Genomic DNA, 57671 nt, shown 5'->3' on the forward strand with positions numbered 1-57671 from the left:
CAAAACGCTCGGCTGGAAAACCCCAGCCGAGCGTTTACGTGATTTACTACAAACCACCTAACCAACAGGTGTTGCAACGACCCCTAGAAACCGCCAACTTGTGGTTCCGGGGCCGGGCCCTGCATGTGTCAACCGGTCTTGTTGCGAGAGCGGTGGACCGGATCCTGCGCAGCCTAGTCGGCGTACGGGTCCGCGATACCTACGTACTGGGTGTAGAGGTACTCTTCGATGCCTTCGGAGCCACCCTCGCGGCCCAGTCCGGACTGCTTGACGCCACCGAACGGTGCGGCGGCGTTGGAGATCACGCCGGCGTTGAGGCCCAGCATGCCGGTCTCGATCCGTTCGCTGATGCGCAGGCCACGGTTGAGGTCCTTGGTGAAGACGTAGGCAACCAGGCCGTACTCGGTGTTGTTGGCCAGGCGAACGGCGTCGTCCTCGGTGGAGAACGTAATGATCGGCGCTACCGGGCCGAAGATTTCTTCCTGCAGGATGCGGGCATCTGCGGCGACGTTCTTCAGCACAGTGGGCTGGTAGAAGTAGCCGGGACCATCGACGGCGGCACCACCGGTAACGGCAGTCGCACCTCCTGCGACGGCTTCGGTGACCAGGGCGTGAACACCGTCGCGGGCCTTGCCGTCGATCAGCGGGCCAACCTTGGACTCAGGCTCGGTACCGCGGGCCGTGGTGAGCGCGCCGATCTTCGCGGCGAACTTCTCTGCGAAGGAATCAGCGATGGACTCGTGCACGATGAAGCGGTTGGCTGCGGTGCAGGCCTCGCCCATGTTGCGCATCTTCGCGGCGATGGCGCCTTCTACGGCCTTGTCCAGGTCGGCGTCCTCGAAGACCACGAACGGCGCGTTGCCACCGAGTTCCATGGAGGTGCGCAGTACCTTGTCCGCAGCTTCGCGGATCAGGGCCTGGCCCACGGGGGTGGAGCCGGTGAAGGAGATCTTGCGGAGGCGGTCGTCCTTGATCAGCGGTCCGGTGACGGCACCGGCCGTGGAGGTCTGGATGACGTTGAGGACACCGGCGGGCAGGCCTGCTTCCTGCATGACCTGGGCGAACAGGAGGCTGGTCAACGGGGTCAGGTTGGCCGGCTTCAGGACCATGGTGCAGCCTGCGGCGACGGCGGGGGCTACCTTGCGGGTGGCCATGGCCAGCGGGAAGTTCCACGGGGTGATCAGGAGGCAGGGTCCCACGGGCTTCTTCTGGACGAGGAGGCGGTTCTTGCCGTCCGGTGCTGCCGAGTAGCGGCCGCTGACGCGGACGGCTTCTTCGGAGAACCAACGCAGGAACTCGGCACCGTAGGCGACTTCGCCGCGGGCTTCGGCAAGGGGCTTGCCCATTTCCAGGGTCATCAGCAGTGCGAAGTCCTCGGCCCGTTCGGTGACGAGCTCGAAGGCGCGGCGCAGGATTTCGCCGCGTTCGCGCGGTGCGGTGCGTGCCCAGTCCGCCTGGGCGGCAGCAGCGGCATCGAGGGCGGCGGCGCCGTCTTCAGCACCGGCGTCGGAGATGCTGAGCAGGACCTTGCCCGTGGCCGGGTCCTCCACATCAAAGGTCTTTCCGGATCCGGCCGGGCGCCACTGACCGTTGATCAGCAGGCCGGTGGGGACGGAAGCCAGCAGTTCGCTTTCGCGTTCAACCGTGACAGTCATGGCGACTCCTTCGTCTTGGGTGCTTTGGAGAATTGCACCACTGGGGTTCGTTGCCGGAAGTGGCTTGAATTACTGCCACGGTACTGCCACGCGAGAAGCAGTGTCTACGCCTTCACGCACTGCCATGCAGACGTCAAATTGTGCAGCTGCACAGCCCGGGTCAGCGCGCTGCCAGGACCGCCGAGTAGAGCTCCCTCTTGCTGACGCGGGCGTCGTCGGCAACAGCCGCAACGGCTTCCTTCAGGCGGATCCCTTGGGAAATGAGCTCGTTCACCGCTGCCACATGGTCTTCGGGCTTGCCGGGCTCCTGTTCAGGCGCACCACCCACCACCACGGCAATTTCGCCCCGGACTTCATTGTTTTCAGCCCACTCCAGGAGTTCACGCAGGGTGCCGCGGATAACTTCCTCGTAGGTCTTGGTCAGCTCGCGGCAGACAGCTACGCGGCGGTCAGCCCCGAAGCGCTCATGCAGGGCGCGCAGCATCACTTCGAGCCGGTGCGGTGCCTCGAAGAAAACCATGGTGCGGCGCTCACCGGCAAGATCGGCCAGGCGCGAGTTCCGGTCCCCCGATTTCCGTGGCAGGAACCCTTCAAAGCAGAAACGGTCCGTCGGCAACCCGGAGAGGGCCAGCGCCGTCAGTACTGCGGACGGCCCTGGTACGGCAGTAACAGTCAGTCCGGCCGCCACTGCTCCCTCCACAAGGCGGAACCCCGGATCCGAGACCGCAGGCATTCCGGCATCGCTGACCATCAGGATGGTCTTACCGGCGCGCACGTAGTCAAGGAGTTCGCCGGTCTTGACTACCTCATTATGTTCGTGATAGCTGATGACGCGTCCGGACACCTCAACTCCAAGGGCCGTGACGAGCCGATGCAAACGGCGCGTGTCTTCAGCAGCCACGATGTCGGACGTCGCCAGGAGTTCGATCAAACGCGAGGACGCGTCACCCACGTTTCCGATCGGCGTGGCGGCAAGCACGATCCTGCCGATCCCGGGGGTTGCGCCGGCACCGGCGGCAGGAGTTGCCTCCTCCAGGTCGTCGCTGAAGGGGGTCTCGTCGGGGGTGCTGCGTTCTTCGTCCACCTGCCAAGCCTAATGCCGTGCGCAGTTCCCCGCCGCAGCAAGGATGGAAAGGTAGCATGGGCGGGTGAACCAGTCGCCCGTTCCTGCCACAACTTCCGGAATGCCCGTGGCGTCCCCCGCAACCGCCGGAGCCGGCGAAACAGCGGCTGAGGACACCAGCGGGCAGCCGGGCGATGCCCTGGAGCCGCGTACTGCTGCCCGGCCGTCCGGGCGAGCACTGGCACCGCAGGACCACCATGGTGGCCTGCTGCCGGGCCGGGGTTTGGAGAACCACCGCTGGGTCTCCCCGCCCGCTGAAGCGTTCACTGCCCAGGCTTTGAGGGAGCGCCTGATCGGAGGGGTCCAGAGCTGGCGCGACTATCCGGCGTCGTTGCGCCTGTGGTTTTGGCTGATCCCCACCTTGACGGCCATGCTCGGCGGCGTCCTGCGTTTCTTCCGGCTCGATACGCCGCACAGCCTCGTGTTCGATGAGACCTACTACGTCAAGGACGCCTACTCCTATTTGGTGAGCGGCTATGAGCGTAGCTGGCCGGCCAACGCCAACGATTCATTCAACGCCGGGAACCCGGATATTCTCCTCAACACTCCCGAATACGTGGTCCACCCGCCCGTCGGCAAATGGATGATCACCTTTGGCATGTGGTTGTTCGGCGGGGACAACCCCTTTGGATGGCGCTTCAGCGCAGCACTGATCGGGACGTTGACGGTGTTCCTGGTCTCGCTCGTCGCGTTGAAGCTCTTCCGTTCACACACGCTCGGTGCCGTCGCGGGGCTCCTGCTCGCCATCGACGGCCACCACCTGGTTCTGTCCCGGACCTCCCTGTTGGATGTCTTCCTGGCGTTCTGGATCTTCGCCGCTTTCGGCGCCCTGCTGATGGACCGCGACGACGGCCGGCGTCGTCTGGCTTCGAGGCTCGCCGCGCAAGCGGCTGCTTCGCCGGGCGGGCGTCCTTCACTCACTCAACTGGTGGCCGGTCCGTGGTTGGGCATGCGGTGGTGGCGACTTGTTGCCGGCCTGTGCCTTGGACTGGCGGTCGGAACCAAGTGGTCGGCGCTGTTCTTCGTTGCGGCCTTCGGTGTGATGACAGTGTTGTGGGACCTGAGCGCACGGCGTATTGCGGGCATCCGCAGCTGGTTCAGCGCCGGCGTCCTCAAGGACGGTCTTCCCGCCTTCGTGACCATCATCCCGATTGCGGCCGTCACCTACGTGGCGTCGTGGACAGGGTGGTTCCTGTCCAAGGACGCCTACTACCGCCAATGGGCTGCCAGCAACCCCGCACCGGGGTGGGACTGGCTCCCCAACTCCGTTCGGTCACTGGCGCACTACCATTTCGAGGCGTTCAAGTTCCATCAGGGCCTCAGCTCGGACCACCCCTACGAGTCCAGCCCCTGGACGTGGCTCCTCATGGGCCGGCCTACCTCGTTTTTCTATCAGTCCCCCAAGCAGGGAACCCCGGGCTGCGATGTGGAAACCTGCTCCTCCGCGATCCTCCCGCTCGGCAACCCTGTGGTGTGGTGGGGCGGCACCATCGCCTTGGTCATCTTGCTCTTCTGGTGGGCCGGGCGCCGCGACTGGCGTGCTGGAGCCATCCTTGCCGGTGTGGCCGCCGGATACCTTCCCTGGTTCATGTATCCGGAACGCACCATGTTCATCTTCTATGCGGTGTCCTTCGAGCCGTTCCTGGTGCTCGGCCTGACGTACGTGCTGGGGTTGGTGCTGGGCAGAAGCAGTGACCCGCCCTGGCGGCGCAGGTCGGGGCTCTACGTTGTGGCCATCGTCCTGGTCCTGGCTGTCCTGGCAACAGCCTTCTTCTACCCGGTGCTCACTGCCGAAGTGATCAGCTATCAGGAATGGCGAATGAGAATGTGGATGCCGTCGTGGATCTAGCTATCAAGCCGTGGAGGGAGTGGGGCGAATCGTGAGGGAAGCAAGCACGGAGCTTCTGGTCGAGGCCGACGAGGACACGAACGTGACCGACCTCCTTCTGGAACGCTGCGCCAAGGATCCGTTCGGCATCCTGTATGCGCACAAGACACCCAACGGCTGGTTGAATGTTTCTGCCGCCTCGTTCCTTGCCGACGTCACCGCGCTGGCGAAGGGACTCATCGCCGGCGGCCTGAATCCCGGGGACCCGGTGGGGGTGCTCTCCCATTCAAGCTTCGAGTGGACCGTGGTGGACTTCGCCATCTGGATGGCCGGCGGCGTCACAGTGCCCATTTATGAGACCTCTTCGGCAAGCCAGATCGAATGGATCCTCGCCGATTCCGGGGCCAGGCGCGTCTTTGTCGAGGACAGGTCCAAGGCCGGGCTCGTCCACAGCGTAGTGGAAAAGTCCGCGGTCATCGGCGAGGACCCGGTGACAATCATCCGGATGGAGCACGACGGCGAAGCCCCCAACCTGGGCAGCCTCGCCGCCGTCGGAGCGGGCATTACGGATGCTGAACTTGAGCGGCAGCGAAGCGCCGCCAACCTGGCCGACATCGCCTCGATCGTGTACACCTCCGGCACCACCGGCAAACCCAAGGGTTGCGAAATCACCCACGGGAATTTTGTTCTTGTGGCGCGCAATGTCATCCCGTTCCTCCCCGAATTGCTCATGCAGCATGGCGCCCGGACGTTGATGTTCCTGCCGCTGGCCCACGTCCTGGCCCGTGCCGTGCAGGTTGTTTGCCTCACGGGCGGGATAACGCTGGGGCACAGCGCTGGCGCCAGCGGACTCATGGCAGACCTTGGCTCGTTCAAACCGACGTTCCTGCTCGCCGTGCCCCGCATCTTCGAGAAGGTCTATGCCGGCACCGGGCACAAAGCCGCAATGTCAGGGAAATCCGCCCTTTTCTCGGCCGCCTCCGCAACTGCCGTGGAATATTCGACGGCGGCAGACCTTGCCTCGCGCGGCAAGGGACCGGGTCCGGGCTGGTTGTTGGGGCTCAAGCACTCACTGTTCAACAAACTCCTCTACCCCAAGGTGCGGGAGGTGTTCGGCGGCAAGGTGGGCTACACGGTTTCCGGAGCCAGTCCCCTGAGCCTGCGGGACAACCATTTCTTCCACGGCGCCGGAGTTCCCGTGCTCGAGGGCTACGGCCTCACGGAAACCACTGCACCGTGTACCGTCAACACACCGAGCATGTCCCGCATCGGAACGGTGGGCATTCCCCTCCCCGGGACCACTATCCGGGTGGCAAAGGACGGAGAGGTCCTCGTCAAGGGCATCGGCGTCTTCAAGGGCTATCACGCCAATGATGAGGCCAACCAGGCAGCGTTCGTGGACGGCTTCTTCCGCACCGGAGACCTCGGCGAGCTCGATGAAGACGGCTTCCTCACCATTACCGGCCGGAAGAAGGACCTCCTGGTCACTGCCGGCGGCAAGAACGTGGCTCCTGCCCCCTTGGAGGAGAAGCTTCGCGAACACCGGCTGGTTGGCCAAGCGGTAGTGGTGGGTGATGGCCGCCCGTTCGTGGGGGCCTTGGTGAGCCTGGATCCTGAAGGGCTGGCCGAATGGTGCGCCGAAAACAAGACCCAGGAACTGACCATGGACCAAGCCGCCCTCGATGAGCGTGTCAGGACTGCCGTGCAGTCGGCCGTCGACGAGGCCAACAAGCTGGTCTCAGCAGCGGAGTCCATCAAGAAATTCGCCTTCATCACGTCTGAACTCAGCATTGAGTCCGGCCATCTCACTCCGTCGCTCAAGCTTAAGCGCTCCGCGGTGGTCAAAGACTTTTCTGCTGCAGTGGAGAAGCTCTACGAAAAGTAGCGGCGCCAGCGCTCCACCTAGACGGTCCCGCCGAACACCTAGTTCAGGCTTTTCACCACCTAATTTTACCGAAATCGCCACCTAGCCAGGCCTAAAACCGGCTGGGGGCATTTTCCGCGCCCGTAGCGTTTTCCTCACGAACCACACGTTCAGGGGGATCTCATGGCAGCAAGTTCAGCAGGGCCGGCACGGGCGCTTTACTATTCCCGCGCCAGGGCCAGCATGGTTCCACGAATTCTGGGGCTGGCATTCATAGCCTTCGGCACACTCTTCATCATTCTGTCGATAGTCCAACAGCGAATCGATTTCCTGCTGGTACCGCTCATTACATTCTCGGTGGGATCCCTGGTGGCGTTCATGAGCGTCACCGTCAGGGTGGACGAACACCGCGTCGTGATCGTCTTCTGCGACATTTTCAAACGGACACTGCCCAGGGCTGACATTGCCGCGGTCACCACCGACAACACTGCCGGGGCCAGCGGATATGGATATCGCATCATGGGTCCCGGAATGGTCGGCTATCTGGTCGGAGGGCCCGAAATCAACATCGAAATGAAGAACGGGAGGGTCGTCGTCGCCAGCACTGGCGAACCCGAAATGCTAATTCGCGTACTTACCGAGTCAAACAACTAGCAGAGGAGAACCAATTGTCGAAACGAACATGGCCATTGTCGGCTGGAGCTGTGGTGCTGTCCGCAGCCATCGCCCTGGGCTCAGGCGGCATCGCCACAGCTGCTCCGCCGGAAACGCACGCTGTCACGAGGCATGCAGCGAAGGATGCCACCTCCGAAGGTAAAGCGCTTTTTCGGGCCATTTACTTTGGTGTCGGACCGCAGGTGGCAGAAGTCCGGGAGAAACTGAGCGACAACTCGTACGCATCATTCGTCCAGACCGCGTCAACGCAAACCGGCCAGGAGCAGGCAGCGGACAATGTCGTCTCCGCTATTGAATCAAAGAATCCAAAGTTCTTTGCCAATTTTCACTCCGCCCTGACCAGCGGCGATGTGATGCGCGTTGATGCAAAGTTCAAGCAGGTCCAGAAAGTGATGACCGAGACCCTCTCATCGGCTCCGCAGCAAATTGACGCATTGGCAAAATCAGACACTGCCAATCCCTTGGCTGCGGTGCCGGTCTTCATTTGGGCTGCGGCAGTGTGGGATGTCGCAGCTGCGGTGAACTATGCGGTGGGCGTGAACGTTGCCGTGGCGGCCGCGGCAGTTGTAGTGGTTTATGCCAAAGTCGCCTTCTGGCCATCCGCGGTAACCACCGGTTCACAGCTGGAGAGCGAGAACACCATCTCCGAGTTCACTGCCGCCTTGGCGCAGGACTGATTCCGGTCCTCACCACATGACCAAGCAGAAAACCGTTGAGGGTGGCCAGGCTTCGGCTCGTCCGCCCTCAACGGCACCACACGTCAGCCTCCTGCACCTATTGGCACCTGCTGCTGCCCTACTCGTCGTGGGCTCCTATTCAGTTTCGGCCTCTATCCCGTCGACCATCCTGGCTCTGCCCTACTCCGACGAGCTCAAGCCCCATCTTGTTTCGGCAATGCCGCAGGGGTGGGCGTTCTTTTCCAAATCACCCCGCGATCCATCCATCGCACCGTACAGGGAGTCCAGCGAAGGCTCCTACATTTCACTGAGCAAACTCCCCACCACCCGCGTTGAGAACCTCTTTGGCGTCAGCCGGGACGGCCGCGCCCAAGGAGTGGAAGTGGCACTCATTTCCGGTGGGTCAAAGCCTGATGAATGGTCCGATTGCGAGAGCCCGGCAATACAGGAATGTGCGGACCAAGTTCAGGAAACACCCGAACTGTCTGTCAGCAATACGGTTTCTTCCCCGTCAGTCTGCGGTGACGTCACCCTCATCCAAACAACACCCGTGCCGTGGTCGTTCAGGAAACAGACCACGCTTCGGGAGAAAGCCGAGAAGGCCATCAAACTCAGGGTGGAATGCAATGCTCGCTAGGCTCTTGCACCTTGTCCGGGTGCCACAGATTGGGCTACCCGTGGTCTGGTCTCCATTCATGGCGCTGATTCGGAGCATTCTCGCCCTGGGATCGGTCCTGACTTTGCTGTTCACCAGCAGCGATTCCCTGTTCCGTCCGGTCCTGGGCGTGGGTACCTACCCGTTGTGCCGGGGTGTTGAATCGTGGGGCCTCTTCTGCGTCTTTCCACGCGAACAACTCGGGGTGGCAAAATTCGTGGCCATCATCATCCTGCTGTTGGTCATCTCCGGCCTTCTCCCACAGCTCACGGGCATCCTGCATTGGTGGGTGGCCTTCAGCGTCGCATCAGGCATCTCAATTCCGGACGGAGGGGACCAAATCACGTCAAACCTGGTCCTGTTGCTCATTCCCGTCTGCGTCACCGACCCCAGGCTGAACCACTGGACAAGAGCCGGCACCGGCACGCTGCTGCTCCCGAGCCGGGCAGGAATTGCCGCTGTTTCCCTTGCGGCCATGAAAGTCCAAATCTCCATCCTCTACTTCTATTCCATGACTGGAAAGATGTTTCAGACCGAGTGGGCCGAGGGATCGGCCCTGTACTACATCGGCTCCGGTTTCTTCGGACCATCAGGGACGCTGAAGGATGCCTTTGCCCTGCTTTCGGAAAATCCGCTGATATCGATCGGCATGACGTGGGGAGCCCTGCTCATCGAGTTGCTGCTTGCGGTTACCCTGCTCACGCCCAGTAGATATCGGCTCGCATGGTTTTGCTTGGGGTTCTCGCTCCACTTCGGCATTGCCCTGTTCCTGGGCATCTGGAGTTTTCAGGTGGCCATGCTCGCCGCCTTGGCCGTCCTCACTGTTCCGGTAAAGTCCCCGGTTTATTCGGAGGGCTTCTGCCTTCGGGACGTCAGGCCAAGGAGTACCTTCACTCCACCGGCACGTGTCGCCACTACCGCTTGGAGTCGCTTGCTTCCTTAGTGGCCTTGTCATCCTCGGAAACAACCTCCGGCGTGTCCTCGGAACCACCGGCAGTCTCCTGCGCTTGCTTGGGCTCCAGGCCACGGCGGCTCCGGGTGGGCCACGTCAGTATGAAAGTCAGCGTTGCCGCAAGGAACACCAATGCGCCGATGACAATGCCTGCGTCAACCCAGAACTGACCTGGGAAGAGACGGATCAATGTGTCATCCAGTGAGAATGTCCACGTGCCGTTGGCAAAGAAAATCCGGTGGAACTCGGTGAAGAACTGCTGCCAGCTCAGGGCTGCGAGGACCGCAAGACCGATGATGATGACCAGGGTGACAATGGAGCCCGCGAACAGTCCGCGGCGGACCCCGCCGTTGCTCCGCTTGCGGAGATAGACAATGGCAATGATGCTGAGCACGATCAGCAACAATCCCGCCCCGAAGGAGGACAGAATGACGAGTTTGACGTCAGCCATGTGCGCAACTTCGCTGTCCTTGAACAGCTTTGCGCCGTCCAGGTTGACCAGGCCGCCAAGGTATCGCGGGCCTGCCCAGTTGCTCAGGTAGTCCACCGCGTAGGAGCCGTAGGTCATGCGGTCGTCGGTGCTGAATCCGTAGCCATCTCCGGGGAAGCCCGGACGGTTGTATTCCATCCACAGGAACAGCGGGCTGGTGACCGCCCTGACGGCCAGTACCAGCAGGATTACCGGGAAGAAGACAGCCAACAGCACCTGGAAGATACGTGGGCCGATCGGCTTGACCTTGGCCGCCTGCTCGCGTTCTGCGTTGCGTCGGGCTACCTCGTCTTCCGGCGGACGGACCTGCAACGCCGACGTCGGCAGCGGTTCCGAATAGTGCGAGGGTTGCTTGTCTGTGGAAGCACCGGCGAGCGTGTCTGCAAACAATGGCGGCTCAGGATCGACGTCCGCAGCCTCTGCGGCCTTCCTGCCGGCTCGGCTTTCCGGTTGAGCAGCGGATGCAGCAGCGGGAGCATCCGTAATGGATCCGGCGACGGCAGCTTCCCGTTTCGGGGCAGCGCCCGCCTCCGGCACAGCCGCGGCCTTCGTGGCAGGGGCCGACGTCGAGGAGGCTGTGGACGGCTTCGGCTTCATCCAGTCGAAGGCCGGTTCGTTGGGGTCCTCGTGGACGTCCGTGTCCGGTTCTTGTGGTTTTTGGCTCTTGTCGCTCACAGCGGGTTCACTTCCGTAGGCATCCACCGGCGATTGCGTGCTGCCGGCTCTCTTGTCTGCATTCGAGCCTACAGTCCGGCTTTGCGCAGACACGAGGAGCCACCCCGGCTGCGGCCAGATTGAAACGTAACTGTAAGCTCTACGCCGCGATGCCGCGGTAACCGGCGTCGTTCACGTCCAGGTCCCCCGTGACACCGGCCCTGGCGGCCCTTCCCCCCAGAACCAGGGTGTACACCCAGTAACCAGCCAAAACCAAGGCGCCGATCGTGATCTTGGCCCACACAGGCAAAGTACTTGGCGTCACGAAACCTTCCACCACGCCGGAAATGAGGAGGACAAGCACCAGGCCCAGGGCCACCGTCATCAGGGACCGCCCCTCGTCAGCTACGGCCTGCATCCTCGTCCTGGGACCGGGCCGCACCATGGCCCAAAAGATCTTCAGTCCGGCCGCGCAGGCGATGAATACTGCGGTGAGTTCCATCAGGCCGTGCGGAAGGATATACCCGAAGAAGACATCCATTTTCCCCGTCGCCATGAACAGGCCCGCTGCTATGCCTACCCCTTGGGCATTCATGAACAGCACTACGGGAACCCAGAACCCGGTGATGCCGAACGCTACGGCCTGGGCGGAAATCCAGGCATTGTTCGTCCACACGGCACCGGCGAACGAGGCTGCCGGGTTCTCCGAGTAGTAATCGATGAAGTCCTCGTCCACGTACTGCTGCACTTTGGCGTCGCTGGCCACCGCCCTGAGCGCATCCGGCGACGTACCGATCCACAGGGCATACGCCCCCGCTACCAGCATGAATGCCACGCCGCACCACACCGTCAGCCAGCGAACCCTGTAGAAGGCCGCGGGCAAGGAAATCACGAAGAAGCGTGCCAGGTCCTCCATGAAATTAGAGCGCGCACCCGTGAACCGCGTCCGCGCCTGTGCCAACGCCGCGGACAACGACGACGACAAAGCGGTCTCCGGCGCCACCGAGCGGATCAGGGAAAGATGTCCGGATACCGCTTGGTACAGGCGCAGCAATTCATCGGCTTCTGCTCCGGTAAGCCGCCGCTTATGGGCCAGGAAAGTGAGCCGTGACCATTTGTCCCCATTCACGGCCGCGAAGGCATCGATGTCCACGCCACCACCCTAGCGCGTAGAACAACAACCGGGCCTGAGCCGCAGCTAGACTCAATGTGCGGGCACGAAATCGCCCGCCGCGTGTGCGAAGCAGTGGGGGCGGCATGAGTTCAATCATCACCGGCGAGGCAGTGGTCCTCGAGCTGCGCCCGGCATCCTTCGCCGCACGGGCACTCGGACTCATCCTGGACATCATCGCCCAGGTTGTCCTCGCGATACTCCTCATCATCCTGATCTCCGCTGCCTCCTCCGACCTCGACGACGCAGCCATCCGGGCCCTTGTCCTCAGCAGCGTCGTGTTCTCACTGGTCATCGTCCCCGTCACTGTTGAGACCCTGACCCGGGGCCGCTCCTTGGGGAAGCTGGCCACGGGATTGCGGATAGTGCGCGACGACGGCGGCTCCATCCGCTTCCGGCATGCCGTCATCCGTGGACTCCTGGGCTTCCTGGAGATCTATTTGACCTTCGGCGGCCTCGCCATCGCAGTGGCGCTGTTCAACGACAAATCCAAGCGACTCGGCGATATCGTCGCCGGTACATATTCCCTCCGCCAGCGGGTTCCGTCCCAACCACGGATCATGCCAGTGGCGCCCCACTACCTGGCCTCCTGGGTAGCCATGGCGGACATTGGGAGGGTCCCCGACGCCACCGCGCGCCGAGCGGGAACCTTCGTTCAGCAGGCCTATCTCATGGCCCCGGCGTCACGCATCAGCATGGCGACGGCACTCGCGTCGGAACTGGCCGGGTACGTCGCCCCTCCCCCGCCGGCCGGGACCATCCCCGAGGACTATATCGGGGCTGTCCTCGGGGAACGGCGCAACCGCGAACTTGCCCGGTTGCGCCAGGCCGAGCAGCGCAACGCAGCCGTCGGCGAAAGGCTCCGCAGGCTGCCGTTCACCAATGGTTAGGCCCAGTGAGGCGGCCTGGTCAGTTCCTGGGGCAGGAGGGTTTTGGAGTCTCCTACGGCCGCATTGACCTGTGGTTGGGTCAGGTAGAGCGCTCCTGACAGATCGGCGCCTTGCAGGCGTGTGTCCCTAAGATCTGCGCCCAGCAGATCTACCGCCGTCAGGTCACTGCCCTCCAACGTCGCGCCGATCAGCAAGGCACCGCGGAGGTCGGCCCCGCAAAGGCGCTGCTCGGCCAGGTCCGCACCCATCAGGTCGGCACCCGGGCGGAGGTCGTCGTCGAACTTTCCGTGGCCCTCAGCCCCGTATGAGGCGCGGAACTGCCCGCTGACCTCCATCAGCAGGGTTCGCACCTCCCCGTGCAAGGTCTCGACGTCGGTGGCCAGGACCGCGGATGCGTCACCGCGGGTGGTCGCTTCTATTTGTGCGGCCAGGTGCCGGGCATCGGACGAAAGGTCCGGATCGAACGTCCGGCGCCGGGCCTCGGCAAGGTACCAGAGCATCTCGTGCAGTTGCCGGACGATCTTGAAGACGGCGAACATCGAGGACGTGGAGCCCGGATCCTGAATCCAGGTAGTGCCGGCGAAAATACGCTGCGATACCACTTGGCCCGCGCCGAAGCAGTCAAAGACCGTGCAGCCTCGGAAACCCCGGGGCCTCAGCCGTTGGTGGATGGTGCAGGCAAAGTCGTCCGCCATGTTCGGGCAGGGCGAAGCTGCCGGTTTGTCGATTGCGAAGTCGGCCGAGCGGGCGAATCCGAGCGCGGTGCAGCAAAGGGCAAAACACTTGCCGCAGTCCGGGCGAAGGGTTGGTGAAGTAGTCATGTGTGCTCCAGGTGATGAAGAGGAATCCGGTGGAAGGAGCCGGGGAACCCAAGAAAGGGCTCCCCTGCACGACACCCGGAATCACCACGAAGGCAGCACGGATTGCAAGGCCAACTAAAAGGTGGGCACTTGAGGGAAGAGTCAAAGAGCGCAGGAAATAATCACTGCCCTGATCTTAACAGCAGGACTAGCGCTGGGCGTAGCTCGCCCAAGGGATGTTCCAGTCCCCGAAACCCTCCAAGGGTTCCACCGCGGGCGCGCCGGTGTTGAGGATCTGCACCACGTCACCTGTCTTCATGTTGTTGAAGAACCAGGCGGCATCGTCCGGCAGAAGGCCTACGCATCCATGGGAAACGTTCACCCGGCCAATGGCACCCCAGGCAGCCTCGAGCGCTTGGTGGACATAGACGCCGGACCACGTGAGGCGGTTGGCATAGTCCACCACCATCGGCGCGTAGTAACCCTTGTCCCCCGGCTTCAGGCCGATGCTGCCGGCGTTGAAGTTGGATTTGCGCTCCTGCTCCAGGATCACCGCGTATCCGGTGGGCGAGAGCCAGTCTTCGCCGCCAAGGGACACAGGGGCAGTGTGCAGCAGTTGGCCGTCGGAGTACACGTTCATGGTCTTGGTGTTGTCGTCCACAACGGCAATCCGCTGCGGGCCGGTAGTGAACGTGGACACTACGTCCCCGTTGCCGATCATGCTGTTTCCGAAGTCGACGCCCAGCAGTTTCATGTCCACGGTGACCGTGGTTCCAGAAGTCCAGAATGCCTCTGGCCGGATCCTCACCTTTTTGTCCGAGTACCAGTGCCAGGCCACCGGCTGACCGGAAGAAACCGTGATGGCTACCCGCTTCTCCATAGCCACTTTGTCCACTACCGGCTCACTGAAATTGATTTCGATGGGCTGACCGGAACCTGCAGTGGTTCCGTTGCGGGGATAGATGGAGGCATCGGCTTCGAAGGCAGCCGAAACGGTGGTGAAAGTCTGGGTTTTCTTGGTTTCCTTGCCCGCTGTATCCACCACGGTGAAGGCGTAGCTGTACTGGGTTTTGAATTTGAGGACCTCCAGCGTGGTCCACGTGCTGCCGTCCGGGCTGGTTTTGCCTTGGACCGGAGTTCCGCCATCCACCGGAGCCAGCACAACGTCCTTGACCTTGCCGTTGACGGCCTTGATCTGGGGACCAACCACAGGGTTCCATTCCACGGCGCCGTCCAGCGGGGTGATGCCCAGCTCCACAGGTTTGGCATCCGGTGTTGGAGTTGGAGCCGAGGCGGAGCCGTCCTGAGTGGATCCGGCCAGCAGGCCAGGCACCGTTGCCACGCCGATTCCACCCACGGCAATGGCAGCGCAGATCCCTACGATGGCAAGGATCTTGCCCGTTTTCCGTTTGGCGACTTCCGTCATGGTTCCCGTCTTCCTGTCCCCCGGCAAGCAATACTGAACACCCAATTCTAGCCGAAAGGCCGGCCACGCTGTTCGCGTGTCCGGCCTTTCACCATCGATTTGGGTAACGCGTTGGCTGCTAGTAGCGGTAGTGCTCCGGCTTGTAAGGGCCTGCTACGTCCAGGTCCAGATAATCCGCCTGGTCCTTACTGAGCTCTGTCAGCTCGACGCCCAGTGCATCCAGGTGGAGGCGTGCCACCTTCTCGTCCAGGATCTTGGGGAGCACGTAGACCTGCTTGTCGTACTCGCGCTCACCGGCAGGCTGGTCCTTCTTGGTCCAGAGTTCGATCTGAGCGATGGTCTGGTTGGCGAAGGAGTTGCTCATCACGAACGACGGGTGGCCCGTGGCGTTGCCCAGGTTCAACAGGCGGCCTTCGGACAGAACAATGATGGACCGCTCGGCGCCTGTTCCGGCGTCGAAGACCCATTCGTGGACCTGCGGCTTGATCTCGACCTTCTTGACTCCCGGCACCTTGGCGAGGCCGGCAATGTCGATCTCGTTGTCGAAGTGGCCGATGTTGCCAACAATCGCCTTGTTCTTCATGCCGAGCATCTGCTCGGCCATGATGACGTCCTTGTTGCCCGTGGTGGTGATGAAGATGTCCCCCTGTGCCAGCACCGTCTCAAGCTTGGCCACCTGGTAGCCGTCCATGGCGGCCTGCAGCGCACAAATGGGGTCGATCTCGGTGACGATAACGCGCGATCCTTGGCCCCGCAGCGCCTCCGCGGCGCCCTTGCCGACGTCGCCATAACCGCAGACGACGGCGACCTTGCCGCCCATGAGGACGTCGGTGGCCCGGTTGATGCCGTCCGGCAGGGAGTGACGGATGCCGTACTTGTTGTCGAACTTGCTCTTGGTAACGGAGTCGTTGACGTTGATGGCCGGGAACAGCAGCTTGCCCTGCTCGGCGAGCTGGTACAGGCGGTGTACGCCCGTGGTGGTTTCCTCCGTGACGCCCTCGATGCGCGCAGCCAAGCGGGTCCACTTCTGCGGATCAGCGGCGAGCGTCCTGCGCAGGAGGTCCACGATGAGGACGTATTCCTCGGGATCTTCCTCAGTTGCCGCCGGGACGGCGCCCGCGGCTTCGAATTCGACGCCCTTGTGCAGCAGCAGCGTGGCGTCGCCACCGTCGTCGAGAATCATATTGGGGCCCAACTCAGGGTTGGTGTCAGCCCCGGGCCAGGTGAGAATCTGCTCGGCGGTCCACCAGTATTCCTCCAGGGTTTCGCCCTTCCAGGCGAAGACCGGAACGCCCTGCGGGTCTTCCGGAGTGCCCTTGCCCACCACGACGGCGGCAGCGGCTTCGTCCTGGGTGGAGAAGATGTTGCAGGAGGCCCAGCGAACCTCCGCGCCCAGGGCGGTGAGGGTTTCGATGAGGACTGCTGTTTGCACGGTCATGTGCAGCGAACCGGCGATCCGTGCGCCCTTGAGGGGCTGTGAAGCGCCGAACTCTGCCCTGAGCGACATAAGGCCAGGCATCTCGTGCTCGGCAAGGCGGATCTGGTGGCGGCCTGCCTCCGCAAGGGTGATGTCGGCCACTTTGAAGTCAAAAGTCATGGAAGTCCTTAGGGGTACCTTGCGGGTTTGCTGAAAGAAAGTGCCTCAGGCCTTGGAATCGTGCTGGCTGGAGCCTGCGGCGTTCGCTGCGGCCAGCAGTTCCGGGGGCAGGAGCAGCGGAATGCCGTCCTCTATCGAGTAGCGGAGCTTCTCACCGTTGTCTCCGGCAGTGGTGGAGACCAGCTCCTCGCCCTCCTGGACCAGCGCTGAACCCGTCACGGGGCAGCGCAGGATGGACAACAGTTCAGGACTGACCTTTGGCATGAATGATGCTCCCTGGGTGGCGCCGGCGTGGCGCCGCTGGCGGATTTATCTGCAGATTCCAGCCTACCGTGGCCGACGATCCCCTCAGGAGCCCGGCGACGATTTGAGTCCAGGACCCGGCGTCGCCACAACGATGGCGGCGCTGGTCAGGACGGTTCGGGTCAGGACGGTTCGCGAAGGATACGCAGGTGGCCGCGTCGGGTGCCTTCGACGCCGGCTGGCGGCTCAACGTGCGGACGGCTGTGGCGGGCGGGGATCTCGGTGGCTGCCGAGGCTGCCTCCCGGACGGCGTTGGCCAGGGCCAGCAAATCATCGGGGCCCGGCTCGGGCGGGGTGGCCGGCATGGCCAGGCGCAGGACTTCCCAGCCGCGCGGAACGGTAAGGGACTCTGCATGCTGGGAGCAGAGGTCATAGGCATGCGGTTCGGCATAGGTGGCCAGTGGCCCCAAAACGGCCGTCGACTCGGCGTACACGTACGTCAAAGTAGCCACCGCTGACTGGCGGCAGGCTGATCTTGAACACTGACGAATGGCACCCACAACATCCCAGATTAGCGCCAATTGGCCGGTACCTTGTGCATTGGCCTTCCGTGGCTCCCAGGGAATGGACAGATTTGGCAGCTACGGCGCGGTGCGGGCCATGGTGTCGCGCTGGGGGTTTCCCGGTACTAAAGTCGATATATGCAGTCACAGCCACATGTTCCCGGGTTCACTGTCCGGTGGACTGACGCCGACGGCGATCAGGCAGAGGACGTCCGCGGTTTCCGGCGGCGCCGGCGCAACCGGCATGGACGTGGACTGCGCGGAGAGTTGATGCTCCCCAACCTCCCCGGTTTCCGAACCCGCTCAGAGCGTTTCGACGACATGGTTTTGGACTCCGCGGAGCGCCTTCAGGACATGTGGGGCAAGCAGCTCGACGGCGTTCTCTTTGCCGTCGACGAAATCCCACCGAATCTCGAACAGCTTGTTGCCACGGGAAATGCTGCCCCTATGGGTTCCTACACCCCGGGCGGCCGTGGCGAGGCCCCGATGATCACCGTCTACCGCCGGGTGGTCGAGCAGGGCTCCTCCACCCGCGAAGAACTGCAGGACCTGGTCCACGACGTCGTGGTGGAGTACACGGCTGAAATGCTCGGTGTCCCGCCGGAGACGCTGGATCCGGTGTACCGCCGTCGGTACCAGTAACGACGGCGATACACCGCTGAGGCGGGAACTGGCCGCAGGCTAGTAGCCTACCGACACGGGGACCTTCTCGAGCCCGGCTGCTGCGTCCTTGATGGCCACCACGGAAACGTCGTTCCGGCCCTGTTTTCCAAGGAGAAGGGCGCCGTACACGGGGTCGCCCGAGGCTGAAACCACGTAACCGGCTACCACGGCGTCCCCGGACTTGGCGGGGAGCTCTATCAGCGATGTCGTGCCGCCGGACATGTCCACGTCAACGGCCTTGCCAACTTTGCCGTCGGCGGTCACAGGGGCGTAGCTGACGGTGCCACGCCCCTCGGGGACACCGAAGCTCAAGAACCGCCGGCCGTCCCTGGGTACTGCCACCAGGTGCTGGCTGCCAAGCCTGGCCGACGACGGCGACCACGCGAAATCAGTTGCCTCTTCGGCTTTGGCGCCGCGGGTGACCCGGGCGGATGCCACGAACGAGACATCCGAGCTGGCACTGATGGTGTAGTTGCCTGCCGGAACGTTGTCGAGGTCCAGGGTGGCGACTGTTCCGCCTTTGACCGTGACCACTCCCCCGTTGGGAATCTGCCGTTCACCGTTGGCGCCGAACAGGCGCACTTGGACTACGGCGTCGGTGGATCCGGGTACAGCGATCTGGAGGGCCGGTACTGCGTCCGCAAAACCCGATTTGTCGCCCAGCGCCTTGATGGCGGCCGAGTCCTGGATATCGACGCCGGACATCACCTGCAGGTTTGACGGACCGGCTCCAGGCGAAAGGAATTCGACGCCGCCCGGCGCCAGGCCACGCAACACGCTCTGTTGGATGGTGCCCGCCACCGGGCCACCTGTGCTGCGCACGTGGACCGCAACCTGTGATTCGCCGGGGACGAGCCCGGCGAGGTTGACCGAACGGGTGGTCCCGGGGGCTACCAGGAGTCCACGGGCGCCCGGGGCCTGGATCTGACCTTGAGCGCCATAGAGGTCCAGGTTTACTGTTGCCGGCGTCTCCGAGGCGTTGCTGAGGTTCAGGACCGCAGTTCGGCCGAGCGCGGTGTTTGCGCCCAGGAGCCAAGAATCGTTGCCCGGTTGCTGGCATTGGGCAGAAGCCAGGCCGCGGAGGTCACCGTCCGTTGCCGAGTAGCTGAGGTTGGCCGCCAAGGATGCCTGTTCGTTCCCGATCGGATCAGCGCCTACGATCGTCGGCGACGTCACCGGGCTGATGGACTCCACACCGGCCGCCAGTACGGGAGGACCCGTTGTCGGCGTGGGAGTGCTGGTGGGAGCCTTGGCGATTTCCGCGATCAGGTCACCACCCAGGGCGTTAACGGTACTTCCAGGCACGGTGCCCGCCGGATTGCTGAGGACCACTGCGTTGAGTGCGCTCGTGGCGGTGGTGGATACGGGGCTGAAGTCGGCGTCGGTTCCGACGACGGTCCCATTGACCAGCCGCGCGGGTTCAGGGCAGACACCCAGGGCACGGCCGGCGGGTACATCAGCTTGCCGGACGTCCAAGGCAGTGCCCCCTGAAGGCTCCGGCACCATCGAGGTGGCGGCCACGGCTCCCCCGCCGGCTGCGAGGATGACTACTGCCGAAAGGACACCGGTGATGACGCCCTTGTTCGAACTGCGCGAGCCCTTGGCGGTAACCCTCGGGCTGGCCTCTCCTTCAGCGCCTGACCTTGATTTCCGGGTTCGCGGGGCGCCGCCGCTGGGGTCAGCCGCTTTCTTCTGGTCGTCAGACACTGCTGTACTCCTTACGGAGGGATACTTCATCCCTCGACATGCCGGTTCGCGTGCGACGGGCGGGCATCGGAACGGCCAGCAGGGCCGTCAGCCCGATCACCACTGCCTGCAGGATTCCCAGCCACAGGGCCCACGGATTCGTGTAGCGGATTTCGAGGTCACCGCCGCTGGCCGGGAGCTCGAAAGCCTGTGACCAACCGGATGTTGTTGCCTTCAACTCGCGGCCGTCCATCCAGGCGCTCCAGCCAGGATCCGACCGTTCGGCCAGGACCACCTTGCGGCCCTCGTCACCCGAGGACACGGATGCGGTCACGGAAACTTCTTCAGAAGGCAACGAACCGATCGTGGCACCTTCCGAGTCGACGATTCGCACGCGGTGCGCCGTGTCCGCGGCAGTAGCCGCAGGCTGGTTCCGCGGTGTGACCCGCCAGAGCCACCCGGCGTCGGTCTGTCCAACAGCCACGAGTCCCGGAACGGCGTCGATCCTGCTGGCCGTCAGCTGTGCCGCGTTGTCAGCGGCCTTGAGCACCACGAAGCCGGCCCCTAGTTGTTCAAGGTCGGCACGGGGGTCCACGCCGCTGCTTGCCACGATGGTAGCCACGGCTCTCCGAAGCGAAGTCGTCGCGGCGTCGTCCGCAGCGATTTCCTCGCGGCCCGGGGCGCCAATGATGGTTCGTGCCGAGGCGATGGTGGACAGGCTGTCCAGCGTCGTCCCTGATCCCCGCATTAGCGATGACGTAAACGCACCCTGCTCGCCACTGGTGATGACCAGCGTTCGTGTACGCTCGGGTCCCAGGCCGCGGTCGACGGCGGTGGCGGGCAAAGTGCCATGGTCCACCGGCCACACCTGACGGTAGGAGCCAAGGGACGAACCGGGCTTGGCGCCTCCGGGAGTTGCCGATGTTCCGGGGGCCGCGGACGGGTGAAGGACATTCATGGCGGCCCACACGCCCATGCCAGCCAGCGGACCGGCAACGAGCAGTGTCACTACCAGGCCGGAGGCAATACGCCGGATCGGCAGCGTCCGCCGGGAAGGATCCGTGGTTCTGCGGGTTGCCGCAAAGAGCTTGTCGGCGCCCAGGATCGCCGCCCCCAGCAGCAGCATGCCTGCAGCAGACACGGCAGGGCCGGTAAACGGGCCGACGATCGAGTTGTTGTTGACTCCCGTGGCCACATGCCCCACCAGCCATCCACTCGCCAAGGTAGCCAACGCAGCCAGCCAAAAGACCCTGACAAGCGCGGTCCGTTTTCCGGGCAGGAACAAGGCGGCGATCGCCAGGAGCAACACAGGAACGCTGACCAGCAGCGCCAACAACAGGGCCCATGGGACGCTGCCGGGGCCGAAGAACGCCAAACCGGTCAGTCCGCCGTCGATGTCGAACGCCAACGGCTGGCCAAGCAGCTGCTGCCACAACGGCGCTGCCTCAAAAGTGAGCGGCAGCCCGGGGTCGGCCAGCAGGGAGCGCGGCCTGTCCAGGACTGAAATTCCGTAGGGAATGAACAATGCAACAGTGGGCAGCAGCGACCACCACAAAGTTTTTCCGCGTTGTCCCAGGACCACTGCAGCAAGGATCACGGCAACAACTGTTGGCCCCAACAGGGACGGCGCCGAGGCCGTCACAATGGCCATGGCAAGGCCTGCAGCAGCTGCCGCGGTCCACGACGGTGTTCCGTTGATGCCCGGTTTCCCCAGCAGCAAGGCGGGCCGCCGGCTGAGGTGGCTCCGGCCCATCGGGTGTCCTTGGCCGATCGCTGAACCGGAGGCGCGCAGCAAGGCCAGGAGCAACAGCGGCATCATCAGGTGCGCCAGCAAAGCGCCGACCCGGCCCTCGTTCACCGCGATCAGAAGCGCCGGAGCGGCCGACCACGCCAGGGCAGCAACCATCCTGAACCGGCGCCGGGTCGTCAAGGCGCCTGCTGCAAACCAGGCACCCAGGCCGGACAATGGCATGGCGAGGATGAGCAGCCAGACCATGGCGGCACTGCCATCGCCGCCGCCGAACAGGGACAGCAGCCACAGTACGTAGCCGAACGGATCACCATGCCCGGGTAGTCCGGCACCCAGCGAAATCCACCAGGTGGAGGCGTTCGCCCAGATTTCCCCCGGCGATGCGGACAGCGGAAGGAGCCCGCCGCCGGCTACCGTTCCGGAACGGAGCAGGCCCAGCAGCCCCACCAAGGCGGCTACGAGGGCAATCAAGGCAGCCGCGACGGCGCCCGTTCCCACCCAGCCGCGTTCGTTCGTTGCAAGGGCTGCGAAATCGTCGGCGGCATCGCCGCTGGGTTCCGGGGCCAGGAGGTCCGAGACTGCGGGGGAATCATCGCTGGGACGGATCGCTTCCAGCAAGGACCGGCGGTTGGCACGGACCTCTCGCGTGGGGGTTTGCAATCCCCGGATCACGGAGCGGTGCACGCGGCGGGTCCGGGCCGCAGCACGCCGCGCCCTGGCCACGGCTAGCGGACGCACCAAAGCAGCGATAGTGGCGGTGAACTGCGAGAAACCATAGCCCGGTTCTTTGACCAGGATGCTCAGGACCAACCGAACGATCGCACCGAACAAGGCTCCAAGGGCCTGGAACGGCACATTCCACCAAGGCGTGTGCTTGAGCCGCATATGGATCTGGGCTTTGCGTGCGGCGGTGGAGGTGCCCAATCCGTGGGGCCGGTGCTCCACGTGGAACATACGTGCGCTGGGGACAACCACCACACGATTTCCTGCAAGCCAGTTTCGCCAGCAGAAGTCGACGTCGTCGCCGCTTCCGGGCAGTGCGGGGTCGAAGCCCTGAAGTTGTTCCCAGACGTCGCGGCGGATCAACATACCGGCAGAGTTCACGGCGAACGTGTCCGTCCGGGCGTCGTACTGGCCTTGGTCCACTTCGTCGGCGTCGATCAGGGTGAGTCGCTCGGCCCAGCGGCTCGTCGAGAGCCCTACGTCCACCAGGTGCCTCTTGTTGTCCCAGCCGAGTTGCTTGCAACCGGCCACGGCCACCGAGGGCGCGCGTTCCACCGCGTGGAGGAGCTCGGCCAAGGCATCCGGCGCCGGTGCGGCGTCATCGTGGAGGAGCCAGATCCACTGGATTGCAGTGGCGTCCTCGCCCGCGCCGTCTTTTTCATTGCCGGGGCGTGCAGTACCGTCCGCGGGAGCGAGCTCCTGCAGTCCGGCCTGGACAGCTGCGCCAAAACCGGATTTTGGATGCTGGAATGTAGTGACATTGGCATTGCCCAGTGCTTCGCGGAGCAATTCCTCCGAATTGTCCGTGGAACCTGTATCAATGCCAATGGCGGCATCTGCCGAACGCGTCTGGTCCGACAATGCCGCCAAAGTTCTGGGGAGATAGTTACCGCCGTCGTGGGAAACCAGGACGGCGGTAACGTGCACTTCCTTGAGAATCAGACCGCTCGCTTCCTTAGCCGACGACGTTCCCGCTCCGAGAGGCCGCCCCAAATACCGAACCGCTCGTCATTTGCGAGAGCGTATTCCAAGCACTGCGAGCGGACGTTGCACGCTCCGCAGACCTTCTTGGCGTCCCTCGTCGAACCACCCTTTTCGGGGAAGAAAGCTTCCGGGTCGGTTTGTGCGCACAACGCGTCAGTCTGCCAACCGAGTTCGCCTTCGTCATCGAAGTCCCCTTGGCTTGGAAGGCCGATCCAGACGGGCTGCCCCGGCGTTTCCTGCGGACGACGCAACTCCATGGGAGGGTCATCAAGGTCTTCGTCCGGCCCGGCAGGCAGGTCACCGATCAACGCCTCATGTGCGGCCAGGAGGGCAGTTGCCTGATCCTCCAAAGACTGCTGAACATTCTGGTTGTATCGGTCTGCCGCTTCCGGATCCGCTGGGTCTACGTACCAATCCCCCGGTACGTCCCGCGAACGGTATTTCACCGACGCATGTTCTGCGACGACTGCATCTTCCTGGATACGCAACGCTTGCCCCATGGCGTCCCTCCTGATTTTGCAGCTGCTGCTTGGATGTATTTCCGATTCCCGGCGGTGTTCCGGTCATCTGTGCAGCGGCGTTGATTACTAATTACACGCGTGTAACTACCCACCAGTCAAGCTGCGCCGGGATAATAATCAAGATTCTGTAGAAACGTGGGATGCGCCACGCCCAATATTTCCGTCGCGCCGCCGCGCGTCCCCGCGGAAAATGGAAGCTTCACATCGGTTTACATGAACTTTCATTGAATTTGCGCGGAATTCGAGACGCGCCCGGATAATGACCAACGTCTGGACTAACGGGAGTGTGGGGCATTTCACAATCTCCCCCCGCTGCTCGTGGCCACCGTGACAAGATTGACCCATGAGCATCCCGGCAGTGAACCTGATGACCACGTTGCGATCCGGCCACTCAACCTCCCCGAGGCTGACGTGGTACGGCCCCGATTCCGAGCGCGTTGAGCTCTCCGGGCGCGTCCTGGACAACTGGGTTGCCAAGACCAGCAACCTATTGCAGGACGAACTCGACGCCGAGCCGGGCATGACCTTGCGGCTGGACCTGCCGGCGCACTGGAAATCCTTTGTGTGGGCGTTGGCCGCCTGGCAGCTCGGCATGGAGGTCATCTTCGACGAGACTTCCGCCGACCTTCTGGTCACAGACAATCCCGACGACGGCGCCGGTGCCGGCTTTGACGCGATAGTCGCCGTGCCCCTCGCGGCGCTGGCCATGCGCTGGCCGGGCGAGCTGCCCGCCGGCGTCGTGGACTATGCCGCGGAGGTCCGCTCCCATGGCGATGTCTTCATGGCGCACAACGAACCGGGTGGGGAACTGCCTGCCGTGGGTGGCGCCTCCGGGCACAGCCATGACGGCCTGCTGGATGGATTTGCCGCAGCCCAGGAACCCGGTGTCCGGCTGCTGGTGCGTGCGGCCGACGGACTGGCGTCCGGCCTGGCCGCTTCACTGGGCGCATGGAAAGAGGACGGGTCCGTGGTCCTGGTGCACCCGGACCTGGACGTTACCGAGCACCTGTTGGAGAACGAGCGCGTCAGCCGATCGTAGCTGCGGACTCCCTGGCGTCAGACGTTCTTGATGGAGGGGACGTCGCCGGTAGCCGGGTTCGTTGCGTTGGGTTCGCCAGCGTCCTTGGGCTTGTGGTGAAGGTCCAGGATCTCGTGGTCATGCGAGTAGGCGGGTTCGGCATCCAGCTCTTCGTTGAACACCCAGAAGCGGTAGGCGAAGAAGCGGAAAATGGTGCCCAGGATAAGGCCCACGACGCTGCCTGCCACGAAAAGGGACGGCTTGTCGTTCAGATCCAGGATGTACTTGGCGAACCACACACAACCGGACGCGATCAGCAGTCCCACGAGGTTCATCACTGCAAACAGGACGGCTTCGCGCACCACGTTGGCCTGCTTGCGGTGGCGGAACGTCCAGAAGCGGTTGGCCACCCATGAGAACACGCTTGCCACGATCGTGGCGATCGCTTTGGCCCACACCTCGCTGCCGTGCATGGGACCGGAGAAGAGCCAGATGAAAACGGCCGAATCAATGACAAAAGCAACACCGCCTACGGCGCCGAACTTTGCTACCTCGCGCCAGAAAAGCGAGGCAAGTCCGCGGATGCGATCTGCAAGTGTGGTGATCATGACCCTCCATGGCCGTTGAAAAATGGGCCGATGGGCCAAACCCATTTTAGCGCCGATTTCCAAGCGTTGCCCGGGAGCGGGCTGTGAGAAGCCCGATACCACCCCGGTTCAGGGTCCGAAAGGCGGCGAAAGAGCGGCAGAATCAGTGATCCCGCCGCCGGTTCGGTAGGCTGAACCTTGTGACTTTTCCAGTAATTGGCGTTGTTGGCGGCGGCCAGCTCGCACGAATGATGGCCCCGCCCGCTACCGCCCTGGGCATCGAACTCCGTGTTTTGGCCGAAGGTGAGGACGTTTCGGCTGTTGCCGCAGTGGCCTCGGCGCCGATCGGCGACTACAAGGACCTGAACGCCCTCCTTGAGTTCTCCAAGGGCCTGGACGTGCTGACGTTCGACCATGAACATGTTCCTACCGAGCACTTGCGCGCCCTGTTGGATGCCGGTGTCAACGTCCAGCCCGGCCCCGATGCCCTGGTCAACGCCCAGGACAAATTGGTCATGCGCGCGGCGATCGATCGCCTCGGCCTTCCCAACCCTGAGTGGTCTGCCGTGCACACGGTTGACGAACTGATCGCCTTTGGCGATCGGATCGGCTGGCCCGTGGTGCTGAAGACACCCCGCGGCGGCTACGACGGCAAGGGCGTCCGGATTGTCGACTCCGCGGATGACGCCCAGGGTGCAGCGGACTGGTTCGAAGCCATGAGCCCCTTGCTGGCCGAAGCCAAAGTGGAATTCAGCCGCGAACTATCCGCCCTTGTGGCCCGTACGCCTGGCGGCGAGTCGCGGGCATGGCCCGTGGTCCACACCATTCAGGTGGACGGCGTGTGCGACGAAGTCATCGCCCCGGCACAAAACATCCCCCTTGAGGTAGCGGCCGCTGCCGAAGAGGCCGCACTGCGCATTGCCAATGAACTCGGCGTCACAGGTGTCATGGCCGCGGAACTGTTTGAAACGCCCGGCGTCGGCGTGGGCTTCCTGATCAACGAACTGGCCATGCGTCCGCACAACACGGGTCACTGGACACAGGACGGTTCCATCACCAGCCAGTTCGAACAGCACCTGCGGGCAGTGCTGGACCTCCCGCTGGGCGCCACCGATGCCTTGGCCCCTGTGGTGGTCATGAAGAACTTCCTCGGTGGCGATAACCAGGACCTCTTCAAGGCGTTTCCCATGGCGTTGGCATACGAGCCGGCGGCCAAGGTGCATTCCTACGGCAAGTCCGTGCGCCCCGGCCGCAAGATCGGCCACGTAAACCTCGTTGGCAGCTCCGTTTCCGACGTCGACTCCGTTCGCCAGCGGGCCACTGCCGTGGCAGACATCATCCGCGACGGCCGCATGCCGGCGCAGACCACCCCCGAGGAGACCTCATGACTTCAGAATCCACTGCCCCGCTCGTTGGGCTCGTGATGGGCTCCGATTCCGACTGGCCGGTCATGGAGGCCGCAGCGGATGCCTTGGCCGAGTTCGGGATCCCCTTTGAAGCGGATGTCGTCTCTGCGCACCGCATGCCCACGGAGATGATCCGCTATGGACAGACGGCCCACGAACGCGGCCTGCGCGTCATCATTGCCGGCGCCGGTGGCGCCGCACATCTTCCGGGAATGCTCGCATCGGTCACCCCGCTGCCCGTAATCGGCGTGCCCGTTCCGCTGAAGACCCTGGACGGCATGGACTCTCTGCTGTCCATCGTGCAGATGCCCGCCGGCGTTCCGGTAGCCACGGTCTCCATCGCCGGCGCCCGCAACGCTGGACTCCTGGCTGTGCGCGTGCTCGCGTCTGGAACAGACGATCTTGCAAGCAAGCTGCGCGCCGACCTCCTTGCCTTTGCCCAGGAGCTGAACGACGTCGCCACCAAGAAGGGCGAAAACCTGCGCCACAAAGTCCAAGAGGTCTTCTCCCCTGCCAACGCCTCTGCCCGGAGCTCCCGCTAGGAAGGCAGCGGATGACTACCATGCACAAGAGTCCGAATCAGCCCGGTTCCGCACTGACTGATCCTGTCCGGTATCCGTCCGGGGCCACTGCTCCGGTGCGGACCAAACGCGCCTTCGTGCTGGTCCTCCTCACTCTCTTCATCCCCGGCAGCGCCCAGATCGTCGCCGGCGACCGGAAACTCGGCCGTGCGGCGTTGCGTGTCACGCTCACTGTATGGGCCCTGGCGCTGGTAACTATCTTCATCGCCCTGGTGAACAGGACGATGCTGCTCAGCATCGTGACCCACCCCGTGGGCTCGCTGGTCATCATCGTGGTCCTGGTGGCGTTGGCCTTGGGCTGGGCGTACTTGTTCCTCAACACCTTGCGCATCATTCGGCCCACCCTGCTTGCACCGGGAATGCGGCCCATTATTGCCGTGGTCCTGACCCTCGCAACGGTCCTGGCCAGTGGATCGCTGGGCTACATCGCATACGTCTTGAACGTGAGCCGCAATGCCATCGGCAGCATCTTCGACGCCGGTCCCGCGATCGACCCCGTGGACGGACGCTACAACTTCCTCATGATGGGCGGCGACGCCGGGGATGACAGGACCGGTCGCCGGCCGGACAGTCTCTCGGTGATCAGCGTGGACGCCAAAACCGGCGAGAGCGCCATCATTTCGGTCCCCCGCAACCTTCAGAACGCCCAGTTCAGCGAAGGTTCGCCCATGCGCAAGATCTATCCCGACGGCTACAACTGCGGGGACGAATGCCTCATTAACGCCGTCAACACCGAGGTCACCAACAATTACAAGGACCTCTACCCGGGTGTCGCAGATCCCGGCGCGCAGGCCACCTTGGAAGCCGTTTCCGGCACTCTGGGCATCACCGTCCAGGCATATGTCCTGGTGGACATGGACGGATTCGCCAGGCTCATCGACGCCATGGGTGGCATCCGCATCAAAGCCGGCGGCTGGGTGCCCATCAGTGGTCCCGTCACTGACGAAGCCAACGGAATCCACGGCATGCCTGATGGCTGGATACCGGCCGGCGACCAGCACTTGGACGGCTTCCATGCCCTTTGGTACGGCCGTTCCCGCGAGTTCGTGGATGACTACGCCCGCATCGCCCGCCAGCAGTGCGTGCAGCAGGCCATGCTCAAACAGTTGGATCCGGCCACGCTCCTGACCAAGTTCGAGGACATTGCCAACGCCGGCACCAAGGTGGTTGACTCGAACATTTCCTCGGGCCAGCTCGGAAGCTTCGTGGACCTGGCGCTGAAGTCAAAGAACCAACCGGTCAAGCGACTTACCATCGGGCCACCCGACTTTGATGCCTCGTTCTCCACGGTCCCGGACTTCGATTTGATCCACGCCAAGGTCCAGGAAACCCTGGCTTCTTCCCGCAGTCCCAAGGCCGATGACGCCGTCGTTTCCAATGACCGTCCCGCCGCCGGAACCATCGTGGCCGCCGGACCGACAGGAACCAGCCTCCTGCCCGCAAGCCAACTGCCCTCGCCGTCGGCCGACTTCACTCCGGTGACCACCACCCCGGACGGCACGCCGATCACCATCGAATTGTTGAATGGCCTCAAGGCGCAAGGCGACGAGCAAGGCATCCGTGACCTGGTGGCCACCAACGGACAGTGCGCACCGCTGTAAGCTGGCACGTCCGCTCCACCCCACGTTCAGCGCAACGATAAGGACCTTCTTTCGTGTACCAGATTGAGAATGTTTTGAGACCCTACGTGTGGGGTTCCACGACGGCGATCGCGGACTTGTTGGGTCGGCCCGCCTCCGGCGGTCCGGAGGCAGAGCTGTGGATCGGGGCCCACCCGGATTCCCCGTCCACTGCGATCCACCCGAACGGCGTGACGCAGCCGCTTGACGCGCTGATTACCTCCGATCCCGCGCATTTCCTGGGGTCAGGAAGCCTGGCCGCATTCGGGCCGCGTCTGCCGTTCCTCACCAAGCTCCTGGCAGCGGAAGAGCCCCTGTCCTTGCAGGTCCACCCCAGCCTGGAGCAGGCCCGGGAGGGCTATGCCCGTGAGAACGCCGCCGGCCTTGCTGCCGGCTCGGCTGAGCGCAATTACAAGGATGACAACCACAAGCCGGAGATGATCTACGCGCTGACGCCCTTCAGGGCTCTGTGCGGTTTCAGGCCCGCGGCCGCATCGAGAAGTGTCTTTGAGCACTTGGCAACCGTCCTGGATTCGGCCGCCATGGAAGTCCCGGCCATCATCACCGGTGTCATCGCCGACCTCGGACTGGCAGATGAGTCGGCGGCCCTCAAGGCAGCCTTCACGCGCTTGATCGAAGGCGGACGTGAAGTATCCGAGGCCGTGGTGGAAGTCGAATCCGTCCTGCGCTCAGGTGCGCCGCGGGAACCGCACAGGGAAGCCCTGACGGCCATGCTGGGCATCAACGAGGCTTTCCCGGGCGACCCCGGGGTGCTCATCTCCTTGCTCCTGAACCACCTGTCGCTTGAGCCGGGCGAAGCCGTATACCTGCCCGCAGGCAACGTCCACGCCTACATCCGTGGCCTGGGGGTAGAGGTCATGGCGACCTCCGACAACGTCCTGCGCGGCGGCCTGACCCCCAAGCACGTGGATGTCCCGGAGCTGCTCAAGACGGTGCGGTTCGAGGCCCTCGGGGTTCCCAAGGTCCTGGCCGAAGGCACGGAGTTCGGGCAGGAACTGTACCGTCCACCGTTCAAGGAGTTCCAGCTTCAGCGCATTGAACTTGGCCCGGGTTCCGAGCCGGTGCCATTGGCGCAAAACGGGCCGGCCGTCGTCGTCGTGGTTGCCGGTTCGGTGCTGCTCGACTCCCCCAAGAGCGATCTCCGCCTCCAGCGCGGCGCTGCGGCTTTCATCCCCGATGCCGAAGCCCCGGTGAACGTGCACCCTGTCCAGGGCACCACGGATACCAGCATCGCTTTCGCCGTGACCACTGGTCTGGGGAACTGATCCATGGAGTTTTTCCTTCAAACGCCCGCGTGGGCCGCAGTCCAGCGTTCACTCGGACGCCAGGTCCATGAGCAGTCGGGTCCCGGCTGGAGCTTCCTCGCCGTAGAGGAGAAAAACCCTGCGGGCAAGGTCATCTATACCCCTTATGGGCCAGTGGCGGAGTCCGTGGAGGCTTTCGACGCCGCCACTGCCGCTTTGCTTGCTCTGGCCAAAAAGGAGCGCGCTGTCTTCGTGCGGATGGAGCCTGCAGCGGCAGGATTTACCGCGTCCGACGCCGGTCCGCTCCTCCGTGCGCGCGGCCTACAGCCGGCGCCGGTCAACCAGCAGCCTGAACTGAGCTGGATCGTGGATCTTGAAGGTGACTTCAAGGACGTCCTGGCGGGCATGAAGCCAACCAACCGGAACCTGTACCGGAATATCCACAAGAAGGGTGTGACGTTCCGGGCCTCCCAGGACCCGGCGGAAATCTCGGTGCTCCTGCACTTCCTCCACCTGACCGCGGCCAGGAACGGCTTCAAGCCCCAGAGCGACGATTACCTCACTCAGGTGGCCGAATCGCTGCTCCCATCCGGCGCGGGAACCTTGTTCATCGCTGAGCTTGAGGGCGAACCGATCGCCGCTGCCTTCGCCTACGATTCTGCCGATACCCGCGTGTACGCCCATGCGGCGCTGGATGACACCCACCGAAAGCTCAGCGCCGGGATCCCCCTGCTGGTGACCCTGATGGCCGATGCCAAGGAAAAGGGCCTCAAGCATGTGGATCTCTGGGGCGTGGCGCCCGAGGATCAGCCGGACCATAAGTGGGCTGGCTTCACGGCCTTCAAGAAGTCCTTCGGAGGCCGCGAAGTCTCCTACCCCGGTACCTGGGACCTCCCGGTGAACAAGCTCCGCTACGGCGCATACCAACTGGCGCGGAAGCTCCGCGACAAACTCCGCTAATCCCCGCGCCAGGACCGCGTTCCTCCACCACCCACTTTGAGCTCCCCCTCGCCCCAACACACCGTGAATGACGGCGTGTCGGCAGAGTTCCATAGCCAAAGTAGGTGGTGGCGGCACACCTTGAGCCCTGCCCCACCCCACAACAGCGCGAAGCCTGAAGCCGGCCGGACACAGAGAAGGACGGCGAGTATCGCGATAGCGGCATCAAATCGACGAGGTACGAGGAGATAGCCGCCGAGCGATGCTCGCCGTCCTTCTGTTAGCTGCGGAGGTTACGGCTTGCGCGCGTACGTCTCCCACTTGGAGGCGTGGTGCTCAGCATCAACGAAGCGCACGGTCCCGGACTTCGAGCGCATCACGATGGACTGCGTCAGAACGCGGTCCTTCTGGTAGCGGACGCCGTGGAGGAGATCGCCGTCGGTGATGCCGGTTGCTGCGAAGTAGCAGTTGTCGGAGGTGACGAGGTCGTTGGTGGAGAGGACGCGGTCGAGGTCGTGTCCGGCGTCGATTGCCTTTTGCTTCTCTTCGTCCGACGTCGGCCACAGGCGGCCCTGGATGACGCCACCGAGTGACTTGATGGCGCAGGCCGCAACGATGCCCTCCGGGGTACCGCCGATGCCCATGAGGGCGTCCACACCGGTGCCGGAGCGGGCCGCAGCGATGGCGCCGGCGACGTCGCCGTCCATGATGAATTTGGTGCGCGCACCGGCTTCGCGGATTTCTTCCACGAGGGGGCGGTGGCGGTCACGGTCCAGGATCATGACGTTGAGCTGGTTGACCTTGACGCCCTTGGCTTTGGCGATGAGGTGCAGGTTCTGCTTGACGGGCAGGCGCAGGTCCACCATGTCCGCGGCTTCGGGGCCGGTGACGAGCTTCTCCATGTAGAAGACAGCCGAGGGGTCGAACATGGAGCCGCGCTCGGCAACTGCCAGGACTGCGAGGGCATTGTTGATGCCGAGTGCGGTGAGGCGGGTTCCGTCGATGGGATCCACGGCAACGTCACACTCAGGGCCGGTGCCGTCACCAACCTGCTCGCCGTTGAACAGCATGGGGGCTTCATCTTTTTCGCCTTCACCGATGACCACGACGCCATTGAAGTGGACGGTGTGAAGGAACGAACGCATGGCATCGACGGCGGCGCCGTCAGCCTTGTTCTTGTCGCCGAAACCTACCCAGTGGCCACCGGCAATTGCCGCGGCTTCGGTAACACGGACGAGTTCCAGCGCAAGGTTGCGGTCGGGTTCGTCGATGCCGACGGCGAGCGACGGCGAAATCGTGGAATACTGCTGGGTCATTGGTGCAGGAGACACTTGAACCTCTTCTTCGAGTGACGATTCACGGGACCGGACATGGTTGCGCGGGGCAACCCGGGGTTCCTCTACCAACGATCATAGTCGCCGCATCCACCGGGAGTCGTTGAATGACCACCGGCCCCAATACCGGTGGTGAGGTTGCCGGATGTGTGTTCCCTGTCCCGATAAGGGATCATGGAGTGGTGAGTGAAACGCAGGACAAGCCCGCTGCCAGCCCTGATCCGGCTGCTGCCGAGGCTGATCAAACCAGTGCCCCGGATGCCCCCTACAAGCCCGTCATTGCGGCGAAAGCCGCCAAACGGGCCAACGCGTCCGTGATCGGCATGATCATTGCGTTGGTGGTGTGCGTGCTGGCCTTCCTGCCTGTGGTCCTCATGAACCCGGCGCCTAAAGGTGAGGGCTTCCGCCCCGCCGTGGACGTGGCGGCCATCGCCCGCAACGCTGCGGATGTGGCGGGATTCACACCGGTCACACCCGATACCGGCGACACATTCAAGCCGAACTATGCCCGTTGGGAGTCCGGAACCGGCACGGGTGTTCCCACATGGGAAGTTGGCTTCCTGACTCCCAAGGAGGCCTTTATCGGCCTCACCCAGACCAGCCAGGCGAACCCCACCTGGGTTTTGCAGCAGACCGGCAACCTTCCCGTGACCGGGACGCGCAACGCCGGAGGCCAGGACTGGGAGCTGCGGGATTCGGGCAAGGAGAAGCGAAGCATGGTGCTTGAGTACCGTGGGACCACGCTCATCCTGAGCGGCACGGCAAGCATTGACGAGTTCGCCACCCTGGCCGCCGCCGTCGTGAAATCTGCCGACCAAGCGCCTTCGGCAACGGCACCGGCCAGCACCGGACCCGGCGCAACAGTTTCACAGACTGGCACCCCTGCGCCGTAAAGTAAGGCTCGTGCCTACTTACCTGACCCCAGCCCTGGCGTGGCGCCGTCTCCGCGAGGGCAACGAACGCTTTGTTTCCGGCGAATCCCTGCACCCCAACCAGGACGCTTCCCGACGATCTTCCCTGATCGAGAACCAGAATCCCTTTGCGGTAATCTTTGGCTGCTCGGATTCGCGGCTCGCTGCAGAAATCATCTTCGACCTCGGCCTGGGCGACGCTTTCGTAGTCCGTACCGCCGGCCAGGTCATTGATGACGCAGTCCTTGGCTCCCTCGAGTACAGCATCAGCGAACTCCGTGTTCCGCTGATCGTCATTCTGGGCCATGACAGCTGTGGCGCCGTCAAGGCCACCAAGGCTGCGGTTGAAACGGGCGAGATGCCTCCGGGCTTCATCCGCGACCTCGTTGAGCGAATCACACCGTCCGTATTGACGGCCAAGCGCAACAGCCAGGAAGACGTCAACGACATGGTGGTGGAGCACGTGAAGCAAACTGCCGCCCGCCTGGCTGACAGTTCGCGTGTGATTTCCGACGCCATCGACGACGGCCGCGTTGCTGTCATCGGCCTGTCCTACAAGCTCGATGAGGGCCGTGCGGCCCTCGTTTCCGGGATCGGCAAGCTCTAAGAGGCCGCGCTCCGGCCTCTGTGCCGGAGCACGTAGCACTCCCCTCCGGGTTTTCGGTGAGGCGTCCAATCGCCCTAAGCTAGCCCCATGACTTCCACCACTGAGTTCCGTATTGAACATGACACGATGGGCGAAGTTCGCGTCCCCGTGAACGCCCTGTACCGCGCCCAGACGCAGCGTGCTGTGGAGAACTTCCCGATCTCCGGCAAGACGCTTGAGCGCACCCACATCGAGGCCCTCGCCCGCGTCAAGAAGGCAGCCGCACTGGCGAACGCCGAACTGGGGGTGCTCGATGGCGAGCTCGCCGAGGCCATCGCCGCAGCTGCCGATGAGGTTGCCACCGGCAAATACGACGGCGACTTCCCGATCGACGTCTTCCAGACCGGCTCGGGCACTTCCTCCAACATGAACACCAACGAGGTCATCGCCGAGCTCGCTTCGCGCGCCCTCGCGTCCGCCGGGAGTGACAAAGTTGTCCACCCGAACGACCATGTGAACGCTTCGCAGTCCTCCAACGACGTCTTCCCGACGTCCGTGCACGTTGCTGCCACCTCGGCCCTGATCAATGACCTGATCCCGGCACTTGAGTACCTGGCAGCCTCCCTGGACCGCAAGGCCGTGGAGTTCAAGGACGTTGTGAAGTCCGGCCGCACGCACCTCATGGACGCTACGCCCGTCATGCTGGGCCAGGAATTCGGCGGCTACGCAGCCCAGGTCCGCTACGGCATCGAGCGCATCAACGCAGCCCTCCCCCGCGTCGCCGAGGTTCCCCTCGGTGGAACGGCTGTTGGTACCGGCATCAACACTCCGGCCGGCTTCCCGGAGCGTGTCATCGAGCTGCTCGCAGCCGACACCGGCCTGCCGCTGACCGAGGCCCGCGACCACTTCGAGGCCCAGGCAAACCGCGACGGCCTCATCGAGGGCTCCAGCCAGCTCCGCAACATCGCGATCTCCTTCATGAAGATCAACAACGACCTCCGCTGGATGGGCTCGGGCCCCAACACCGGCCTCGGCGAAATCGCCATCCCTGACCTTCAACCGGGCTCCTCGATCATGCCGGGCAAGGTCAACCCGGTCATCTGTGAAGCGTCCATCATGGTCTGCGCCCAGGTCATCGGCAACGACACCGCGATCGCCTGGTCCGGCACCAACGGCGCGTTCGAACTGAACGTAGGCATCCCCGTCATGGCTGCCAACCTTCTTGAGTCCATCCGCCTGCTGGCCAACACCAGCCGCGTCATGGCCGACAAGATGATCGACGGCATCACCGCCAACGTTGAGCGTGCCCGGTTCCTGGCCGAAGCGTCCCCGTCCATCGTGACCCCGCTGAACAAGTTCATCGGTTACGAGAACGCCGCCAAGATTGCCAAGATCGCCGTCAAGGAAGGCCTGACCATCCGCCAGGCCACCGAGAAGCTCGGCTTCGTCGGCGAAGGCGAAGGCAAGGTCACCGAGGCAGAACTCGACAAGGCCTTGGACGTCACCACCATGACCTCCCCGGCCCACAAGGCCTAGCTCCTGGCCTAACACCCACAGGGCTCAACACCCACAGCACGACGACGGCCGGTACCTTTCGCCCGAAAGGTACCGGCCGTCGTCGTACCCGGCCCCCTGTGAGAGATGACACAGGGCAATCTTTTTGCACTTTCTACACTTGAGTGCAAAACTTTACTTTGTGAGCAATAGTGCAAATACTGACGGCGGCCTCCGCGAGCGCAAGCGGGCCGCCACGCTGTCGGCGATTACCGCCGTGGCACGTACCCTGACCGCAGAACGCGGACTCAACGGCTACACGGTGGAAGAAGTTTGCGAAGGGGCCGGGATTTCCCGACGAACGTTCTTCAATTACTTCCACTCCAAGGAAGACGCCGTCATTGGTTCATTCTCGGACGAACTCCCCCAAGACGCCCTCGAGGCCTTCACCCTGAATCCGCGTCACACACCGGGGTCCATCTCAGGGACCCTCCTGGCTGCGCTCCAGCGCCTGACGCTCACCATCGTTGAGCGCTCCACCATCAGCCGGGCAGAAGTGCACCAACTCATTGCCGCCATCAAGGCGGAACCGCAATTGCTGGGACGGATGACGTTGGAGGGGGAGGCAAGGGAGCGGCAGTTCGCTGAGCTCGTCGCGGCCCGTGAGGGCCTCGTCCCGGACCACCCGGAAATCATCGTCGCCACGGTCGCCTTCGGAGCTGTCTCCAAGACGACGGCCCAGCAGTTCTTTTCCGAGGACAACACCCGGCCCTACCGCGAGCTCCTGACCCAGAACCTCGTGGCGGCCCAAAAGCTCTTTTCACAACCACTGGACACCACGCCTGCAGAAACCCCGAAGGACCCCGCATGAGTACACTCTCGAAGGCGGCAGAACCACTGCTGCTGACCCAGAAACGGATCTGGATCATCTTCTCGGCGCTGATCGCAGGCATGCTCCTGTCCAGCCTCGACCAAACCATCGTCTCCACCGCCATGCCCACCATCGTGGGCAAGCTCGGCGGAGTGGAGCACCAGGCCTGGATCACCACGGCCTACCTGCTGGCCACCACCATCGTCATGCCGATCTACGGCAAGTTCGGCGACATCCTGGGCCGCCGCAACCTGTTCCTTGTTGCCATCGCCCTGTTTACGCTCGCCTCTGTGGGCTGCGCTTTCGCCACTGATTTCTGGGGCTTCGTGATCTTCCGCGCCATCCAGGGCTTGGGCGGCGGCGGTTTGATGATCCTCTCGCAGGCCATCATCGCCGACATTGTTCCGGCCAAGGACCGCGGAAAGTACATGGGCCCCCTGGGCGCCATCTTTGGGTTGTCCGCAGTTGCCGGTCCGCTGCTGGGTGGCTTCTTCGTGGACCACCTGACCTGGGAATGGGCTTTCTACATCAACATCCCCATTGGTATCGCAGCCTTCATTACTGCGTGGTTTACTTTGACGCTGCCGAACAAGAAGGCCGAGAAGAAGATCGACATCCTGGGTGTCCTGTTCCTCTCTGCTGCGACAACCTGCCTTATCTTCTTCACCGACTTCGGCGGCAAGAAGGAAGAAGGCTGGGACTCGCCCCTTACTTGGGCGTTCGGTGCCGGCATGGTCCTCGCAGGCGTTGCTTTCATCATGGCTGAACGGCGTGCCGAAGACCCGATTATTCCGCTGAGCCTGTTCAAGAACCCCATCTTCATCAACGCCACAGCCATCGGCTTCACGCTGGGCCTGGGCATGTTTGCCGCCATCGCGTTCGTTCCCACGTTCCTGCAGATGTCCTCCGGAACGTCCGCCGCGGAATCGGGTCTGCTGATGCTGCCGATGATGGTCGGCCTCATGGGCACTTCCATCTACTCCGGTATCCGCATCTCCAAGACCGGAAAATACAAGATGTTCCCGATCCTGGGCGCGGCGTTGACCATTGCAGCCATGCTCTGGCTGACGACGCTCACCGCAGAAACGGCCATTTGGGTCATTTGCGTTCAGCTCTTCATCTTCGGTGCAGGCCTTGGCCTGATCATGCAGGTCATCGTCCTGGTGGTCCAGAACTCCGTACCGGCAGACCAGATCGGCACCGCGACCAGCACCAACAACTACTTCCGTGAAGTTGGGGCATCCTTGGGTGTGGCCGTGTTCGGTTCCATCTTCACCAACCGCCTGGCTGAGTCGTTGACCAATGCCTTCACCGGCGCGGGTGCCTCAGCGGAGCAGGCATCACAGTCCACCAGCACGCTCGATCCCCAGGCGTTGGCCCAGTTGCCCGAACAGCTGCGTGACGCGATCGTCAACGCGTACGCCAACTCGCTGGCGCCCGTGTTCTGGTACTTGGTTCCGTTCATTGCCATTGCACTCCTGCTGGCCATCACGTTGAAGCAAATCCCGCTCTCGGACACCGCAGGCATGGTGGCGCGCGGCGAGGCCGTGGGCGGCGAGGAAGCTGAAAGGCTTGAGGCCGAGCGTCTGGAGACAGCCCAGCTGGAGGCCGGTCTGGCAGCCTCGGACGACCTCGACAAAGATCGTCCTACGGCCTCCGCGGGACGTCAGTAGCTAATCCTCCAACTGGTACGCCACGGGGCCCTCGGGCTCCGTGGCAAGCCTGATGGCTTCGAGGTTTCCGGCGCTCATGTCCGGGAGGTCGTCCAACGCGAACCACCCGACGGCAAGCGATTCGTCGTCGTTGACCCTGGCTTCTCCCGACACATATCTGCAGCGGAACGTGATGTCCAGGAAGTCGCAGACGTCGCCATTGGGAAAGGTCACCGGCCCTACAACTCCGACGCCGACGATGCGCTCAGTCTCTGCCACTACCGCTGTTTCCTCGAAGATCTCGCGCACCAACCCCGGCGCCGGATGTTCTCCGGGCTCAAGCATTCCGGTGATCAGGGCCCAATGACCGTTGTCGGCACGTTGTCCCAGCAGCACGTTGCCGTCGTCATCGAAGACCACCCCACGCACGGCAGGCAGCCACAGGGGGTCGTTCCCGATCTTTTCCCGCAGTTTGAGCACAAAATCCGGTGCACCCATGGTGTCAGCTTTCCCTTAATTCGATCGTGGCGTGTGAATTGCTCAAAGTCAGGACGCCGCCGTCGAGCTTCCACGTAACCGGCTGGTCGAAGAGCTTCTCTGTCCACTCCTGGTAGCTGAACGTGGGCCCCTCGCATCCTCTGTCGCTCACCATCCTCCAACGCGGTGTGAGGACATCATCGTCTCGCGAAACGGCTACCTGCAGATAGTTACAGGGAGTGTAGACGAACAACGTCCACACTCCGTCGAACTTCGCTGACGTCAGCTTCAGCGGATATGTGCCGAGCCACGCTACATCTCCTGTGGCGTCTGTTCCGTGTACGGAGGTGAACTCGGAACAACCCAGCGGAGTCTCGCAGGAATGTACCGGTTGCCCGGCGGTGACCGGTTGACCGTCTGATGGCGCCGACACTGCGGGATCAGTGACTTCCTGCCCGCAACCGGTCAGCAGGACGGCGCAGGCGATGAACAGTCCTTCCACAAGCCTGAGCCTGGTCCGATGCATTGCAATTCTCCTGGCGCGTCAGAACACTCGCTGCGCTAAGCATGCCGCAGGCCGGTGACCATGGAGAATACGGGGAGGGTTGCAGTTTGGCCGCAGTTGGTCAGGCGAATGGGGTGAGGGCGTCACGCAGGCAGCAGCACCATTGCGGCCGCCGCTCCGGCCAACATGAAGGGGCCGAAAGGGATAGCTGAGCTGAGCGTCCCCCGCTTGGCCATCAGGACCACCAAGCTCCACAGTCCCCCCAGCAGGAAAGCCGCGAAAGTGCCCGCGAAAACATGCGTCCATCCCAGGTAACCCAAGTACAGGCCCAGTACGCCGGCTAGCTTGACGTCCCCGAACCCCATCCCCGGCGGGTGGATGAGCCGCAAGACGAAGTAGAAGACCCAAACGACTGCGCCTCCGGCGACTACCCCAAGCCCTGGCACCCCGAACAGCACAGCGGCCAGTGTTGGCCGCGGGTCACTCAAGAAGGCCACCAAGCAGGCCGACAGCAAAAGCACGCCGGCCACTGCATAGGACGGAAACACTATGCGGTTGGGCAGCAGGTGACTGCGGACATCGATCACCGTGAGCCGGACGGCCATCACCAGGAAGTAGAGGCACGCGGCCGCCACGAGCCAGAAGGCCGGCGGGCTGGCATCCCAGAGGTCGGAGAGTCGTCGGATCACCTTCGGATGCTATCTTCTTTTGCCCGCCTGGCCTGATTGAACGCCTAGGTAAACTGTGGATATGGGGCGATATAGTGCAGGTGAATCGGGTTTCGGGTCGGGTTTTGGACCGGCCAACAGCCATGGCAGTCAGCATCCCGACATGTCCTCCACATTCCGAAATCTCTGCCGCTCTTCACCCTGGAAGTGGAACAGCCTCCGCTTCGAATATTTGGAAAAGCCCGGGACGGGCGCCAACCTCGTCCGGGCTTGGCTTCGGCGCCCGGGCGCCCTCCGGCTGGAGACTCCGGACGGTCAGCTGATCCATAGCACCACCGGCATCAACGACTCACGGGATGATCTGTATGTCAGCTCCACGCGCCGCTCCTGGCTGCTGCCGGCGCATCTGGTCACCCCCGTGTATGACGACGCCGGACTGGTGAGGAGGCGCCCGGAGGCGGCCTACGGTGAGCCCTCCTTTGGCAACGGTCGCCTTGCCGCCGCCCTGGACCCGGTGGAATTGGCAGGCAACGCACCCGTGCCCCTGGAATTTCCGGACTCCAACAGGGTCTTCCTGGAGGAACCCCGCGAAGTGGACCACGAAGGCCGCCTTGCGTTGGAATCGATCGTCACCCGGAGCAGAACGTACGTCCCCGCCGATCCTGACGAGCCTTTGGCGCACCCGGGCCGGACCATGATCAGGATCGATGCCGGAACAGGCGTGTGCGTCGCAAGCGAAGGTTTGGATGGCGATGCGTCCGGCAAGGGCCATTGGCTCAAGATCCTGGCGGTGGACGAATACATGCTGGATGATCTGTTCCTGGCCGAGTCAATGAACCTCACGGACGTGCGCCGCCATATTTCCTGGGACATCGGACAGTCCACCTAGGCAGTGCACCAGCCCCGAATCCTGACAGGCCGGCCTGACTCGCCTGTGCCTGCCAAGCGGGCTAAGCTACGGCGATGACATCGCTGGCACACATCTGGCCCCCGTTCGGACTCAACCTCACCACCCCGAGGTTGGCCATCCGCCCGATTCTTGATGAGGACATCCCCGCTGCCGTCGCCGCTGCCCGGTCCGGCGTCCACGAACCCGGCAAGAGCCCGTTCAGCACACCATGGACGGAACTTCCGGATGACGAGCTGCCTCCGAACATGGCCCAGTGGTACTGGCGTTGCCGCGCAAACTTCACGCCTGAGTCCTGGACCTTGCTCCTGGGCGTTTGGAAGGAGGACGAGTTCCTCGGAGTCCAGGACATCGGCGCCAAGAATTTTTCCACCTTGAAAACAGTGGGCACCGGCTCCTGGCTCAAGCAGTCCGCGCAAGGCCAAGGCTTCGGCAAAGAGATGCGCGCCGCCGTCGTGGGCTATGCGTTCGACTACCTGGGAGCAGAAGTGGCCGAATCCGAAGCCGCCACCTGGAACCAACAATCCCTGGGCGTCTCAACAAGCCTCGGCTACGAACCGAACGGCATCTTCCGCGACGGCTGGGGCGACAAAGTCCAAGACGTCCAAAAGGTCCGGCTCACTCCCGCCACATTCAACCGCCCCCACTGGACGGTCAAAGTCCAAGGCCACGAAGCCTTTTCCCACTACATAGTCATTTAGCAACTTCCGGCGGGGCGCCTGACAAGGCGAAGGCCAGGCATCCGGCAGCGTGCGTCAAAAGCGAGGAACGAGCTAGCACGCAGAGGATGTCTGGCCTTCGCCGTAGCTGGGCAAAGCGTCGATGGGTTAGATCTCGGCCCCTTCAAGCAACTCAGTAACAAGAGCAGCAATAGGCGACCGCTCGGACCGCGTCAGCGTGATGTGGCCGAACAGCGGGTGTCCCTTGAGCGTCTCGACGACGGCGGCGACCCCGTCGTGGCGACCCACGCGGAGATTGTCGCGCTGGGCGACGTCGTGGGTCAGGACGATCTTGGAGTTCTGCCCGATGCGGCTCATGACAGTGAGCAGGACGTTCTTTTCCAACGACTGTGCTTCATCAACGATCACAAACGCATCGTGGAGTGAACGCCCGCGGATATGGGTGAGGGGCAGGACTTCGAGCATTCCCCTGTCCATAACTTCTTCCACGACTTCCTGGCTGACCAGCGCACCCAGGGTGTCAAACACTGCTTGTGCCCAGGGGTTCATTTTTTCGGATTCGGAGCCCGGGAGGTAGCCGAGTTCCTGGCCACCCACCGCGTAGAGCGGTCGGAACACCACTACCTTGCGGTGTTCCCGGCGTTCCAGGACGGCTTCCAGGCCCGCACAGAGTGCCAGCGCGGACTTGCCGGTGCCTGCGCGTCCTCCGATCGAGACGATGCCCACGGCAGGGTCCATGAGGAGGTCGATGGCGAGCCGTTGTTCAGCAGAGCGGCCATGGAGACCGAATACGTCCCGGTCACCTTTGACGAGGCGGACCTGCTTGTCTGCACCTACGCGTCCCAATGCTGAACCGCGGTTGGAGAGCAGGACCAGCCCGGTGTTGACCGGGAGTTCCGCCGCAGAAGGAATGAAGACCGGTTCGTGGCCATAGAGGGTGGTGATTTCGTCGTCGCTGGCTTCCACCTCAGCCATGCCCGTCCAGCCGGAATCCTTGACCAGTTCGTTGCGGTATTCGTCGGCGTGGAGTCCCATAGCCGAGGCTTTGACGCGCATCGGGAGGTCTTTTGAGACCACTGTGACGTTGTTGCCCTCATTGGCCAGGTTCTTTGCTACCGCCAGGATGCGGCTGTCATTGTCGCCTCCGCGGAATCCGGCGGGGAGCACTTCGGGGGAAATGTGGTTCATTTCCACCCTGAGCATTCCGCCGTCTTTGCCGATGGGAATGGCTCGATCCAAGCCTCCGTGTTCGATCCTGAGGTCATCCAGGAGCCGCAAGGCCTTGCGGGCAAAGTAGCCCAGCTCCGGATCGTGGCGCTTGCCTTCCAGCTCGGTAATGACCACTATCGGGACGATGACCTCGTGCTCGGCGAACCGCAGGAGTGCGTGCGGATCGGACAGCAGAACGGAGGTATCGATCACGTAGCTGCGGCCTGCGGCGGACGTGCCAGTCCGCGCCCCTTCAGGTACCCGCTTGGCGCGAGAGGTAGCTGCACTTTCCCCGTCGGAAACCATTGCGGGCAGTTGCTCAGAAATAGCCACATCGACTCCAGCCCCGGGCGGTCGCCCGGCCTAATGGTGAAGCGGCTCGGCCGGAAGGCCGGGCGTGGCCTCCCATGTAACTGGTGCGAAAGTCCGCTCCATGTACTGGCCTCCCCGATCAGCGGGCGGTTTTGCCTGCTGATGGGATTAACGTAATCCCCGGCACATTCATTTCCGCAATCCGTCGTCGGCAAGTCGCATGTCCGGCTCGTTAAGTTTTGGTGAACCGGAGCGTTCCTACGTTCCGAAGCGGCGCTGACGCCCGGCGTAGTCCCGGAGGGCACGCAGGAAATCGACCTTTCGGAAGGCGGGCCACAGGGCTTCGCAGAAGTAGAACTCGCTGTACGCGCTTTGCCACATCAGGAACCCTGAGAGACGTTGCTCGCCCGAAGTACGAATAACGAGGTCCGGATCGGGTTGGCCGCGGGTGTAGAGGAACCGGGAGATATCGTCCACCGAAAGTTCATCTGCGACGTCGGACATGGAGCGCCCTTTGGCGTCGGCGTCGTGGAGAAGTTCCCGAACGGCGTCGACGATTTCGCGGCGGCCGCCATAGCCCACGGCGACGTTGACGTGGATCTTTTCGCGGACAGGAGTACGCGCCGTCAGTTTGTTGAGCCGTTCCGCGAGGTAGTCAGGGAGCAGCTCGGGTGCGCCCATGGCATGGACGGAGACGTCCTCGTCTTCGTCCAGGCGGTCCATGGTGTTGGCGATGATGCCCATGAGCAGGTCGAGTTCTTCACCGGAGCGGTTCATGTTGTCCGTGGACAGCATGTACAGCGTCACTACCTTTACGCCAAGCTCCTGGCACCAGCCAAGGAACTCGTGAATCTTGTCCGCGCCGGCCTGGTGCCCCTGGCTGGTGGGTGCGTTGAACTGGCGGGCCCACCGGCGGTTCCCGTCCACCATGACACCAATATGCCGCGGAATCCGGTCTTGTTTGAGGGAGCGGAGGAGCTTGCGCTCGTAGAAGCCATAGAGGAAACCGGGTAGCTCCACCGGACTCTCACCTGACTTCCTTGCTTGTACGACGACGGCGCACATCCAAGGCTACCGTCCCAAGCTGCCGAGCCGGTGCAGTGAACGGTCAAAAATCGTCGGTTCAATAGTTACCACACAGTAACTTACTGGAACGTAAGTTACTCTTGAACCATGGCCGAGCTGCTCATCACCAAGCCCCTGTGGCGTGGCTGGATCCACGCCGTAGCCGCCCCCTTCGCACTTGCGGCCGGCATCGTCCTCGTGACGGTAGCCCCTACAACCGACCGCAAGATTGCTTCTGCGATCTACGCGTTGACTGGCGTCCTGCTGTTCGGCGTCAGCGCGGTCTACCACCGCGGAAATTGGTCGCCGGAGGTCCGGATGCTGCTCAAGCGGCTGGACCACACCAACATCATGCTGGTAATCGCCGGCAGCTACACCCCCTTGGCCTGGTCCCTGCTGGAACGATCCCAGGCCGTGATCCTGCTGTGGGTTATCTGGTCCGGGGCAATCGCCGGCGTGCTGTTCCGGGTCCTCTGGACCAACGCTCCCCGATGGTTGTATGTGCCTGTCTACGTTGCTTTGGGCTGCGGGGCGCTGTTCTACCTGCCGCAGTTTTTCGCCGCCAACGCCCCTGCCGCGATCCTCATCTGCGTGGGTGGAGCGCTCTACATCGCCGGGGCGGTGTTCTACGCCATCAAGAAGCCCAATTTCAGCGCCCGGCATTTCGGCTTCCACGAGCTCTTCCACGCCTTCACCGTGCTGGCATTCGCCGCCCACTTCGTCGCGATCATGATGGCAGTGCTTAGCTAGCAGGGCAGGCTCAACCGCCCGAGGCCATGCCCGCCAGCCGGGACTGCATTTCGGCCACGCTGCCCACGGGCCGTTCGCAGACCATGCCACGGCACAGGTACACCTGCGGTGAGCCGTCCGTGGCCGCGGTCCTGTGCTGCAGCAGCGGTACCTCAGCCTCACCGGCCGGGGACCCTGCGTCGTCCTCTCGCTGCAACGCGACCACCAGCCCCGGGCTGGCTGACTTCAGCAGTGCAGCGTGCAGTTCCCTTCGGAGCGGCGAGTCAGGACCGGCGACGGCGGCTTCCACCGGCCCGGTCAAGGCTGCTTGGGCCGTGGCAAGGAGCCACCCTGCGACCCGGGGCGCGCGGGTGGCCAGGGGCGGGAGCAGGCCGAGGATGTTACCGGCCATCAGCCGGTGTTCGTGCGAGCCCGAATAAGCGGCGTAGGTCAACAGGGTTCCGGCGAATCCTGCAGCACCACTCGGTGTCGCATTGTCGAACGGGTCCAAGGCAGCGTGTTGGCCCTGGGCGTTGAACACCTGCGCGGACTCCCCCGTCGAGTCGGCAAGTTGTCCGTTCTCGATGAACCGCGAACACGCGGCAAGGATGAGATCCTCGGCAAGGCGGTACCAGCGCTTGGTTCCCGTGACGGCGTACAGCGCAAGGAAGCCGTCCGCGCAGAAAGCGTAGTCCTCCAGGAGGCCACCGATGCCACGCGCCCGGGAATCGTGCGAAACGCGGACCAACAGCTGTTGCTCGGCATCCCAGTGGACTCCCGCCAGGTACTCGGCCACGGCTTCCGCCGCTTCGAGCAATTCCGGTCGATCCAGGATTGCGCCTGCTTCCGCGAGGGCGGCAACGGCCAGGCCGTTCCATCCTGCGACAACTTTCTCGTCCCTGGCCGGCTGGTTACGGAGGTTTCGTGCATCAAGGAGCTTGGGCCCGACACGCTCCCAGAGCCTGCCTCCGGCGTCGGACAACAGCCGTGCCGGATGCAGCGGCGATCCCAGCGTGGAAACGGTCCCTTCTGCGCCGACATTCATCAGTCTTGCCACGGCTGCGGCGTCATCCGGGCCAAGGACGGCCACCAACGACTCGGGAGTCCAGAGGTACGTGGCGCCCTCGTGATGCACCCCGTCCACTACGGTGTCCGCGTCCAGTGAAGAAGCCAGTCCGCCTCCACTTAGCCGCAGTGCGTCCAGCATCCAGTCCGCACACGTGGACGCCACCTTTGCCGCTTCAGTGGCCGAGAACACCTCATTGCCACCCAGCCGCGTCCAGTGTGCGTAGACCCGCAGCAGCTGCGCATTGTCGTAGAGCATTTTCTCGAAATGCGGTACGGACCAGTCCGCCGTCACGGAGTAGCGGGCGAATCCGCCGTCGAGTTGGTCGCGCAACGCGGAGCGGGCCATGCCGGCAAGCGCGCGCCCGGCGATGTCCCGTGCCGCGTCCGCTGTATCTGAAGGTGCGGCCGCGTGCCGGATGAGGAACTCCAGAACGGCCGACGGCGGGAACTTGGGAGCGGTTCCGAACCCGCCGGCGTCGTGGTCTTCCGAACGGGCCAGAAGCGCTACGGCTTCGGGGAGAAGGTCCGCGTCCAGCAGCTCGGGCGGGCCGTCGAGCCGGACCACCCCGGCGAGCTGCGCGTTGGACATCGTGGCGGCCAAACCCCTGGCATTCTGCTCCACGCCGGCGCGGCGCTCCACCCAGGCTTCATGGACAGCCTCAAGGACATTCCGGAAGGACGGGCGGCCAGGCAGCGGGGTGGGCGGGAAGTACGTCCCGGCGTGGAAGGCCAGGCCCTCCGGCGTGAGGAAAACGGACATCGGCCAGCCACCCTCACCGCTGATGGCCTGGGTCGCGGCCATGTAGACGGAGTCGACGTCCGGGCGTTCTTCCCGATCCACCTTTACCGGGACAAAGTGGGCGTTCAGGTAGTCGGCAGTCTCTTGGTCTTCAAAGGACTCGTGAGCCATGACATGGCACCAATGGCATGCGGCGTATCCAATGGACAGAAACACGGGCACGTCGCGCTCGGCGGCGAAGGCAAAGGCGTCATCGCCGAAGGGACGCCAGAAGACGGGGTTGTCCGCGTGCTGGCGCAGATAGGCAGAGGGCTCCGAGCCCAGGGCATTGCCTGCCCCGGGCCAGTCGGCGCCGCTGGTGTCAGCGGGCTGCGGGACCGGCATCGCCGTTCTCATCTGCCGGGCCGCCTGCCTCTGACGGAGTTCCCGCCTCAGCCGCCAGGCGCGCTTCCTCCACCTGTGCCCGGTACCGGACGCGGCGAATGCGGCGAACCATGTCCACGATCAGGAAGGTGGTCAGGATGACGATGAAGGCCGTGAGGACGAAGCCCCAAGTACCCGGCGTCACCTGGTCCTCGGACAGGCCGGGCCGCAGCGTGCCCGTGGGATCGGGCGACGGAGTGACGGTCAGGGCGAGAATCAAGTGGTGCACGTTCAAACCTTCTATGGGAGCTGATGCGTGCCGACTGGCAGCGCGTAGCCGGAAGCTGGTTGGCCACCGGGAAATTTCTACGAGCGATAGAAACTGTCGGCGTTCCTATCTTATCCCCGCGAAGAGGTCCTTCTCCGGCAGCTCGGAAGGGACCCGGGACTTGATCAACGAGTAGTCCTCCCACGGCCATGCCGTGCGCTGCAGGTCCGGCGATACGGCGAAGAAGAAACCGACGGGATCGATCTGGGTGCGGTGTGCACGGAGAGCATCATCGCGGGCCTCGAAAAAGTCCCCGCAATCAATCTGCGTGGTTGTGGGATGCGCCGGCGCCGGCGGAGTGTGGCCCTCGGCGTCGGCTTCCAGCCATGCTGCGAGGCGCTCGGCGTAAGGGGATTGCAGGCCCGCTTCTTCCAAGGCGAAATGCAGGGCACGGAACCGGTCCGGGCTGAAGGCGCGGTCGTAGTAGAGCTTGCTGGGTGCCCAAGGCTCCCCCATGTCCGGATAGCGCCCTGGGTCTCCGGAAGCCTCGAAGGCCTCGACGGCCACTTTGTGGGCCATGATGTGGTCCGGGTGCGGGTAGCCGCCGTTTTCGTCGTAGCTGAGGATCACGTGGGGCTTGAAGTTCCGGACCAAATGAACCAATGGCGCGGCCGCGCGTTCCAGCGGCTGCAGCGCAAAGCAGCCCGGTGGCAGCGGAGGGAGCGGGTCTCCCTCCGGCAGTCCGGAGTCCACGAACCCGAGCCAGCGCTGCTGGATCCCGAGGACCGCAGCCGCGTTGGCCATCTCACCACGGCGGGCACCGGCCATGTCCCTCTTCGGATGCGGAGCGTCCTCCATGGCGGGGTTCTGAATATCGCCACGCGAGCCGTCCGTGCAGGTGGCAACCATGACGTCCACACCCGCGGCTGCATACATCGCCATGGTGGCTGCGCCTTTGCTGGACTCATCGTCCGGATGGGCGTGGACGGCAAGCAGCCGAAGCTGCTGGTCGGAACTGCTGGACGCTGTCACTTGACGGCTCCTCTTTCATGGACGATGCATTGTGGGGCGGTACGGAGGTACCGGCATCCGCACTAAACTGGACGGGTGACTTCAGAGGACCTATCGGCCACCCGAGTACCGGCAAACAACAGCCTAGCCAATCGCTACGGCGGTCAAAAGCGCGCCATGGCCCGCAAAACCAAGCGGAACATCATCATCGCCGCCCTGATCATCGGGATCGCGTTCGCCGGCTGGGTCGCCACATCCTCGGCACAGGCCCCTGTCACGTTCAAAGACATCGGGTACAGCACGGTGGATGGGACCCAGGCCGAGGTGGACTACCAAGTCACCAAGTACCCCGGAGCCACCGCCAAATGCGCCATCAAAGCCATGGACTCCAAGTTCGCCGTAGTGGGCTGGAAAGTGGTCGAAATCGGTCCCAACCCGCCCGAGGAAAGCGCCGACGGCGGCAGCACCACTGTCCAGCGCACGGTCTTGCGGACCGAGTCCCCGGCCGTCTCAGGCGTCGTAGATAGTTGCTGGATCGTGGACAGCGGTAAATAACAATCGTGTGACCCACGACTCAACCGGTTTGGGTTCGTCCAGAGGATTTACTACAATGGATGAAACCTTCACCCCGTTAAGTTGGTTACTGAGTTCCACGAGTGGCCACCTCGGCGGGGTCTTTTGCATTGTCAGATCTAGAGGAGAAATCCGTGTCTACCACCAACAGCGCCACTGCGGCTTGGCTTACCCAGGAAGCTTTCGACCGCTTGAAGGCTGAGCTGGACCACCTTTCCGGCGCTGGCCGGGCGGAAATCGTCCAGAAGATCGAAGCTGCCCGCCAGGAAGGCGACCTGAAGGAAAACGGCGGTTACCACGCGGCCAAGGAAGAGCAGGGCAAGATCGAGGCCCGCATCCGCCAGCTCACTGCGCTCCTCCGCGATGCCCAGGTGGGCGAGGCCCCCGCCGATGACGGAATCGTTGAGCCCGGAATGCTGGTGGTTGCCCGCATCGCCGGCGACGAAGAGACGTTCCTGCTCGGCTCCCGCGAAATCGCCGGAGATTCGGACCTGGATGTCTTCAGTGAGAAGTCCCCCTTGGGCGCCTCCATCATCGGACACAAGGAGGGCGACAAGCTGAGCTACACCGCCCCCAACGGCAAGGAAATCCCGGTGGAGATCGTTTCCGCCAAGCCGTACGTCGCCTGACCACGGCCGAAAATACACGACGCCGGCCCTCCCCCTCGCGGGGCGGGCCGGCGTTTTTCGTTTCGTGGTTCTTGGCGTCCTAGGTGGCCAGCTTGGACTTGGGACGTAACAGGAGGGCTGCAATGATGCCACCGACCGCTCCGCCCAGGTGTGCCTGCCAGGAGACGTAACCCATGACCGTGGGCAGCACCCCGAACAGGATGCTGCCGTAGGCCATGAAGAGCACCACGGAGAGCAGGATCTGCCACCAGCTGCGGTTGAAGAACCCCCGCACCAGCAGGAACGCGAATAGCCCGAAGACCAATCCGGACGCACCCACTGTCACCCCTCCCCCGCCGATGATCCACACCGTAAGCCCTGAGCCCAGCCAGCTGAATGCCAAGGCCGTGAGGAAGACCCGGAACCCCGACAAGAACACCAGGAAGCCAAAAATCAGCAGCGGCAGGGTGTTGGAGAGCAGGTGGTTGAAGTTCGCGTGCAGCAGCGGGAACGTGAGGATGTCCAGGACGCCGTCCATGGTGCGCGGACGCAGGCCAAAGGTGGAGTTGAGTCCGTGCCGCATGAGGGTGTTGAGGAATTCAATGACATAGAGCAGGACCACGAACCCGCCCATGAAGAGCAGGCCGCCCTTGGCCCGAACCGCGAGCGACTCCCGGGCCTCGGCTTTTGATCCGTCAGGCGTTTCCAGCACCATGGGTGCCCTCCCGTCAGTGCACCACGATCGGCTGGAAGCCCTCGGCCCGCAGTGCGCCGAGTACCTGTTCACCGTGTTCGTGGCCCTTGGTTTCCAGGTTGATGGTGATGGAGACGTCACCCATGCTGATGGAGCCACCCAAGCGGGTGTGGTCCAGGCCTGTGACGTTGGCATCGTTTTCGGCAATGATGCGGGCGATTGTTGCCAATGAACCAGGGCGATCGTCAAGCATCATGCGGACAGTCATGAACCGGCCTGCGGCCGAGAGACCGCGCTGGATGACTTTCAGCATGAGCATGGGATCGATGTTGCCGCCGGAAAGTACGACGGCGGTGTTCCCCGGGTTTTCGATCTTGCCGTCCATGAGGGCGGCTACTCCGACCGCGCCAGCGGGCTCAACTACCATCTTGGCCCGTTCGAGGAGGAAGATCAGGGCCCGCGCGAGGGAGTCTTCGCTGACGGTGACGACGTCGTCCACCAACTCGCGGATGATGCTGAACGGGAGCTGCCCGGGCCGTCCAACTGCGATGCCGTCAGCCATGGTGGACACCTTCTTGAGCGGCACCAGCGCATCGGCTGCCAGCGACGGCGGGTAGGCGGCGGCGTTTTCTGCCTGCACTCCAATGACCCGGATCTCGCGGCCGAGTTCTTTCGCCCTGGCTTTGATGGCCACGGCTACGCCGGCCAGGAGTCCACCGCCGCCGACGCCCATCAGGATGGTGTCCACGTTGGGGATCTGGTCAAGGATTTCAAGGCCGATGGTGCCCTGTCCGGCAACGACGTCCACGTTGTCAAAGGGGTGGACGAAGACTGCCCCTGTTTCGTTGGCGTACCGCTGTGCCTCGGCCAGTGCTTCATCAACGTTGTGGCCGTGAAGGACAACTTCCGCCCCGTGGCTGCGCGTGGCCGCGAGCTTGGGAAGGGCCACACCAAGGGGCATGTAGATGCGGGCGTTGATGCCAAGGCTCTTGGCGGCTACTGCCACGCCCTGGGCATGGTTACCGGCCGAGGCGGCCACAACGCCACGCTTCTTTTCGGCGTCCGTGAGCCGGGCCATCCGTACGTACGCGCCGCGGACCTTGAATGATCCGGCGCGCTGCAGGTTCTCACATTTGAAATAGACGTTGCCGCCCACGAGGTGGCCCAGTGCCCGGGACGACTCCACCGGAGTCTTGGTAATAATGCCCTCGAGCAGCTCCTGCGCCTTGAGGACATCGTCCAGCGTGACGGGCAGGGTTTCGAGGGTATTCACTGACTATTCTCCTTTGTTGGTGTCGGCTGCGGGGTCCTCAACCGAGGTACTCCCCGCCGCCTTGTTCTTGCCGGCGATGCCTTTGCCAAGACGTGATTCGGGCTTGGGAAGGCGGATCTCCTTGAAGTTGGCGTCTACGTCAGGTCCCGCCGAAGCGGTTCCTGGCTGGAGTTCTGCCCCATCCAACCCCTCATCATGTTCCCACGTCCGGCCCGCAATGTAGCGAACTGCCGTGTTTACTACAGCGAGCAAGGGGACAGCGAACAGCGCGCCCGGGATTCCGGCAAGGTATGACCCTGCGGCTACCGAGAGGATCACGGCTACTGGGTGCAGAGCCACGGCCTTGCCCATGATGAGCGGCTGCAGGATGTGGCTTTCCAACTGCTGGACCAGCAGGACGATGGCCAGCATGATGAGGGCGTTGACCGGACCGTTGGCCACCAGGGCCAGGAGCACCGCAATGGCTCCTGTCACCAGTGCACCCACCACGGGAATGAAGGACCCGATAAAGACGAGGACTGCCAGCGGCAGGGCCAGCGGAACCTGGATGATGGCCGCACCCACGCCAATGCCCACGGCGTCGATGAATGCCACGAACATCTGGATCCGCACGTAGCTGACCATCGAGGTCCAGCCTCGGCGGCCGGCGCCATCAGTGGCCCTTCGGGCGGTCTTGGGCAACAGCCGCACCAGGAAAGCCCAGATCCGGCTGCCTTCCAGAAGGAAGAAGATCAGGATGAAGAGGGCCAATACGAGTCCGGCGGCAAAGTGGCCGGCGGTGCTGCCAAAGGACAATGCCCCGCTGAGGATGCTGCTGCTGTTGTTCTGAAGCGCGTTGGCGCCATCGGAAATGTACTGGTCGATCTGGTCGGCCGTCAGATGCAGGGGCCCGTCGGCAAGCCAGGTCTGGATCTGCTGTATGCCGGCCAAGGCTTCCTGCCACAGTTCACCGAAGCCCGAAACGAGCTGCCGTCCCACCAAGGCGAGGGCGCCACCGATCACTCCAATGAAACCCAGCACAGTGATGGCAACCGACGCACCGTTTGGCACTTTGCGGTTCCGCAGCCATGTCACAACGGGATGCAGCAGGCCGGCCAGAAGGGCCGCCACCATGACGGGGATAATGAGGAAGCTGACTTTGCCCAGGAGCCAGACCAAAGCACCAATCATGAGCAGGATCAGGCCAGCCCGCCACGACCAGGCGGCGGCAATGCGGACCCCATACGGGATGTCTTCGGCGATTTGGCGATCAGAGCGGGATTTGGCGTCCGGTGTTGGCGTCATGACCCCATAATTCCGTAGCCCGCGCCGTATGGGAAACCGGCTCTCCAAGCACTAAAGGGATGCCGTGATGCCCCAGTTCATGGTGAACGCCTCACCGGGCGCCAGCCAACGGAGCCCCTCGCCGCTGTTGAACGCGTTGGCCGGGCCGGTCATGGGCTCGATTGCCACGGCCTTGGAGCGGCCCGGAAAGGTGTCGGTGACGAAGACATGGACATACTGGCAGCCTTGGTCCTGTTCAAGGCTCACGCTGCGGCCATCAGGTGCCGTCAGCACATGGCGGGCCACGCCGCCGTCGAACGCCAGGTCCGTGAAAGCGACGTCCACGTCAAGGCCGCCCACACCGCTTCCGGCGGAGAGGTCGTATTCCCCGTCCACGGTTACCGAAGTACGCGGAATCAGACGTTCGTCGGCCACCAATCGCGTAGCTGCCCTCACTGTGAGGATCAGGTCCTCCGGGGCGATGTCCCCGAGGCGAAGGTATGGGTGGGCGCCGAGGACAAAGGGCGCCTCGCTTTGGGAGTCATTGACCAGCGTCTGGGAGACGCGAAGGTCAAGGTTGTCATCGAGTTCGTACTTCACAAGGTGCCGGACCTGGAACGGGTATCCGTGCTGGGGGAAGACGGTGGCTTCGAGGGTCACGGAGAACTCCGACTCGTCCACCAGCGCGTATCCGGTGTTGCGCAGGAGACCATGGCTGGCATTGTTGCGGGAGACTTCGGTGATGTCGAGTTGCTGCTTCTTGCTGTCAAGATGCCAGGTGCCGCCATCCACGCGGTTCGCCCAGGGCGCCAAGGTGATGCCTGTAGCGCCAGGAGGGATTTCGGCGTCTCCATAGCTTTCTGTCAGCTGGACACCGCCACGGCTATAGAGCCGCAGGCCAGCCGCGAGCTCAGTGACGACGGCGAGCGCGTCGCCCCGGCGGAGTTCGAACTGTCGGCCGGTGGCAAAGCGGCGCGGGGCGGATTCCCGGGAGTTTTCGGCAGGTGACACGGAGGCAGGCATGGCAATACCGTACTGCATCCGAACCATGGTCCACGGAACACTATGTTAACTTTTGTTAGAATCTATGCGTTTTTGGTTAGTTATGAAATGATGGGTCCATGAGTCGCATTACCAGCACCCGCCTTGCGGACAGCCGCGAGCTGATCTACTTCGACGATCCCGGAACGCCGGCGCGCACCCCTGAATCGCTGGTTGATCATCGAGACCTTCCAGCCCGCGGAGAACCCGGCGAGGTCCGGTACGACGCCCTCTCCGGCGACTGGGTCGCCGTGGCGGCCCACCGTCAAAGCCGCACCCATCTTCCTCCAGCAGACCAATGCCCCATTTGCCCCACTACGGTGGCCAACCCTTCCGAAATCCCGGCCGCGGACTACGACGTCGTGGTGTTCGAGAACCGCTTCCCCTCATTGGGCCCCGCCTTGGGCGACATTCCCCCGGCTCCCGCTGCAGGCTTCTCCGGTCATGGCACCACCGGTCCTGCATTGGGGCGCTGCGAGGTAGTGGCATTCACCCCACAGCACACCGGCTCGTTCGCGGAGCTGGGCGAAACACGCGCCCGCACGGTTATCGAAGCCTGGGCCCAGCGCACCGAGGCCCTCAGCGCCCTGCCCGGCATCAAGCAAGTGTTCCCGTTCGAGAACCGCGGCGCGGACATCGGCGTCACCCTGCACCATCCCCACGGCCAGATCTACGCCTACCCGTACGTCACGCCGCGTGCCGCCCAGCTCGGCGCCGTGGCCCGGAAGTACTACGACGACGTCGACGCCAAAGAAACGCTCGCGGCCTCGCTCCTCCGGGCAGAGCGCGACGACGGAAGCCGCATGGTCCTGGAGGCCAAGCACTTCAGCGCGTACGTACCCTTCGCTGCACGCTGGCCTTTGGAAGTCCACCTTGTCCCGCACCGCAACGTTCCGGACCTGGCGGCGCTCACGGGCGAAGAGCGCGATGAGCTCTCCCACGTTTACCTGGATCTGCTCAAGCGCTTGGACTCCCTCTACCCAACTCCCATGCCGTACATCTCGGCTTGGCACCAGGCCCCCTTGGACGCCTCCCTTCGCCCCGCTGGCCAGCTGCACCTGCAGCTCACCTCGCCCCGCCGCGCGGCCGATAAGCTCAAGTACCTGGCCGGCTCAGAGGCCGCCATGGGAGCGTTCATCAACGACACAACACCGGAAGCGGTGGCGGAACGCCTGCGAAGCGTCTCCCCCGCCAACTCTCCGGCCAAGACCTTGGAAGGCACTCCCGCATGACCACCACCACCACCGACGCCGCCGTCCTGTCCGCCCGCTTCGAGGAGACGTTCGGATCACGCCCCGACGGCGTGTGGCAAGCGCCTGGTCGCGTCAACCTGATTGGCGAGCACACGGACTACAACGAAGGCTTCGTGCTGCCGTTTGCGATCGACAAGACCGCCAGGGTCGCCCTGCGTCTGCGCGATGACTCCAAGGTGCGCTTGCTGTCCACCTTCGGGGGCCATGGATTGGTCGACACCGACCTCACAGGGCTGGAACCGGGATCCGGGCAAGGCTGGTCCCGCTACCCGCTCGGGGTTGCTTGGGCCCTGCAGGAACTGGGAGTCGCGGTCCCGGGCTTTGACCTGCTGCTTGACTCCGACGTTCCCTTGGGCGCGGGGCTGTCATCCTCCCACGCCATCGAGTGCGCCGTCATCACGGCCCTCAACGAGCTCACTGGTGCCGGATTCGCGGCCGAGGACCTCGTCCTGGCAACTCAGCGGGCCGAGAACGTGTTCGTTGGCGCTCCCACCGGAATCATGGACCAATCGGCATCCTTGCGTGGTGCCAAGGGACACGCGGTCTTCCTGGATTGCCGCGACCAGCACGTGGACCTCGTGCCGTTCGACGCCGAAGCGTCCGGCCTGGTCCTGCTGGTCATCGACACCAAGGTGTCGCATTCACACGCCGACGGCGGCTACGCGTCACGGCGCGCGTCCTGCGAGTTGGGTGCCGAGGTACTGGGCGTCAAAGCCCTGCGCGACGTCGGCCTCGAGGCTTTGGAGGAAGCGTCAGGGCTGTTGGACGAGACAACGCTCAAGCGGGTCCGGCACATTGTCACCGAGAACGACCGCGTGCTCCAGACTGTGGAAGTCCTGACGAAACAAGGGCCCGCAAGCATTGGTGCCCTGCTGGACGCCAGCCACGTTTCCATGCGCGACGACTTCGAGATCTCGTGCCCCGAGCTGGACGTTGCCGTGGAGACAGCCAGGGCAAACGGCGCCATCGGCGCCCGCATGACCGGCGGCGGCTTCGGCGGCTCGGCGATCGCGTTGACTCCGGTAGGCCGGGAGCAGCAGGTGCGGGACGCCGTCGTTCGTTCCTTCGCGGAAGCCGGCTTCACCGAACCGGACATCTTCACCGTAACCCCGGCGGCCGGCGCCCTTCGCCTGGCTTGACCCTCTCACCGCTTTCGCCCGGCGTCTGCCCCGATGCCGGGCGTAAGCTGGGGCCATGACTGAGGCTGTCATCGTTTCCACCGCCAGAAGTCCTATTGGCCGGGCCTTCAAAGGCTCCCTGAAGGACGAACGCCCGGACGACCTCGCCACCGCCATGGTGCAGGCGGCCCTGGCGAAACTTCCCGGCTTCGACCCTGGTTCCGATGACGGTCGCGGCTTGGACGACATCCTCCTCGGCTGCGCAGAACCCAGCGGAGAAGCAGGATCCAATATGGCACGGGTAGTGGCCGTATTGGCCGGCCTGGACCGAGTACCGGCCGCGACGATCAACCGCTTCTGTGCGTCCAGCCTGCAAACCCTGCGCATGGCCTTCCACGCCATCAAGGCCGGAGAAGCGCACGCGATCGTCTCGGCGGGAGTGGAAAGCGTCTCCAGGTACCAGGACTGGGCTGGGGCGGGAGAAACCGACTCAGCCAACCACAATCCGCTTTTCGAGCCGGCAGCGCAGCGCACGGCAGCCCGCTCGGCATCGAATATTCCCTGGACGGATCCCCGCTTGGGCGGTCGGATGCCGGACATCTACATTTCCATGGGCCAAACGGCCGAGAACGTCGCAACCAGCTATGGCATCAGCCGGGCCGAGCAGGACGAATGGGGCGTGCTGAGCCAGAACCGCGCCGAAGCCGCAATAGCCTCCGGGTTCTACTCCCGCGACATCACGCCGTACACCCGCAGGGACGGCACTGTGGTGGACCGGGACGACTCTCCCCGGCCGGGGGTGACCCTTGAGGCCGTCTCCGCGTTGCAGCCTGTATTCCGGCCCGGCGGCACCGTCACCGCGGGCAATGCCTGCCCACTCAACGACGGCGCTGCGGCTGTTGTGGTCATGAGCGACTCCCGGGCCCGCGAGTTGGGCCTCGAACCCCTGGCACGCGTGCTTTCCACTGGCGTCAGCGCCCTCTCCCCCGAGCTGATGGGCATGGGGCCGGTGGAGTCTTCCCGGCGCGCCCTTGCGCTGGCCGGCCTGACCATGCAGGACATCGACCTCGTGGAGCTCAATGAGGCATTCGCCGTACAGGTGGTCGCCAGCGCCCGGGAGCTGGGCATCGACCCTGCCAAGCTCAATGTCCACGGCGGTGCCATTGCTTTGGGGCACCCCTTCGGCATGACCGGTGCACGCATGACCAGCACATTGCTGAACGGCTTGAAGGAACGCGACGGAACCCTGGGCTTGGCCACGCTGTGCGTTGGTGGCGGCCAGGGAATGGCGGTTGTTTTCGAACGCTTGAGCTAGCGTGAGGGGTTAGGTCTCGCGGCTTAGGGCCGCCTATACAGCCGAGACCTCACCCCTCGCGAACGCAAAAATGCCCCCGAATACTCTCGGGGGCATTTTCGTCGTCAGTTACTCCAGAGGAGTTAGTCGTCGCCGCGCAGGATTGCCAGCAGACGGATGATTTCGACGTAGAGCCAAACCAGCGTGACCGTCAGGCCGAAGGCTGCGACCCAGGAGTAGCGCTCGGGAGCGCCGGCGCGGACGCCTTCCTCGATACTGGTGAAGTCCATGATCAGTGAGAAGGCTGCCAGCCCGATGGCCAGGATGCCGATGAAGACACCCAGCGGGATACCGAAGATCTCCACGCTGGTGCGCAGGCCAAACGGCTCCTGCACAGCGCCAGTCCACATCATGACCAGGTTGATGAGCGCGAAGACGGCGTAGCCGATGGTGGCGATCATGAAGAAGCGCACCATCTTGGGGGTAGCGCGGACCTTGCCGCTCCTGAAGAGCACCAGGGTTACGCCGAAGACGGCCAGGGTACCGATGACGGCCTGCATGCCGACGCCTGGGTACATGCCGTCCAGCACGCGGGTGAGGCCGCCGAGGAAGAGTCCCTCGAGGCCTGCGTAAGCGAGGATCAGGGCGGGCGAGGGCTGCTTCTTGAAGGTGTTGACCAGGGCCAGAACGAATCCGCCCA

Annotated in this window: 54 protein-coding genes (1 of these 54 running past the window's edge); 27 read left to right on the top strand and 27 right to left on the bottom strand. The window is 63.6% G+C overall.

Annotation, left to right across the window (positions count from 1 at the left end; genetic code table 11):
• Positions 1–173: 173 nt before the first annotated feature.
• Entirely contained in the window at positions 174–1655 is a 1482-nt protein-coding gene (locus ACFRJ9_RS10415; protein WP_377667202.1) for an NAD-dependent succinate-semialdehyde dehydrogenase, read from the bottom strand.
• 160 nt (positions 1656–1815) lie between these two features.
• Complete coding sequence (gene rsmI, locus ACFRJ9_RS10420) at positions 1816–2691, bottom strand: 16S rRNA (cytidine(1402)-2'-O)-methyltransferase (RefSeq protein WP_377667642.1); 876 nt, start codon at positions 2689–2691, stop codon at positions 1816–1818.
• 112 nt (positions 2692–2803) lie between these two features.
• Here rsmI and ACFRJ9_RS10425 point away from each other — a divergent pair, with 112 nt between their 5' ends.
• The 6 genes from ACFRJ9_RS10425 to ACFRJ9_RS10450 all read left to right on the top strand — a co-directional run bounded on the left by ACFRJ9_RS10425 (position 2804) and on the right by ACFRJ9_RS10450 (position 9420).
• Complete coding sequence (locus ACFRJ9_RS10425; RefSeq protein ID WP_377667205.1) at positions 2804–4627, top strand: dolichyl-phosphate-mannose--protein mannosyltransferase; 1824 nt, start codon at positions 2804–2806, stop codon at positions 4625–4627.
• A gap of 31 nt (positions 4628–4658) precedes the next feature.
• The gene (locus ACFRJ9_RS10430) at positions 4659–6491 is read left to right on the top strand and encodes an AMP-dependent synthetase/ligase (protein ID WP_377667207.1); all 1833 of its coding nucleotides are present in this window, start codon (positions 4659–4661) and stop codon (positions 6489–6491) included.
• A gap of 162 nt (positions 6492–6653) precedes the next feature.
• Entirely contained in the window at positions 6654–7124 is a 471-nt protein-coding gene (locus ACFRJ9_RS10435) for a hypothetical protein (protein WP_377667210.1), read from the top strand.
• 14 nt (positions 7125–7138) lie between these two features.
• Positions 7139–7822: a hypothetical protein gene (locus ACFRJ9_RS10440; RefSeq protein ID WP_377667212.1), complete on the top strand. Its 684-nt coding sequence runs from the start codon at positions 7139–7141 to the stop codon at positions 7820–7822.
• A gap of 16 nt (positions 7823–7838) precedes the next feature.
• Complete coding sequence (locus ACFRJ9_RS10445; RefSeq protein ID WP_377667215.1) at positions 7839–8459, top strand: SdpA family antimicrobial peptide system protein; 621 nt, start codon at positions 7839–7841, stop codon at positions 8457–8459.
• On the top strand, positions 8449–9420 hold the full coding sequence (locus tag ACFRJ9_RS10450; RefSeq protein WP_377667217.1) for a sporulation-delaying protein SdpB family protein: 972 nt from the start codon (positions 8449–8451) through the stop codon (positions 9418–9420). Before ACFRJ9_RS10445 ends, ACFRJ9_RS10450 begins: the two co-directional genes overlap by 11 nt.
• Here the strand turns inward: ACFRJ9_RS10450 and ACFRJ9_RS10455 are convergent.
• The gene (locus tag ACFRJ9_RS10455) at positions 9392–10594 is read right to left on the bottom strand and encodes a TIGR01906 family membrane protein (protein WP_377667219.1); all 1203 of its coding nucleotides are present in this window, start codon (positions 10592–10594) and stop codon (positions 9392–9394) included. The genes ACFRJ9_RS10450 and ACFRJ9_RS10455 overlap by 29 nt on opposite strands.
• 139 nt (positions 10595–10733) lie before the next feature.
• Positions 10734–11726 carry a stage II sporulation protein M gene (locus tag ACFRJ9_RS10460; RefSeq protein ID WP_377667222.1) on the bottom strand — a complete coding sequence of 331 codons (993 nt, stop codon included), beginning with the start codon at positions 11724–11726 and terminating at the stop codon, positions 10734–10736.
• A 104-nt stretch (positions 11727–11830) separates the two neighbouring features.
• On the opposite strand from ACFRJ9_RS10460, the gene ACFRJ9_RS10465 reads away from it, so the two are divergent.
• Positions 11831–12634 carry an RDD family protein gene (locus ACFRJ9_RS10465; protein ID WP_377667224.1) on the top strand — a complete coding sequence of 268 codons (804 nt, stop codon included), beginning with the start codon at positions 11831–11833 and terminating at the stop codon, positions 12632–12634.
• Here ACFRJ9_RS10465 and ACFRJ9_RS10470 read toward each other — a convergent pair.
• From ACFRJ9_RS10470 to ACFRJ9_RS10490, 5 genes are all read right to left on the bottom strand, one after another.
• Positions 12631–13455, bottom strand: coding sequence for a pentapeptide repeat-containing protein (locus ACFRJ9_RS10470; protein WP_377667227.1), 825 nt, complete (start codon positions 13453–13455; stop codon positions 12631–12633). The genes ACFRJ9_RS10465 and ACFRJ9_RS10470 overlap by 4 nt on opposite strands.
• Positions 13456–13642: 187 nt before the next feature.
• Positions 13643–14860, bottom strand: coding sequence for an Ig-like domain-containing protein (locus ACFRJ9_RS10475; RefSeq protein WP_377667230.1), 1218 nt, complete (start codon positions 14858–14860; stop codon positions 13643–13645).
• 118 nt (positions 14861–14978) lie between these two features.
• Positions 14979–16457 carry an adenosylhomocysteinase gene (ahcY, locus tag ACFRJ9_RS10480; RefSeq protein WP_377667233.1) on the bottom strand — a complete coding sequence of 493 codons (1479 nt, stop codon included), beginning with the start codon at positions 16455–16457 and terminating at the stop codon, positions 14979–14981.
• Between the two features lie 45 nt (positions 16458–16502).
• Complete coding sequence (locus ACFRJ9_RS10485; RefSeq protein ID WP_377667235.1) at positions 16503–16721, bottom strand: Trm112 family protein; 219 nt, start codon at positions 16719–16721, stop codon at positions 16503–16505.
• A gap of 161 nt (positions 16722–16882) precedes the next feature.
• On the bottom strand, positions 16883–17260 hold the full coding sequence (locus ACFRJ9_RS10490; RefSeq protein WP_377667644.1) for a DUF3499 domain-containing protein: 378 nt from the start codon (positions 17258–17260) through the stop codon (positions 16883–16885).
• Positions 17261–17401: 141 nt separating this feature from the next.
• On the opposite strand from ACFRJ9_RS10490, the gene ACFRJ9_RS10495 reads away from it, so the two are divergent.
• Positions 17402–17905: a metallopeptidase family protein gene (locus ACFRJ9_RS10495; protein ID WP_377667237.1), complete on the top strand. Its 504-nt coding sequence runs from the start codon at positions 17402–17404 to the stop codon at positions 17903–17905.
• 39 nt (positions 17906–17944) lie between these two features.
• Here ACFRJ9_RS10495 and ACFRJ9_RS10500 read toward each other — a convergent pair whose 3' ends face one another.
• The 3 genes from ACFRJ9_RS10500 to ACFRJ9_RS10510 are packed head-to-tail and all read right to left on the bottom strand — an operon-like array spanning position 17945 to position 23569.
• Positions 17945–19633 (bottom strand): DUF5719 family protein, encoded by a 1689-nt coding sequence (locus tag ACFRJ9_RS10500; protein WP_377667240.1) that lies wholly within the window; start codon positions 19631–19633, stop codon positions 17945–17947.
• Positions 19626–23012 carry a glycosyltransferase family 2 protein gene (locus tag ACFRJ9_RS10505; RefSeq protein ID WP_377667243.1) on the bottom strand — a complete coding sequence of 1129 codons (3387 nt, stop codon included), beginning with the start codon at positions 23010–23012 and terminating at the stop codon, positions 19626–19628. The genes ACFRJ9_RS10500 and ACFRJ9_RS10505 overlap by 8 nt, the downstream gene beginning before the upstream one ends.
• Before the next feature lie 11 nt (positions 23013–23023).
• Entirely contained in the window at positions 23024–23569 is a 546-nt protein-coding gene (locus tag ACFRJ9_RS10510; RefSeq protein WP_377667246.1) for a WhiB family transcriptional regulator, read from the bottom strand.
• A 364-nt stretch (positions 23570–23933) separates the two neighbouring features.
• Between ACFRJ9_RS10510 and ACFRJ9_RS10515 the strand changes: the two genes are divergently transcribed.
• Positions 23934–24629 carry a TIGR03089 family protein gene (locus tag ACFRJ9_RS10515; RefSeq protein WP_377667249.1) on the top strand — a complete coding sequence of 232 codons (696 nt, stop codon included), beginning with the start codon at positions 23934–23936 and terminating at the stop codon, positions 24627–24629.
• Between the two features lie 17 nt (positions 24630–24646).
• Here ACFRJ9_RS10515 and ACFRJ9_RS10520 read toward each other — a convergent pair whose 3' ends face one another.
• Entirely contained in the window at positions 24647–25216 is a 570-nt protein-coding gene (locus tag ACFRJ9_RS10520; RefSeq protein ID WP_377667251.1) for a GtrA family protein, read from the bottom strand.
• Positions 25217–25395: 179 nt separating this feature from the next.
• Between ACFRJ9_RS10520 and ACFRJ9_RS10525 the strand changes: the two genes are divergently transcribed.
• From ACFRJ9_RS10525 to ACFRJ9_RS10545, 5 genes are read left to right on the top strand one after another with little or no spacing between them, the layout of a single operon-like run.
• Positions 25396–26583, top strand: coding sequence for a 5-(carboxyamino)imidazole ribonucleotide synthase (locus ACFRJ9_RS10525; RefSeq protein WP_377667254.1), 1188 nt, complete (start codon positions 25396–25398; stop codon positions 26581–26583).
• The gene (gene purE / locus ACFRJ9_RS10530) at positions 26580–27143 is read left to right on the top strand and encodes a 5-(carboxyamino)imidazole ribonucleotide mutase (protein WP_377667257.1); all 564 of its coding nucleotides are present in this window, start codon (positions 26580–26582) and stop codon (positions 27141–27143) included. Before ACFRJ9_RS10525 ends, purE begins: the two co-directional genes overlap by 4 nt.
• Before the next feature lie 11 nt (positions 27144–27154).
• On the top strand, positions 27155–28783 hold the full coding sequence (locus ACFRJ9_RS10535) for an LCP family protein (protein WP_377667260.1): 1629 nt from the start codon (positions 27155–27157) through the stop codon (positions 28781–28783).
• A 53-nt stretch (positions 28784–28836) separates the two neighbouring features.
• A complete protein-coding gene (gene manA, locus ACFRJ9_RS10540; protein WP_377667263.1) occupies positions 28837–30087 on the top strand; it encodes a mannose-6-phosphate isomerase, class I in 1251 nt (416 codons plus the stop codon).
• 3 nt (positions 30088–30090) lie between these two features.
• Entirely contained in the window at positions 30091–31026 is a 936-nt protein-coding gene (locus ACFRJ9_RS10545) for a lipid II:glycine glycyltransferase FemX (RefSeq protein WP_377667266.1), read from the top strand.
• A 272-nt stretch (positions 31027–31298) separates the two neighbouring features.
• Here the strand turns inward: ACFRJ9_RS10545 and glpX are convergent, their stop codons facing one another.
• Complete coding sequence (gene glpX, locus ACFRJ9_RS10550) at positions 31299–32321, bottom strand: class II fructose-bisphosphatase (RefSeq protein ID WP_208759896.1); 1023 nt, start codon at positions 32319–32321, stop codon at positions 31299–31301.
• 200 nt (positions 32322–32521) lie between these two features.
• On the opposite strand from glpX, the gene ACFRJ9_RS10555 reads away from it, so the two are divergent.
• From ACFRJ9_RS10555 to ACFRJ9_RS10575, 5 genes are all read left to right on the top strand, one after another.
• On the top strand, positions 32522–33232 hold the full coding sequence (locus ACFRJ9_RS10555; protein WP_377667270.1) for a DUF4245 domain-containing protein: 711 nt from the start codon (positions 32522–32524) through the stop codon (positions 33230–33232).
• A 10-nt stretch (positions 33233–33242) separates the two neighbouring features.
• Complete coding sequence (locus tag ACFRJ9_RS10560) at positions 33243–33857, top strand: carbonic anhydrase (protein ID WP_011774029.1); 615 nt, start codon at positions 33243–33245, stop codon at positions 33855–33857.
• A gap of 87 nt (positions 33858–33944) precedes the next feature.
• Positions 33945–35372 carry a class II fumarate hydratase gene (locus ACFRJ9_RS10565; protein WP_377667273.1) on the top strand — a complete coding sequence of 476 codons (1428 nt, stop codon included), beginning with the start codon at positions 33945–33947 and terminating at the stop codon, positions 35370–35372.
• 160 nt (positions 35373–35532) lie between these two features.
• Positions 35533–36201 carry a TetR/AcrR family transcriptional regulator gene (locus ACFRJ9_RS10570; protein WP_377667276.1) on the top strand — a complete coding sequence of 223 codons (669 nt, stop codon included), beginning with the start codon at positions 35533–35535 and terminating at the stop codon, positions 36199–36201.
• Positions 36198–37874 (top strand): MDR family MFS transporter, encoded by a 1677-nt coding sequence (locus tag ACFRJ9_RS10575; protein ID WP_377667279.1) that lies wholly within the window; start codon positions 36198–36200, stop codon positions 37872–37874. The genes ACFRJ9_RS10570 and ACFRJ9_RS10575 overlap by 4 nt, the downstream gene beginning before the upstream one ends.
• Here the strand turns inward: ACFRJ9_RS10575 and ACFRJ9_RS10580 are convergent, their stop codons facing one another.
• From ACFRJ9_RS10580 to ACFRJ9_RS10590, 3 genes are all read right to left on the bottom strand, one after another.
• Positions 37875–38351: an NUDIX domain-containing protein gene (locus ACFRJ9_RS10580; RefSeq protein WP_377667282.1), complete on the bottom strand. Its 477-nt coding sequence runs from the start codon at positions 38349–38351 to the stop codon at positions 37875–37877.
• A 4-nt stretch (positions 38352–38355) separates the two neighbouring features.
• Positions 38356–38856, bottom strand: coding sequence for a hypothetical protein (locus ACFRJ9_RS10585; RefSeq protein ID WP_377667285.1), 501 nt, complete (start codon positions 38854–38856; stop codon positions 38356–38358).
• Positions 38857–38978: 122 nt separating this feature from the next.
• Positions 38979–39524 carry a prepilin peptidase gene (locus ACFRJ9_RS10590; RefSeq protein ID WP_377667288.1) on the bottom strand — a complete coding sequence of 182 codons (546 nt, stop codon included), beginning with the start codon at positions 39522–39524 and terminating at the stop codon, positions 38979–38981.
• Positions 39525–39666: 142 nt separating this feature from the next.
• Between ACFRJ9_RS10590 and ACFRJ9_RS10595 the strand changes: the two genes are divergently transcribed.
• Both ACFRJ9_RS10595 and ACFRJ9_RS10600 read left to right on the top strand, forming a co-directional pair.
• Positions 39667–40392 (top strand): hypothetical protein, encoded by a 726-nt coding sequence (locus ACFRJ9_RS10595; protein ID WP_377667291.1) that lies wholly within the window; start codon positions 39667–39669, stop codon positions 40390–40392.
• Positions 40393–40466: 74 nt separating this feature from the next.
• Positions 40467–41111 carry a GNAT family N-acetyltransferase gene (locus tag ACFRJ9_RS10600; protein ID WP_377667293.1) on the top strand — a complete coding sequence of 215 codons (645 nt, stop codon included), beginning with the start codon at positions 40467–40469 and terminating at the stop codon, positions 41109–41111.
• Positions 41112–41237: 126 nt separating this feature from the next.
• On the opposite strand, the gene ACFRJ9_RS10605 is transcribed toward ACFRJ9_RS10600, so the two are convergent.
• The gene (locus ACFRJ9_RS10605; RefSeq protein ID WP_377667296.1) at positions 41238–42632 is read right to left on the bottom strand and encodes a PhoH family protein; all 1395 of its coding nucleotides are present in this window, start codon (positions 42630–42632) and stop codon (positions 41238–41240) included.
• A 237-nt stretch (positions 42633–42869) separates the two neighbouring features.
• Positions 42870–43676 (bottom strand): isoprenyl transferase, encoded by an 807-nt coding sequence (locus ACFRJ9_RS10610; RefSeq protein ID WP_377667298.1) that lies wholly within the window; start codon positions 43674–43676, stop codon positions 42870–42872.
• A gap of 108 nt (positions 43677–43784) precedes the next feature.
• Here ACFRJ9_RS10610 and ACFRJ9_RS10615 point away from each other — a divergent pair, with 108 nt between their 5' ends.
• Positions 43785–44426, top strand: coding sequence for a hemolysin III family protein (locus ACFRJ9_RS10615; RefSeq protein WP_377667301.1), 642 nt, complete (start codon positions 43785–43787; stop codon positions 44424–44426).
• Positions 44427–44436: 10 nt separating this feature from the next.
• Here the strand turns inward: ACFRJ9_RS10615 and ACFRJ9_RS10620 are convergent, their stop codons facing one another.
• The 3 genes from ACFRJ9_RS10620 to mca form a co-directional block, all read right to left on the bottom strand.
• Entirely contained in the window at positions 44437–46596 is a 2160-nt protein-coding gene (locus ACFRJ9_RS10620) for a thioredoxin domain-containing protein (RefSeq protein ID WP_377667304.1), read from the bottom strand.
• Complete coding sequence (locus ACFRJ9_RS10625; protein ID WP_377667306.1) at positions 46574–46864, bottom strand: hypothetical protein; 291 nt, start codon at positions 46862–46864, stop codon at positions 46574–46576. Before ACFRJ9_RS10625 ends, ACFRJ9_RS10620 begins: the two co-directional genes overlap by 23 nt.
• A 105-nt stretch (positions 46865–46969) precedes the next feature.
• Complete coding sequence (mca, locus tag ACFRJ9_RS10630; protein WP_377667308.1) at positions 46970–47875, bottom strand: mycothiol conjugate amidase Mca; 906 nt, start codon at positions 47873–47875, stop codon at positions 46970–46972.
• Between the two features lie 75 nt (positions 47876–47950).
• Here mca and ACFRJ9_RS10635 point away from each other — a divergent pair, with 75 nt between their 5' ends.
• Positions 47951–48409: a DUF4307 domain-containing protein gene (locus ACFRJ9_RS10635; protein WP_377667311.1), complete on the top strand. Its 459-nt coding sequence runs from the start codon at positions 47951–47953 to the stop codon at positions 48407–48409.
• Between the two features lie 152 nt (positions 48410–48561).
• Positions 48562–49056, top strand: a complete 495-nt coding sequence (gene greA, locus ACFRJ9_RS10640) for a transcription elongation factor GreA (protein WP_377667313.1) — start codon at positions 48562–48564, stop codon at positions 49054–49056.
• Between the two features lie 79 nt (positions 49057–49135).
• On the opposite strand, the gene ACFRJ9_RS10645 is transcribed toward greA, so the two are convergent.
• From ACFRJ9_RS10645 to ACFRJ9_RS10660, 4 genes are read right to left on the bottom strand one after another with little or no spacing between them, the layout of a single operon-like run.
• Positions 49136–49750: a rhomboid family intramembrane serine protease gene (locus ACFRJ9_RS10645; RefSeq protein ID WP_377667315.1), complete on the bottom strand. Its 615-nt coding sequence runs from the start codon at positions 49748–49750 to the stop codon at positions 49136–49138.
• 13 nt (positions 49751–49763) lie between these two features.
• Entirely contained in the window at positions 49764–51002 is a 1239-nt protein-coding gene (ilvA, locus tag ACFRJ9_RS10650) for a threonine ammonia-lyase (protein WP_377667318.1), read from the bottom strand.
• 3 nt (positions 51003–51005) lie between these two features.
• Complete coding sequence (locus ACFRJ9_RS10655) at positions 51006–52286, bottom strand: AI-2E family transporter (RefSeq protein WP_377667320.1); 1281 nt, start codon at positions 52284–52286, stop codon at positions 51006–51008.
• A 51-nt stretch (positions 52287–52337) separates the two neighbouring features.
• Positions 52338–53306 carry an aldose 1-epimerase family protein gene (locus ACFRJ9_RS10660; RefSeq protein ID WP_377667647.1) on the bottom strand — a complete coding sequence of 323 codons (969 nt, stop codon included), beginning with the start codon at positions 53304–53306 and terminating at the stop codon, positions 52338–52340.
• Between the two features lie 80 nt (positions 53307–53386).
• Here ACFRJ9_RS10660 and galT point away from each other — a divergent pair, with 80 nt between their 5' ends.
• Genes galT through ACFRJ9_RS10675 form a run of 3 tightly spaced genes read left to right on the top strand, consistent with a single transcriptional unit; the run spans position 53387 to position 56992 of the window.
• Positions 53387–54538, top strand: a complete 1152-nt coding sequence (galT, locus tag ACFRJ9_RS10665) for a galactose-1-phosphate uridylyltransferase (RefSeq protein WP_377667322.1) — start codon at positions 53387–53389, stop codon at positions 54536–54538.
• On the top strand, positions 54535–55698 hold the full coding sequence (galK, locus tag ACFRJ9_RS10670; RefSeq protein ID WP_377667324.1) for a galactokinase: 1164 nt from the start codon (positions 54535–54537) through the stop codon (positions 55696–55698). The genes galT and galK overlap by 4 nt, the downstream gene beginning before the upstream one ends.
• Positions 55699–55753: 55 nt before the next feature.
• The gene (locus ACFRJ9_RS10675) at positions 55754–56992 is read left to right on the top strand and encodes an acetyl-CoA C-acetyltransferase (RefSeq protein WP_377667327.1); all 1239 of its coding nucleotides are present in this window, start codon (positions 55754–55756) and stop codon (positions 56990–56992) included.
• A 122-nt stretch (positions 56993–57114) separates the two neighbouring features.
• Here the strand turns inward: ACFRJ9_RS10675 and ACFRJ9_RS10680 are convergent, their stop codons facing one another.
• Positions 57115–57671 carry the 3' portion of a Bax inhibitor-1/YccA family protein gene (locus tag ACFRJ9_RS10680; RefSeq protein ID WP_377667329.1) on the bottom strand. Its footprint extends 355 nt past the window's final position, so 557 of the gene's 912 nt are visible here — the last part of the coding sequence; the start codon falls outside the window, past its right edge; it ends in the stop codon at positions 57115–57117.

The organism is Paenarthrobacter sp. NPDC056912, assembly GCF_042786555.1.
Lineage (GTDB): Bacteria > Actinomycetota > Actinomycetes > Actinomycetales > Micrococcaceae > Arthrobacter.

Coding starts and splice junctions, on each gene's coding strand:
- ACFRJ9_RS10415 (WP_377667202.1), bottom strand. CDS start 1,655: ATGACTGTCACGGTTGAACGCGAAAGCGAACTGCTGGCTTCCGTCCCC.
- ACFRJ9_RS10435 (WP_377667210.1), top strand. CDS start 6,654: ATGGCAGCAAGTTCAGCAGGGCCGGCACGGGCGCTTTACTATTCCCGC.
- ACFRJ9_RS10445 (WP_377667215.1), top strand. CDS start 7,839: ATGACCAAGCAGAAAACCGTTGAGGGTGGCCAGGCTTCGGCTCGTCCG.
- ACFRJ9_RS10450 (WP_377667217.1), top strand. CDS start 8,449: ATGCTCGCTAGGCTCTTGCACCTTGTCCGGGTGCCACAGATTGGGCTA.
- ACFRJ9_RS10465 (WP_377667224.1), top strand. CDS start 11,831: ATGAGTTCAATCATCACCGGCGAGGCAGTGGTCCTCGAGCTGCGCCCG.
- ACFRJ9_RS10470 (WP_377667227.1), bottom strand. CDS start 13,455: ATGACTACTTCACCAACCCTTCGCCCGGACTGCGGCAAGTGTTTTGCC.
- ACFRJ9_RS10475 (WP_377667230.1), bottom strand. CDS start 14,860: ATGACGGAAGTCGCCAAACGGAAAACGGGCAAGATCCTTGCCATCGTA.
- ahcY (WP_377667233.1), bottom strand. CDS start 16,457: ATGACTTTTGACTTCAAAGTGGCCGACATCACCCTTGCGGAGGCAGGC.
- ACFRJ9_RS10485 (WP_377667235.1), bottom strand. CDS start 16,721: ATGCCAAAGGTCAGTCCTGAACTGTTGTCCATCCTGCGCTGCCCCGTG.
- ACFRJ9_RS10495 (WP_377667237.1), top strand. CDS start 17,402: ATGCAGTCACAGCCACATGTTCCCGGGTTCACTGTCCGGTGGACTGAC.
- ACFRJ9_RS10510 (WP_377667246.1), bottom strand. CDS start 23,569: ATGGGGCAAGCGTTGCGTATCCAGGAAGATGCAGTCGTCGCAGAACAT.
- ACFRJ9_RS10515 (WP_377667249.1), top strand. CDS start 23,934: ATGAGCATCCCGGCAGTGAACCTGATGACCACGTTGCGATCCGGCCAC.
- ACFRJ9_RS10520 (WP_377667251.1), bottom strand. CDS start 25,216: ATGATCACCACACTTGCAGATCGCATCCGCGGACTTGCCTCGCTTTTC.
- purE (WP_377667257.1), top strand. CDS start 26,580: ATGACTTCAGAATCCACTGCCCCGCTCGTTGGGCTCGTGATGGGCTCC.
- ACFRJ9_RS10535 (WP_377667260.1), top strand. CDS start 27,155: ATGACTACCATGCACAAGAGTCCGAATCAGCCCGGTTCCGCACTGACT.
- ACFRJ9_RS10545 (WP_377667266.1), top strand. CDS start 30,091: ATGGAGTTTTTCCTTCAAACGCCCGCGTGGGCCGCAGTCCAGCGTTCA.
- glpX (WP_208759896.1), bottom strand. CDS start 32,321: ATGACCCAGCAGTATTCCACGATTTCGCCGTCGCTCGCCGTCGGCATC.
- ACFRJ9_RS10565 (WP_377667273.1), top strand. CDS start 33,945: ATGACTTCCACCACTGAGTTCCGTATTGAACATGACACGATGGGCGAA.
- ACFRJ9_RS10575 (WP_377667279.1), top strand. CDS start 36,198: ATGAGTACACTCTCGAAGGCGGCAGAACCACTGCTGCTGACCCAGAAA.
- ACFRJ9_RS10580 (WP_377667282.1), bottom strand. CDS start 38,351: ATGGGTGCACCGGATTTTGTGCTCAAACTGCGGGAAAAGATCGGGAAC.
- ACFRJ9_RS10585 (WP_377667285.1), bottom strand. CDS start 38,856: ATGCATCGGACCAGGCTCAGGCTTGTGGAAGGACTGTTCATCGCCTGC.
- ACFRJ9_RS10595 (WP_377667291.1), top strand. CDS start 39,667: ATGTCCTCCACATTCCGAAATCTCTGCCGCTCTTCACCCTGGAAGTGG.
- ACFRJ9_RS10600 (WP_377667293.1), top strand. CDS start 40,467: ATGACATCGCTGGCACACATCTGGCCCCCGTTCGGACTCAACCTCACC.
- ACFRJ9_RS10610 (WP_377667298.1), bottom strand. CDS start 43,676: ATGTGCGCCGTCGTCGTACAAGCAAGGAAGTCAGGTGAGAGTCCGGTG.
- ACFRJ9_RS10615 (WP_377667301.1), top strand. CDS start 43,785: ATGGCCGAGCTGCTCATCACCAAGCCCCTGTGGCGTGGCTGGATCCAC.
- ACFRJ9_RS10620 (WP_377667304.1), bottom strand. CDS start 46,596: ATGCCGGTCCCGCAGCCCGCTGACACCAGCGGCGCCGACTGGCCCGGG.
- ACFRJ9_RS10645 (WP_377667315.1), bottom strand. CDS start 49,750: ATGGTGCTGGAAACGCCTGACGGATCAAAAGCCGAGGCCCGGGAGTCG.
- ACFRJ9_RS10655 (WP_377667320.1), bottom strand. CDS start 52,286: ATGACGCCAACACCGGACGCCAAATCCCGCTCTGATCGCCAAATCGCC.
- ACFRJ9_RS10660 (WP_377667647.1), bottom strand. CDS start 53,306: ATGCAGTACGGTATTGCCATGCCTGCCTCCGTGTCACCTGCCGAAAAC.
- galT (WP_377667322.1), top strand. CDS start 53,387: ATGAGTCGCATTACCAGCACCCGCCTTGCGGACAGCCGCGAGCTGATC.
- galK (WP_377667324.1), top strand. CDS start 54,535: ATGACCACCACCACCACCGACGCCGCCGTCCTGTCCGCCCGCTTCGAG.
- ACFRJ9_RS10675 (WP_377667327.1), top strand. CDS start 55,754: ATGACTGAGGCTGTCATCGTTTCCACCGCCAGAAGTCCTATTGGCCGG.